Origin of the sequence: Rhodococcus sp. NPDC056506 (assembly GCF_042794945.1) — a bacterium.
In the GTDB taxonomy this organism is placed as follows: domain Bacteria; phylum Actinomycetota; class Actinomycetes; order Mycobacteriales; family Mycobacteriaceae; genus Rhodococcus_F.
This window is the reverse complement of record NZ_JBHTSW010000006.1, coordinates 115344-173014: the sequence shown is the minus strand read 5'-3', so window position 1 is coordinate 173014 and position 57671 is coordinate 115344. Positions and strand designations below refer to the sequence as shown.

The window sequence follows — 57671 nt, the reverse complement described above, 5'->3', positions numbered from 1 at the left end:
GATGCCGCGAAGACCGGCAGCAAGCAGGACCGCGAAGGTCAGATATGGGTTGCAGGCCGAGTCTGGGCTACGGATCTCGACGCGACGTGACGACGCCTTGTTGGGCGTGTACATCGGGACGCGGATGAGAGCCGATCGGTTGGACGGGCCCCACGACGCGGCAGTGGGTGCCTCTCCCCCGTGAACGAGCCGCTTGTACGAGTTGACCCACTGGTTCGTGACCGCACTGATCTCGTTGGCGTGCTCGAGGATGCCGGCGATGAATGCCTTGCCGGTCTCGGAGAGCTGCATCGGATCGTCCGGATTGTGGAAGGCGTTGGTATCGCCTTCGAACAAGCTCATGTGGGTGTGCATCGCGGAGCCGGCCTGATCACTGAACGGCTTGGGCATGAAACTCGCCCGCACGCCTTCACCGATCGCGACCTCCTTCACGACGTACCGGAACGTCATGACGTTGTCGGCCATCGAGAGTGCGTCGGCGTAGCGCAGATCGATCTCCTGCTGCCCCGGCGCGGCCTCGTGGTGGCTGAACTCGACCGAGATGCCCATCGACTCGAGTGCGTCGATGGCATGGCGGCGGAAGTTCGGAGCCGAATCGTGGACGGCCTGGTCGAAGTATCCACCCGAGTCGGCCGGGATCGGCGGGGTGCCGTCGATCGGACCGTTTTCCAGCAGGAAGAACTCGATTTCCGGGTGAACGTAGCAGCTGAAGCCCAAATCGCTGGCCTTGCTCAACTGGCGACGCAGGACGTGGCGCGGATCTGCCCACGACGGTGAACCGTCGGGCATCGTGATGTCACAGAACATGCGCGCGGAATGCTGCGCACCGTCCTTGTGGGCCCACGGCAGGATCTGGAATGTCGAAGCGTCGGGTCGGGCGACGGTGTCGGCTTCGGAGACTCGCGAGAATCCCTCGATGGCGGAACCGTCGAATCCGATTCCCTCCTCGAAGGCACCTTCGAGTTCGGCGGGGGCGATCGCCACCGATTTGAGGTACCCGAGAACATCGGTGAACCACAAGCGGACAAACCGAATGTCGCGCTCTTCCAGGGTACGAAGCACGAATTCTTTTTGGCGATCCATGCACGCGAGACTAAGCAAGCCACGTTAAATCTGTGTTACATCAGTGGTCCCGGTTAACAGAGTGATTGGTCACCATCGAATAGGCGCAGCGTACGGCCTCGCGCCGGCTAACATGTGAGACCTTCTTCCGGAGCCTTCAAGTAAACGAAGTAGTCAACGACGGCATCGTCGACGCAGGAGTTTCCGTCCAGAACCACCGTGTGCTGGGTTCCGTCGAACGTGATGAGGGCGGCGCCCAACTGCTTCGCGAGATCCACTCCGGCCTGATACGGGGTCGCCGGATCCTGCGTCGTGGATACGACGACCAGCTGCGGCAGACCGGCGTCAGCGAGCGCCTGAGGGTCGAGCGCGTGGGGGCTACCGGTTGCCGGAACGGGCCAGAACGCGCACAGGTCGAGCGGCGCTTGACCGGTCCCCCGTCCGTCGTCGAGGAACGGTGCCGCCTCGCGGTACCGAGTGTCGGATTCGCCGGCCTCGGCGCGGTCGGTGGTTGCCGGATCGTCCACGCAGCGAATGGCGTTGAACGCGTCGTTGATGTTGGAGTAGCTGCCGTCGTCTTCACGGCCTTCGTACATGTCGGCGAGATTGAGCAGCGAGTCCCCGCGTCCGTCGGCCAGACTCGACAGACCTCCACGCAACGGAGTCCACAACTGCGGCGAATACAGGGCCTGCTGGACGCCGGTGATCGCGTCGGAATAGCTCAGCCCGCGTGGATCGGTGGTCTCCGCCGGCTTCTCGATCAGCGGATCGACGAGTGCCTGGAAGCGTGCCTGCGCCTGCGCCGGATCGTCACCCAACGGGCAGTCCGTTCGCGAGACACAGTCGGCGACAAAGGCGTCGAATGCGCCCTGGAAACCCTGCCCCTGCAAGACCACCTCGTCGATCGGATCCTGCTCGGGATCGAGCGCGCCGTCGAGGACCATCGCTCGAACGTTCTGCGGAAAGGTCTCGGCGTAAGTGGATCCGAGCCGGGTGCCGTACGAGAACCCGAGGTAGTTCATCTTCGGATCACCGAGAACGCCCCGAATGACGTCCATGTCCCGCACTACCTCGTAGGTACCGACGTGGGCGAGGAACTCCGTACCCGTCCGCTCGGCACACTTGGCGGCGTAGTCCTTGCTGTCCGCCTCGGCGAGGGCGATACCTTCCGGCGTCATGTCGACGTTGACCTCTGCGCGCTCCGCATCGATCTCCTCCGGCGTCAGACACCGCACCTGCGGGGTCGACGCACCGATTCCCCGCGGATCGAAACCGATCATGTCGAAGCGTTCCTGCAATTCGGTGCCCGACCCCGACGTCGCCATCGACAGTCCGGACCCACCCGGTCCGCCCGGGTTCAGCAACAGCGAACCGATGCGGTCACCGGTGGCCTTCGAACGCGAGATCACTACCTTCGCGGTGTCGCCGTTCGGATTCGCGTAGTCGACGGGAACGCTCACCTCGGCGCAGTCGACCCCACGCCCTAGCGGCGCAGTTCCTTCTTCGACGAATTTGTCGCACGATCCCCAGTCGAGCGTCTGCTCGTAGAATTTCTCGAGGCCGGACGGCACCGCGGACGCGGCAGAACCAGTAGATTCCACTGATTCGGGCGCGCCTTCCGAACTGGTGCAACCGACAACCAACACGAGCACTGCTGCGCTTCCGGCGAGGGCACCGGAGAGGCGAACGAACTTCGACATGCCATTGATGGTGCCAGGAAACCTCGGTAGCCAGCGGTTCGCCTCGTTTCGGCGCCTACCTGGTACGCGCGCGGTGATGTGACCCATTGCACCCTGTCAGCTATTCGTGTCGGCGACGTCCGGTGGCAGACTGAACACGTCATCACCCACACCCGGGGACCCGAAGGCGATCAACGCTCAGGGCCTCGAGGCCAGAAAGGGACAACGATGTCCGAGACACCTCTCTATGGTTCTGTACCCACTGCAAGCTCTACCGATGCACCGAAGCGTAAGACGCGCATTCACCACCTCGCCGAGATGAAGCAGAACGGCGAACGCTGGTCGATGCTCACCGCTTACGACTACTCCACGGCACGCATCTTCGAAGACGCAGGCATCCCGGTGCTGCTGGTCGGCGACTCTGCCGCCAACGTCGTCTACGGCTACGACACCACCGTGCCGATCACCGTCGACGAACTGCTTCCGCTCGTTCGCGGCGTCGTGCGCGGCGCCCCGCACGCACTCGTCGTCGCCGATCTCCCGTTCGGCACGTACGAAGGTTCGGCCGAGCAAGCCCTGGCGACTGCGACGCGATTCATGAAGGAAGGCCTCGCGCACGCCGTCAAACTCGAGGGTGGCGAGCGGATGAGCAAGCAAATCGCGGCTATCACCTCGGCCGGCATCCCCGTCATGGCTCACGTCGGATTCACCCCGCAGTCCGTGAACTCGCTCGGCGGATTCCGCGTCCAGGGTCGCGGCGACGCGGCCGAGCAGCTTGTGGCGGACGCCATTGCAGTCCAGGAAGCCGGAGCGTTCTCCGTCGTCATGGAAATGGTCCCGGCCGAGATCGCAGGCCAGGTCAGCCGCAAACTCACCATCCCCACCGTCGGCATCGGGGCCGGTTCCGAATGCGACGCTCAGGTACTCGTCTGGCAGGACATGGCGGGTTACACGAGCGGTAAGACAGCCAAGTTCGTCAAGCGTTTCGGTAACGTCGGTGACGAACTGCGTTCCGCAGCCGCAGCCTATGCATCAGAAGTTCGCACAGGCGCATTCCCGGCCGCAGAACACAGTTTCTGATCCGAGACCGGCGAACGCCGCCTGTCTCTCAACCAGCCAGGGGTGCGTTCAATGATCGGTAACCGTCGAAGTTCTACTGCCGCAGCTGTAGTCGGCGCGGCAGCTCTCGTCACGGTGCTGAGCGGATGCGCGGGAGGGTCCACCAACTCTCCCGCGCCCAGCAGCACTACGCCCGCGAGTTCCACCACGACGGCGCCGGCAACAACGTCCGCGTCCGGCACCACCTTCACCGACGCGCAGGTCCAGCAGTTGTGCTCGGATATGGAAGGGCAGCTGCAGAACTGGCGTACCGTCACCCCGACGCTCGGCAAGGGCGGACTGAACACGATCGTCATCACGTGGGCGACGCAGAACGGCATCAACCTGCTCGATCTCGCCCAGAACCGCGAAAGTATCGACGCGGCAACCTCGGCCGCGTGCCCAGACGTCCGTACCGGCGCGATTTCCGCACTCGAGATCCCCGATCTCGCCTCCGGCCTGGTGGGCTTCTGATGACCGAAACATCAGCACAGCCGTCTGCTCTTCGGAATCTCTATCCTCCGATCGAGCCGTTTGTGACCGGTTTCCTCGACGTCGGTGACGGCCAGAGCATGTACTGGGAAGTCAGCGGAAATCCAGACGGCAAGCCGGTGGTGTTCCTGCACGGCGGTCCCGGCGGCGGCGCGCAACCGGCGGTGCGGCAGTTCTTCGATCCGGCCGCCTACCGCATCGTTCTGCTCGACCAGCGCGGCTGCGGTCGATCCACCCCGCATGTAGCCGACGGCGCCGATCTGTCGGTGAACACGACGGACAAGCTGCTGGGCGACATCGAAGCGCTGCGCGAACATCTTTCGATCGACAAGTGGATGGTCTTCGGCGGGTCCTGGGGTTCCACACTGTCCATCGCCTACGCCGAGGCGTTTCCCACGCGTGTCACCGAACTCGTCCTCCGCGGGATATTCCTCCTGCGTCGCAGCGAGATCGACTGGTATTACAACGGCGGCGCGGGAAACATCTTTCCGGAGCGCTGGGACAAATTCCTCGAACCGGTACCCGAGGCGCAGCGCGGCGAAGACCTCGTCGCGGTCTATCACCAACTGCTCCATTCCGAAGACCCCGACGTCGCGGCCCGCGCAGCCATCGCCTGGTCTGCCTGGGAAGGATCGACAAGCTACCTGTACCCACAGGCAGACAAGATCGAACAGAACTCCGAGACCAGGTTCGCCTTGGCCTTCGCCCGCATCGAGAACCACTACTTCGTCAACGGCGGGTTCTTCGACGAGAACCAACTCCTACGCAAAAGCTCCGCACTGCAGGGCATTCCGGGGACCATCGTCCAGGGCCGCTACGACGTCGTCTGCCCGGCCACCAGCGCCTGGGCGCTGCACAAGGCGTGGCCCGAATCCAAGCTCGTGATCGTCGACGACGCCGGACACTCCGCCATGGAGCCCGGCATCGTGCATCACCTGGTGGAAGCCACCGATTCTTACCGGTAACTCCCTACGCCGGGAACGTGAATTCCACCGTCCGTTTGACGGTGTCGACGGCGGTGAGCCGCACCTTCGCGCGCTCACCGTCGTCGGGCGTTCCGACGCATTTCGCGATCACCGCGACCGACGGGACAAATACTTCCGCCGAGCGCTTTCCGTCCTTGGCGCGCATCACCACCGCGTCGAAAACCTCGCCGATCCGGCCGTCGAGCAAGGTGGACTCGGTGAGATCGATGCACGCGCGGTCGACCTTGTTCGCCAGTGAGTCGGACCCACTCATGATGTCGGGCAACTCGGGAAGGGCAGCGCGCACCCATTCCGGTACCGGCGTACCAGCTGTGATCGCCAGACACACCTCGGTGCTGAAGCGATCGGACAAGCGGCGCAGCGGAGCAGTCACGTGAGCGTAGGGCGCTCCGATCCCCGCATGCACCGTCAACTCCGGTAGTTGGCCGTCGAAGGCCGCGTAATCTGCCCCGCGCAGCAACGACGGCGCAACCGACATCAGCGCCATCGTCGACGGCTCACTCGAATCGAGGCCGGCAAGAATCTGCCCGACGCTGTGACCCTCCGGCCACGTGATACCCAGCGCCACTGCAGTTCTCCGCAGGGTCCGAACCGCGGACTCCTCGGCCGGCGGCAGGGTGCGAAGCAACCCGATACCTGCGTCGATCATCATGCGCCCGGCGCACATGCCCGTGAGCAGCGAGACTTCGGCGTTCCAGTCGTCAGCTTCGGTGCGCGGCTCCAACTCGATCCGCCAGCGGCCCGAAGACTCGTCCTCGGGCTGCTCCCGAACCACTGACTGTTCGGGCAATTTCAGCTCGATTGCTCCCCTGGCAATCGCGGAGGCACTACGGAGACGGCCGAACTCGGGCAACGCCGTGATCGACGGATGCAAGGTTCCCGCGTCGGCATCGCGCTGCACGGTCGAATAGTCCAGACGTGCCACCGATTTCACCAAAGCGCGTCTCACCTGCCACGACGTCGGCTCGGCCTGCGCGTCGAGTTCGATCCGCCACAGCGCGGCGGGGCGAACCACGTCCGGCAGCAGACTCGCAGAACCCTCGGACAACGCACGAGGATGCAGCGGGACGGAACCGTCCGGGAGATAGAAAGTTTGGCCCCGCTTGCGGGTTTCGATGTCGAGGGCGCCGCCCGGCGTCACTACTGCCGCGACATCCGCGATCGCGTAGTGCACCACAAAACCCGTCGAAGTCTTCTCGATGTGCACTGCCTGGTCGAGATCCATCGATCCGGGCGGGTCGATGGTCACGAAGGCAATTGCCGTTTCGTCGACACGCCCGTCGCCAAAACGATCCACGGCATTCTCGGCCTCGGCTTGCGCCGGGGCCGAGAATGCTCCTGGCAAATCGAACTCCGCCCGAACCACTCCGAAGTCGATTCCCTGCACCATCATTCGACTTGCGGGCACGCATCCTCCATGATCGGTTCGGGCCGGTGTAGCAGCTGTACCGGTCCCAGTTGTTCCAGGCTCAGTTGTTCCAGGCTCAGTTGTTCCAGTCTTCGTCTGCCCGATCGGCCGCCTTGTTGCGTTCGGCAGCGATCTTCAAAGCGTGCTCGGCAGAGTCCCGATCAGGGTACGGCCCCATCCTCGTCAGCGAGGACGCACCCTTTCCCTGCGTGACAGAACCGTCGGACACGTCGAAGTACCAGAGTCGATCTTCATCAGTCATATCCACAGTGTGACATCAGAGTGAGATAGAAGCTTGTAGATCGCTGTGAGACTGATATTCTTTCTACTTGGCCTGGCAGGTGAGAACCGGACATTCGAACGGTGAGTTCTGCTTGAATGCCCAACACAAGCTACGAACAGAAAATGGAGTGCGCATGTCCGCAATTCTTTACGATTACCTCCTCCCGCTCATGGGCCATGACGCGGCAACGTACTGGGCTACGCTGCTGGTCATCAAGCCTGTCTGACAGCTTTTCGAACAAAGAAGACCCCCACCGATCCGGTGGGGGTCTTCTTTTTCTCACTGTGCAGATCGCGGGCGGACGAGTCGGCGTGTAAGCCGGATCCTGTCCTGCGGCACCGAAGTGCCGAGTGGCGACCATCCATCTGGGCACACCGTCGCCGGGTGCCTCGAGCGGTTCACCCGCAGGCTCGGGCGAGCAGCCCTCGAACACCTGCGCAGCCGCACCGCGAGCGATGCGACCTTCAACCTTGCTCCGGGCGGGGTTTACCTAGCCACCCCGGTCACCCGAGGTGCTGGTGCGCTCTTACCGCACCGTTTCACCCTTACCTGCCTCGAAAGGCAGGCGGTCTGTTTTCTGTGGCACTGTCCCGCGAGTTGCCTCGGGTTGCCGTTAACAACCGCCCTGCTCTGTGGAGTCCGGACTTTCCTCGGCCCCAGGCCTGTGCGCGGTACGCGCTGGTTCCAGAAGCCGCGGCCGCCCGGCCAACTCGTCCGCCCCCGTATGCTACCGGGCGCCTGTCGGCGGCCGGCACTATGGTCACCTTATGACTCGGTACGTGGCCCTGCTACGCGGTATCAACGTGGGCGGCATCAACATCAAGATGGTGGACCTCGCGAGAGTCTTCACCGACCTCGGATTCGAAGGCGTGAAAACCGTCCTGGCCTCCGGCAACGTGCTGTTCGACAGTCCGAGCACCGACATACTTTCACTGAAGAAGCAGATCGAATCCGCCCTGGCCCGTGAGTTCGGCTACGAGGCTTGGGTATTCGTCCTCGACATCCCGGCACTGCAGGCGATCGTGGACAACTATCCGTTCGAGCGCGAACGCCAAGGTTGGCACGCGTACGCGATGGTTGCCTCCGAGCCGGCAGTCCTCGAGGAATTGAGCGCTGCGGCAGCGCAACTCGATGCCTCGGTCGAACGGGTCGCGGCCGGCGACGGGGTCCTGTATTGGGAGGTCGAGAAGGGCCAGACTGTCAAGAGCGCGTTCGGCAAGAACACCGGCAAACCGAAGTTCAAGGCGTTCACGACAACCCGAAACCTGAACACGCTCAACAAACTGCTCAAATGACGCTCGCCCCGACGCGGAGTACAAACGCGTGACTCTTCTTCCCATCCTGCTCGTCGCCGCCGTCCTCATTTTTGCGATAGTGCGTCCACGCGGACTTCCCGAAATCACCGTTGCCGGCCCAGCAGCCGTGATCGTGCTTCTGACCGGTGTCGTCACTATCGACGAAGCCCGCGAAGAACTGACAAGCATGGCGCCTACCGTCGTGTTCCTGCTGGCCGTGCTGGTTATGGCTCACGCCGCGGACGCTCTCGGTGTCTTCCGCTGGGTCAGCCAGGTCCTGCAGCAAAAATCCCTCGCGGATCCTCACCGGTTGCTGATCTATGTGTTCGGCGCCGCCGCCCTGACCACGGCGGTCCTGAGCCTCGACGCCACCGTCGTGCTGCTGACACCCGCGGTGATCGCGGCCGCACGATCCATCGGAACAAGTCCCCGGCCGCATTCCTATGCCAGTGCGCACCTGTCGAATTCGGCGTCGACCCTGCTGCCGGTGTCCAACCTGACCAACCTCATCGCATTTGCCGCAACAGGTTTGACGTTCTTGCACTTCACCGCATTGATGGCGTTGCCGTGGGTCGTGACGATCGCTGTCGAATATCTGATCTTCCGACTGTTCTTCCGATCCGAACTCGACCGCCCCGAAAAAACAGAGCCACCGGCGAGTAAAAGCTCCTCGCCCGCGCCGCTTCTGCCGCTGACGGTGATCGCTATGACGCTTCTCGGTTTCGCGGTTTCGGGTTTCTTCGGGATCGAACCCGCCTGGATCGCTGTGGTGGGTGCCGGTGTTCTGGGAGCGATCGCTCTGGCTCGGCACCGTACGACCGCCGCCAAGATGGTCTACGCTGCCGACCTCTGGTTCTGCGCGTTTGTCCTCGTCCTCGGAATCATCGTCGCCGGGGTCGCGAACGGGCCCGTGGGCGAATGGATTGCGCAGATCCTCCCCAGTGACACCAGCTACGGTTCACTGCTCTTTGTCGCCGCGGTAGCGGCTGTTGCGTCCAATCTAGTCAACAACCTGCCGGCGACGCTGCTGATGATCGCCGCGCTCGGAACGGCGGCACCTCCAGCTCTGGTGCTTGCAATGTTGATCGGCGTCAACCTCGGCCCCAACCTCACCTACGTGGGTTCACTGGCAACGATGCTTTGGCGACGAGTTGCCACCAGCGCGGGCGCACCGCCCACGCTGGTGACGTTCACTCTGCTCGGGGTCATCACGACACCACTGACGCTGCTCGCCGCGGTGAGCGCCCTGTGGTTGGTGATCTGATCAGCGGCTGATCAGCCGTCTGGGCTTTTTCAGCGCAGGTGTGACGTGTCGTTGACCAACCGGACCGAGGCTCCCCCGTCGGGATAGAACTCGGCGATACTCAGCGACGCCAGATCCAGATGCAACCGGTACAGCAATGAAGGCCCGGCATCGAGAGCCAACTGCACCAAAGTCTTGATCGGGGTGACGTGAGAGACGACCAACAGCGTTGCGCCGCCGTAGGTGGCGATCAGGTCGTCGCGCGCGGCGAGGACTCGTTCTCGCACCTCGTCGAAGCTCTCACCGCCCGGTGGACGCACCGAAGTGTCCGAGAGCCATTCGCGATGCAGCTCCGGGTCACGCTCCGCTGCCTCGCGGAACGTGAGTCCGTCCCAGTCGCCGAAATCGGTTTCGATCAAACCCTTGTGCTCGACGACGGGTAGGCCGAGCACGCGGGCCGATGCCTCTGCCGTCTCGCGGGTTCGGCCGAGAGGTGAGCAGACGATGGCGTCGATACCGCCGCGGTTCCCGAAGCGTCCGGCAGCGCCGGCGGCCTGCGCTCGGCCCAGCTCCGTGAGCTCCGGATTCCCGCGACCGGAGTAGCGGCGATCGACCGACATCGCAGTCTGGCCGTGACGGAGCAACAACATGCGTGTCGGCTTGCCGGTGGTAGCGATCCATCCCGGAGAGCCGGCGATCTGCGGCTCCGACGTCTCTTCGGACGGGGCGGCCGGTGCAACAGGTGCGGGGGCCGCGGTTTCGATGCCGGCAGCAGCGTCCATCGCCTCGTTGGCAAGACGATCGGCATGAGAATTCTCGCCGCGCGGAATCCACGTGTAGGTCACCCGCGAGAACTGCGTCGCCAACTCGGCCGCGCGTCGCTGCAGCGGAATCATGTCCGGGTGCTTGACCTTCCAGCGCCCGGACATCTGCTCGACGACCAACTTCGAGTCCATACGGACGTCGACCGTCGACGCGCCGAGTTCACCGGCAGCGGTCAACCCGGCGATCAGTCCGCGGTACTCGGCGACGTTGTTGGTCGCGATTCCGATGCTTTCCTTGCGTTCGGCCAACACCGAGCGAGAGGCGTCGAACACCACAGCTCCGTAGCCGGCCGGACCGGGATTGCCCCGCGATCCACCGTCGGCCTCGACGATGACCTGCGACAGACTCACAGACCGGACTCCTTGGTACGCACCATGATTGCATTGCACTCTGGGCAACGAACGACGACGTCGGCCGGCGTCGCGGCGATTCGGGAGATCTCACCGCGGTCGATCTCGATCCTGCAAGCGCCGCATCGGCGGGCCTGCAGTAGCGCTGCGCCCGGTCCGCCCAAGGTGCGCTGCTTCTCGTACACCGCGAGGAAATCGGCGGGAAATTCGCCGACGAGTCGTTCACGATCGGCGGCGCAACGTTCCTGCGCCTTGTCCAGATCAGCGACGGCATCGTCGCGGCGACGCTTGGCGTCGATCAGTTCTTCTTCGGCCTGGGAGAGCTGGGCACCGGCGTGATCGTGATCAGCCTGCAACGCCTCACGCTGCTCCATCACTTCGAGCAACTCGTCTTCGAGGAGTCCTTGACGCCGAACCAGGCTGCCGAGTTCGTGTTCGAGTTCGGTGAGCTGCTTCGCGCCGACCGACCCGCTCTGCAAAAGCGTGCGGTCACGGTCCTCGCGCTGACGAACAGCGTCGACCTCGCCCTCGAGCTTGCGAATGTCGCGATCGATGTCGTCGATCTGGATTTCGACGGCTACGGACGCGTCTTTACGGCTGATCCGCTCGGCCTCGAGACGTTCGACTTCCTGCTGCTCGGGAAGCGCTCCGCGTCGGTGGGTGATCCGAGTGAGCTCAGCATCCACCCCGGCGAGGTCGAGAAGCTTGGATTGCACCTGTGGTTCGACGTTCACGCTGTATAACTCCTGCTGTAAGTCCGATGTCGGCAGTGCTCGCGAAGGACGGCTCTCGAAGAACTGCTCTTGAATTGTTCGTGCAACCGTACCTTGCACAGCCCTGCACTAATGCGCACTCAAACACCACGGATCGGTGCGAATTGTCGAAACCCGGCTTTCCCACCCCGGATTGTCGGCAAACGCGGCATCGACCACAGATTTTGCCTGCGCACACCAGGGGTATTCGCTCGCCCAGTGTGCGACGTCGACCAGTGCCGGGCCACCGGCGCGAAGATGCTCGTCCGCGGGATGATGCCGCAGGTCCGCAGTGACGTAGACGTCGGCGCCCAGTGCCGCCACCACGTCCAGATACGAGTCGCCGGAACCGCCGCAGACCGCCACCCTGCTAACGGTCGCGTCTGGATCTCCAGCGGCGCGAACACCCCACTCGGTCGAGGGCAGTGAGCGCGCCACTCGCGCAGTGAACTCCCGCAAGGTTTCGGGGTGCTCGAGCTCACCTACCCGACCCAGACCGAGCGAACTGGGGAACGCTGCAAGTTCGAAAACGTCGAAGGCCGGTTCCTCGTACGGGTGGGCAGTCCGCAGTGCGTCCAGCACCGCGCTTCGCTTTCCGCGCGGGGCAATCACTTCCACCCGATCCTCGCGAACCTGCTCCACAGCGCCGACGGTCCCGATCGTCGGATTCGCACCGTCGGCCGGAAGGAACTGACCCGTACCGGTGACGGTCCAACTGCACTGGCTGTAGTCACCGATCCGGCCCGCCCCCGCCTCGAAAAGTGCGTCCTGCACGACCGGCGCATTCTCCACCGGAACCATGACGACCCACTTGTCGAGCGGCTGCGTCGGCTTGGGTTCGATCGGGCGCAGCACGGTCAGGCCCAGAGCCTGCGCCAGAGCGTCGGATACTCCGGGGTCGGCGGAGTCCGCATTGGTGTGCGCCGAGAACAGCGCACACCCGGCCTTGATGAGCTTGTGGACCAACGCGCCCTTGGGGGTGTGAGCACCGACGGTATCCACCCCACGCAGCAGCAGTGGATGGTGAACAACGAGAAGGTCGGCGCCGGAGGCGATGGCGTCGTCGACCACGGCCTCGGTCGGGTCCACCGCGAAAACCACTCTCGTGACGGCGTCGGCCGGATCGCCGCAGACCAGGCCGACCGAATCCCACAATTCGGCCAGGGCAGGCGGATAGGCGGATTCCAGCACGGCTATGACGTCCGCAAGAGTTGGGCCGCTCACAAGATCTCCTTCATCGCTTCGATCAGAACCGAGACCTGCTCGGCTGGACGGACCGCCACACGCAACTGATCCGGCCCGAGCCCGGGAAAGGTGTCGCACCGGCGGACGGCGATACCGCGGGCACGCAGGTGCTCTCGCATCGCGGCACCGTCGCGGAGGTCGATGAGCACGAACGGCCCCGCAGCGGGTTCGTGCACGGCAACCCCGATCTTGGTCAGTCGCCGGGCCATGTCTCGGCGGTCTGCGGCAATCGCTTCGGCTTTGATCCTCGACTGCTCGACCGCGAACGGTTCGCAGCACGCCGTGATGGCTTCGATCTGCAGACTGCCCAGTGGCCAGTGCGCTCGGCCGTGCGCCAATCGAGCCAGAAGATCCGGAGAGCCGATCGCGTACCCACACCGCAATCCGGCGAGCGCCCACGTCTTGGTCAGGCTGCGAAGCACGAGTACATCCGCCGACTCGACACCCGCGACGCTCTCCGTTTCGCCGGGGACCGCGTCGCCGAAGGCTTCGTCCACCACCAGGATCCGGCCCGGCCGACGCAGTGCCAACACATCGGCCTCGGGGTGAAGGACGGACGTCGGATTGGTCGGATTACCCAGAACGACAAGGTCCGCGGATTCCGGTACCTGCGCAGCCCGAAGCTCGAAAGGCGGCTCCAGAATCACCTGCGTCACCGGTACACCGGCCTCTCGCAGCGCCAGTTCAGGCTCGGTGAAAGACGGATGGATCAGTGCTGCCGAGCGAGAATTCAGGCGCGGCAACATCGCAAAACCCTCGGCACCGCCAGAGAGCAGCAAGACTTCCTCGGGTCGGCGCCCGTGCCGCTGCGCGACGGTTTCGCGGGCCTTAAGTTCCGCTGCAGCCGACGGATAGGAACCGAGCGTCGACAGTCGCGCTGCCAACCGATCCCGCAGCCACTGCGGTGGGCCGGCGCCTTGAACGTTGACGGCAAAATCGAGCAACCCGGGCTCGGCTTCGACATCTCCGTGATGTCGCAAGCTCTCCAGGTCAACCGTTCCGGTACTCACCCGGTCAGCCTACGGTCGAGCACCGTGCGCGGACATCACCCCTGCCGTCCGGGACAATGAGTGCCGTGACGACATCACCCCTCGACCGTTTTCCGGTAGTTCTGTTCGATCTGGACGGAACCATCACCGATTCCGCTCCCGGCATTCACGGCGGCTTCCGACATGCGTTGGCAAGTGTCGGCCATCCGGAGCCGACGGAAGCGATGCTGGCATCGGTCATCGGCCCGCCGATGGTCGACACTTTCAGATCACTCGGCATGACCCCGGCCGACGTCGACCGGGCGATCGCCGCGTACATCGAGCGATACGACGCGACCGGGTGGCAGGAGAACTCGGTGTACGAGGGGATGGACGTCGTCCTGGGCAAGGCTCGCGCGAACGGGACCCGGCTCGCCGTCGCCACCTCGAAGTCGGAACGGTTCGCCATTCGCATCCTCGAACATTTCGGCCTGGCCGAGCACTTCGAGTTCATCGGCGGGGCGAGCGAGGACGGAACGCGCCGGGCGAAGCCGGACGTGATCGCGCACTCGCTGACCTCACTCGGGATCACTCCCGTCCTCGCCGCCGACGGCGGAACCCCCGACGTGCTCATGATCGGCGATCGTGACCACGACGTACTCGGCGCCGCGAAGTACGGCATTCCCACCGTCGTCGTCGAATGGGGCTACGGCTCCGCCGACGAAGCGCGGCAAGCTCTTTGCTCCGTATCGTCGGCATCCGAATTGGGAGGCCTACTCGATGGCCGCGCCTGAACCGCTCCATGTGACGTTTGTGTGCACAGGCAATATCTGCCGGTCACCGATGGCCGAGAAGATCTTGCTCGCGCATCTGGGCCGTGAAGGCCTCGCCGACCGGGTGCGTGTGAGCAGCGCCGGTACCGAGGGGTTTCACACCGGTAGCGAGGCCGACGAGCGGACCAACGTCGTGCTCCGCGCGGCCGGATATCCGACGGGCCACAGCGCCGCGCAGGTCAATGCAGATCATCTGGCGGCCGATCTGGTCGTCGCCCTCGATACCGGCCACGAACGTGAGCTTGCTCATCTCGGCGTGCCCACGGAGCGGCGGCGGCTACTGCGATCGTTCGACCCCGAGGCCGACGGCGAATCTGTTCCAGACCCGTACTACGGGGATCAGGAGGACTTCGAACTGGTTCGAGACCAGATCGAAGCGGCCATTCCCGACATACTCGACTGGATCCGTGAGCGGGCCTGAACCCGGAGCAAAATTCACTCCCGTTCGGGCAACGGATACCGTGGACGTGTGCGAAGACTGAAATTCCTGTTGCGGCCCGGTTGGTTGGTACTGGCAGCTGTGGTCGGGCTCTTCGCCTACCTGTGCTTCACCGTGCTCGCTCCGTGGCAGCTCGGCAAGAACACCAAGACCGAGCATCGCAATGATCTGATCTCGAACTCGATCAACGCGGAAACCGTGCCGATCGGTGATGTCATCTCCGATTCGACGATCGCACCGGACGACGAATGGCGAAACATCACCGCGGCAGGTTCCTATCTGCCGGACGCCGACATTCTCGTCCGCCTGCAGTCCATCGAGGGCGCGCCGTCGTACGAGATCCTGACGCCTTTCCGCCTGGACGACGGTCGCACGATCCTCGTCAATCGCGGATACGTTCGGCCGATCAACGGCGCCGAGGCACCTCCCATCGCTGCGCCGCCGACCGATCCGGTGACGCTCAACGGCCGCGTGCGCCTCTCGGAAGGTACTGCGCCCGGCAGAGTTCCGATGTTCGAGGACGGCGCGAAGCAGGTCTACTCCATCGACGCACAACCTATCGGCGAGTTCATCGGAACGGACCTGATCGACGCGTACATCCAGCTCGAACCCGACCAGCCCGGCGGTCTCGGCACGATTCCGCTCCCCCAACTCGACGCGGGTCCCTACCTCTCGTACGGGTTCCAATGGTTGGCTTTCGGCATCATGGCGCCGCTCGGACTGGCCTACTTCATTCGCGCGGAGTGGCGCGAACGTCGCAAGGAGAAGGCAGCTCAAGCAGCTGTCGAGGGCTTTGCGACCGACGACGCCGCTACCGAGAAGACCCCAGAGGCAACGGCGTCCGCGCCTGCCGCACCCCCCGCTGAACCGGCTCGTACCTTCACCCGCCGTAAGAAGCCGGAACCGGAGTCAGTGCCGCTGACGGCGCAGGAAGCCAAACTTGCCGATCGATACGGCAATACCCGCTGAAATACCCGCTGCCACCACTGCTGCACTGATCTGCACCGCCGACGAAAGCCTCGACGCGCGGCGCAGATCGTTCGGCGCAGGCGCAGGCCCACCGCCAAGGACAGGCCGCATCTCCACGCCGTGCGCGTACTCGGTCCGACCTCCCAGCGAAATGCCCAATGCCCCTGCCGCCGACGCTTCCGCGACGCCCGCATTGGGGCTTGGATGAGCCGCTGCGTCGCGTTTCCACGCTGTCAGTGATTCCCGCACCGAGCCGCCCACCACCGGTGCACACGCGGCCGTCAGCGCTCCCGTGAGCCGAGCGGGGACGATGTTGACCAAGTCGTCGAACCTCGCCGCGGCCCACCCGAATCTAAGGTACTTCTCGGAGCGGTAACCGATCATCGCGTCGAGTGTGTTGGCGGCGCGGTAGACGAACAGACCTGGCACGCCCGCAATTGCGCCCCAGAACAATGCGCCGACGCTCGCATCGGAGGTGTTCTCGGCGACCGACTCCAGTGCAGCTCGTGTGAGGCCCTCTTCGCCAAGCACCGAGGGATCACGTCCACACAGTGAAGGGAGAAGCTCACGCGCTGCCGTCAGGTCGCCATCGACGCGTGAGGCCTCCAACCTCGCGGCCATGTCGTTGCCGGTGCGTGCGAGCGACGTCCCGCCGAGCACGGCCCAGGTGGCTAACGCCGTCGTACTCGTCACGGCAACCCAACCTGCCCGGCGCGACGCTGTTTCGGCTGCGAGGCCGAGCCCCGCGGTCCCTGCCACGAGCACGGCGACATGAAGCGTTCCGGCCATCCTTGAGTCTCGGTAGGAAATCTTCTGCAGCGCGATCGCTGCGGTACCGAAGCCGGCAACCGGATGGAACCGCCCCGGATCGGCGAACACCCGATCCGCAGCGAAGCCGAGGAGAAGGCCGGCGGCTCGCGCACTGAACCGAGATTGGGACGAACGAACCGAAATTTGCACGAGCGTAGTTGTAGCAGCGTCGCTCGTTCTCTGGCCAACCGTCACGTGTCTGCGCTAGCTGATCTCTACCCGTCCCAGTCGATCGTGAGATAGATCAAGCGGTGCATGCGATTGATTTCCCAGACACGGGCAATCCCGGTCGCCAGTGCGTCGCTCTGGGAACGAACCCGGATCGTCTGCCCCGGGAACAACGCAACACTCAGAATGGGCATCTCGGCGATGTGTATGTGCGGACGGGTGGGATGCACACGCCTCGGGTCGACGGCTACTTCGATCACAGAACTGGACATGCGTCCAGAATGGCGTATTGAAGACAATTCGTTGTCGGAAATGAAAAACCCCGATCTGCATCGACATGCAGATCGGGGTTTGAATTCTTCGGTGGGCGCGGAGGGTTTCGAACCCCCGACCGCTGGTGTGTAAAACCAGAGCTCTACCACTGAGCTACACGCCCGAACTCCCGGTGAGACCCTCACCGGGAGTGCTCTAAGACTCTAGCGCGGCAAGCGCGTTTGCCCAAAGTCCGTGGTCACGGGCTTCTCCGGGGCCGTTCATCTCGGCAAAGCGAATGATTCCGTCTTTGTCGATGACAAAAGTGCCGCGATTCGCGAAGCCCAACTTGTCGTTGAACACGCCGTACTTCTGAGCGACTTCACCGTGCGGCCAGAAGTCCGACAGCAAGGGAAAGGTGTATCCCTGTTCTGCCGACCAGATCTTGTGGGTCGGCGAAGCACCAACAGAAATCGCGAGAATGGCAGTGTCGTCGTTCTCGAACTTCGGAAGCTCGTCACGGACCTTGCAGAGTTCACCCTGACAAGTTCCGGTGAAGGCCAACGGATAGAAGACCAACAGAACATTCTTCTTGCCACGGAAATCTGCGAGCGAAACTTCCTGGTTGTTCTGGTCCTTCAAAGTGAAATCCGGTGCCTGGGCACCAACATCGAGGGGCATGTGCGATTCCTTGGGAAAGTACGGAAAAGGACCGGGTCAGCGCTTGTTGGCCGGACGGGCCTTCGGCTGAACCAATCGACTTCCCGACCAGTCACCGAGGTTGGCTGCCGATGTCTGGGTCAGGCCGGCAGTCGGCGCCGATTCGGCGATCTCGCTGGGCTCGACGTGACCGTCGAAACCGGTCTTCGGGGTGAGGACCCACACGAAGCCTTCGTCGGCGAGCGGCCCGATGGCATCCATCAGAGCATCCACCAGGTCACCGTCCTCGTCGCGCCACCACAGCAGCACGACGTCGATGACCTCGTCGGAATCCTCGTCGAGCATTTCCCCGCCGATGGTTTCCTCAACCGCGGCACGAATGCCGTCGTCGGTATCCTCATCCCAGCCCAGTTCCTGCACCACCATGTCAGTGGTAATCCCGAGTTTCTGAGCGTAGTTCTGGGCATCCGCCGCGGCGACCACGGTGGGGTCCTCCTTTTGTTGATGGTGTGTGGCGACCCCGCACACCTACCGTTTGACGATCAATTAGGGAAAGCGAACATGGTCTGAGGCGTTAGCGCAAGCCGACCACGCCGAAAACTTTCGTCAAAGATCGTCTTCTGACACACGCCGAACCATACGCCTGCGGATTACCGCAGGTCACAGGGATCCACATTCGTCGAAGATCGACTTGCGAATCGAATTGCTCGCATCGCTGATCGAATTGATTTCATCCGCCGAATGATCACTCTCGATCACCGAAGCAGACGAACGTAGGTTCGCGGCCAATTCGTCGAACAGTCCGGAAAGCTCCGCTGGAAGTTCACTCGAGACCGAGTCGAACCACGAGGCCGTTTCCCGTGCAGACGAAGCAGCGGTGCTCGCTTCGGCCCTCAAGTCCGACGCGCCTTGATTTCCGGCGTCGACGTAGGCGTTGAACGCGACCACGTCGTTTTTCGATCGAGAGACCGCTTCCTCACAGATCGTGAAGGCTGCTTCGGCAGCATCTGCTGCCGCTTTCGACGAAGACGCCGCGGCTACCGAAATGCTCACCTCGGATTGATACGCAGCGGCTTGCGATTCGTTCGGAACTGCAGATCCGGTCACCGCGGCGGAGCACCCCACGATCACCGACAACCCCACTGCGATCGATCCGATCGAAACCCACGCCCCGACCCTGCCGCAATTGATTTCTTTGTTTATTTTTCCCCACCCCTTCATACCTTCCGATCCATCCCCCAAGCCTGTGACTACGGGGAACCATCACGCCCCTGCGTCACGCCGAAAAACGCTACCCGAGAGTAACCAGAGGCGAGGTGTGCCGGACCGACCGGGATGGTGAAAGATGAGGTACGCGCCATATTCACGATGGAAGTGCGTCGGACCTAACAAGGCCTCGATCACCTATGTAAGGACGCCCCACCACGCGTCCCCAAACCAATGAGGAGCACACGTTGTCTGACCTGATCCAGGGTCCCGCGTCCGGGCAGAACGCCGATTCCGGCGCCGCCGGCGAGTCGGGTCCGCCCGCGTCGAATACGCCGGGGGGAACCGACGGTCGCGTTCGCGTCATTCGCGAGGGTGTTGCGTCGTACCTGCCGGACATCGATCCGGACGAGACCACCGAATGGCTCGAATCATTCGACGGACTTCTGGATCGATCCGGACCCACGCGTGCCCGCTACCTCATGCTCCGCATGCTCGAGCGCGCCGGTGAGAAGCACGTCGCACTCCCCGCGCTCACCTCGACCGACTACGTCAACACGATCCCGACCGAAAACGAGCCGTGGTTCCCCGGCGACGAAGAGGTCGAGCGCCGCTATCGCGCCTGGATCCGTTGGAACGCCGCGATCATGGTCCACCGTGCTCAGCGACCGGGCGTCGGCGTGGGCGGACACATCTCGACCTACGCATCGTCGGCAGCGTTGTACGAGGTCGGTTTCAACCACTTCTTCCGCGGCAAGGACCACCCGGGCGGCGGCGACCACATCTTCATCCAGGGTCACGCCTCCCCCGGCATCTACGCACGCGCCTTCCTCGAGGGCCGCATCCCTGCGGAACAGCTGGACGGATTCCGCCAGGAGAAGTCGCACGCAGACTTCGGCGGCGCACTGCCCTCCTACCCGCACCCGCGACTGCTTCCCGACTTCTGGGAGTTCCCGACGGTCTCGATGGGTCTCGGCCCGATGAACGCCATCTACCAGGCCCGGTTCAACCACTACCTCAACGACCGAGGCATCAAGGACACCACCGATCAGCATGTGTGGGCATTCCTCGGCGACGGCGAGATGGACGAGCCGGAATCACGCGGCTTGGCTCACGTCGCGGCAACCGAAGGCCTCGACAACCTGACGTTCGTCGTGAACTGCAACCTCCAACGCCTCGACGGCCCGGTCCGCGGTAACGGAAAGATCATCCAGGAACTGGAATCGTTCTTCCGTGGTGCCGGCTGGAACGTCATCAAGGTCGTCTGGGGTCGCGAGTGGGATGCGCTGCTGCACGCCGACCGCGACGGCGCACTCGTCAACCTGATGAACGTGACGCCGGACGGCGACTACCAGACGTACAAGGCCAACGACGGCGCGTTCGTGCGCGATCACTTCTTCGGCCGCGACCCCCGCACCAAGGAACTGGTCAAGGACCTCACCGACCAGGAGATCTGGAACCTCAAGCGCGGTGGCCACGACTACCGGAAGGTCCACGCCGCATACGCAGCCGCCATGGCTCACAAGGGCCAGCCGACGGTCATCCTCGCGCACACCATCAAGGGCTACACCCTGGGTAAGCACTTCGAGGGCCGCAACGCCACGCACCAGATGAAGAAGCTGACGCTGGACGATCTCAAGGCGTTCCGCGACATGCAGCACATCCCGATCTCGGATGCCGAGCTCGAGAAGGATCCGTACCTGCCGCCGTACTACCACCCCGGCGCCGACGCACCCGAGATCAAGTACATGCTCGACCGTCGTAAAGCACTGGGCGGGTTCCTGCCTTCGCGCAACACCGACGCGGCGCCGCTCAAGCTCCCCGAGGACAAGACGTACGACGTCATCCGCAAGGGTTCGGGCAAGCAGGAAGTCGCCACCACCATGGCGATCGTGCGCATCCTCAAGGAACTGTTGCGCGACAAGGAAATCGGCAAGCGCATCGTTCCGATCATCCCGGACGAGGCTCGCACGTTCGGTATGGACTCGTGGTTCCCGTCGCTCAAGATCTACAACCGCAACGGTCAGCTCTACACGTCCGTCGACGCCGAACTCATGCTCGCCTACAAGGAGAGCCCGATCGGCCAGATCCTGCACGAGGGCATCAACGAGGCCGGTTCGACGGCTTCGTTCACCGCAGTCGGCACGTCGTACGCCACCCACGGTGAACCGATGATTCCGCTGTACATCATCTACTCGATGTTCGGTTTCCAGCGCACCGGTGACGGTCTGTGGGCGGCCGCCGACCAGATGGCTCGCGGATTCGTTCTCGGCGCGACCGCCGGTCGTACCACCCTGACCGGTGAAGGTCTCCAGCACGCCGACGGACACTCCCTGCTCCTGGCATCCACCAACCCCGCCGCTGTCACCTACGACGCCGCGTTCTCGTACGAGTTGGCGCACATCGTCAAGGACGGCTTGCGCCGCATGTACGGCGGCACCCAGGGTGTCGACGGCTTCGGTGGCGAGAACATCTTCTACTACCTGACCATCTACAACGAGCCGTACGTTCAGCCGGCCGAGCCCGAAGGTCTCGACGTCGAGGGCTTGCTCAAGGGCATCTACCTCTACAAGACTTCCGAAGCCGCCGGCCCGAAGGCACAGATCCTGGTATCCGGTGTCGCGATGCCCGAGGGGCTGCGCGCGCAGAAGTTGCTCGCCGACGAGTGGGGCGTCTCGGCCGACGTCTGGTCGGTCACGTCCTGGGGTGAGCTGCGCCGCGAAGGCGTCGAGTGCGAACGTCAGGCGCTGCTCAATCCGTCCGAGGATGCGCCGGTTCCCTTCGTCACCACGGCGCTGTCCTCGGCTCAGGGTCCCGTCGTCGCGGCTTCGGACTGGATGCGTGCGGTGTCGGATCAGATCCGTCAGTGGGTTCCCGGCGACTACACGACGCTCGGCACGGACGGGTTCGGTTTCTCCGACACTCGAACTGCGGCACGTCGCTACTTCAACGTCGATGCCGAGTCCATCGTCGTTGCCGTGCTGATCGGTTTGGCGAAGGAAGGATCGATCGAGCGGTCCAAGGCCGTCGAAGCAGCGAGCCGTTACCGTATCGACGACGTGAATGCTGCGCCGGAGCAGACCGGGGACACCGGTAGCGCGTAAGTCCTGGCGCAACGGTCCTGGCGCAACGGTCCTAGCGCTCGAAAACAGACCTACGCCCATCGCCGCGGGTGTCATCTCGACATCCGCTGCGGCGATGGGCGTAGGTTTTTCTCATGCCCGAACCTGATCCCGAGAAACCCGAAGAGGGTGTGCGCCGCACCCGACCGCAGTCGTCCGGGTTGCAGGCTGTTCTCGCCCGCCGTCGTCAGGTTCGCGATCCACTCCCCGAGGCCCTGCTCCGCCGCGTCAAACAGTTCTCCGGTCGGCTCTCCACCGAGGCCGTCACCGTCATGGAGGAGCAACTTCCCTTCTTCGACAGTCTCGACGCTTCGCAACGCGCCGACGTTCAACTCTTGGTGCAGACGTCGGTGGTGAACTTCCTCGAATGGCTGCGGCAACTCGACTCGGAGATCAGCTTCGGATACGAGTCCTTTCCGGTCATCCCTCAGGACCTTGCTCGACAGCTCACGTTGCGCCAGACCGTCGACATGGTCCGGGTGGCGATGGAGTTCTTCGAGAAATGGCTACCGGCTCTCGCCCGCAACGATCAGCAGCTGATCGCGCTGACAGAGGCCGTCCTGCGCTACGGACGTGAACTCGGCTTCGCGGCGGCAACGGTCTACGCAAGCGCTGCCGAATCTCGTGGCGCCCTGGACACGCGGCTGGAAGCGCTCGTCGTCGACGCCGTCGTGCAGGGCGACACCGGTTCGGACATGCTTTCCCGCGCCGCCACTTTGAACTGGGACGCCACTGCCCCGGCCACCGTCATCGTCGGGTCTCCCCCGCCGGACGAGCGGGTCTCGGTTGCCGGCACCGTCCACGCGACTGCCGCCGCGCACGGGCGCGCTGTTCTTGCCGTAGTGCAGGGTCCGCGGCTGGTGATGATCGTCAGCGGCGAGCTGAGCAGTAAGACGGAAGGCAGCCAGTTCCTTCAAGACCTGCTCATGAGTTTCGCCGATGAGCCGGTGGTAATCGGTCCGACGACGCCCTCGTTGAGCGCAGCGCACTTCAGTGCGTCCGAAGCTCTCGCGGGAATCAAGGCCGTTGCCGGGTGGCGCGGCGCACCTCGTCCGGTTTTCGCGACTGAACTGCTCCCGGAACGGGCACTACTGGGAGACGCCGCTGCCGTAAAGGCTCTTCGCGATTTCCTGGTCGCACCTTTAGCTGAATCCGGCACAGTCTTGACCGATACTTTAGACAGTTATCTCGACTGTGGAGGTGCGGTTGAGACTTGTGCACGTCTTCTGTTTGTTCATCCAAATACCGTTCGGTACCGCTTGAAGCGAATCGCGGAAGTTACCGGCCGGGATCCTACGAATCCTCGGGACGCATACGTACTACGGATCGCCGCTACCGTGGGCCGATTGACACAAATCGATCTCAAATCGAACAATTCGGTTACTTCAGTCACATCTTTAACATCCGGACAAACAAACCTGTAACCCCCGAGCGTCCAATTTCGATGGCCGAGCGCGACGTGGGATTTTGTGGGAACCCTACAAAACACTTCGCCAGAGTTCATCGCGACCGACATCTCGCAGGTCACTCGCGGCGGTGTTCTCTTAATAAGTGATTTCGTTGCTCGCCCCGGGACAGGGCTCTCAGACACCCGGCATGCTCAGCCCCTGGCTGGCATTGCCCGGAGCGCAAGACCGCCTCGAAGTGTGGTCGAAAGCAGCCGGCCTGGACTTGGTCCGCCTCGGCACGACCGCAACTGCCGAAGAAATCACCGACACCTCGGTAACACAGCCCCTCGTCGTCGCCGCCGCTCTGCTGGCATACGAGGAAATCGAATCACGCGGGCTGCTCGGCGCCGACGTCATCGCTGCCGGCCATTCGGTAGGTGAACTTGCCGCCGCTGCGGTCGCCGGAGTGATCTCCGCTGACGACGCGGTTGCACTTGCTGCAATTCGCGGCGCCGAGATGGCCAAGGCCTGCGCACTCGAGCCGACCGGCATGTCGGCAGTTCTCGGTGGAGACGAAGCCGAAGTACTCGCACGACTCGAAGAACTCGGACTCGAAGCGGCCAACCGCAATGCGGCCGGCCAGATCGTGGCCGCCGGCCTGCTCACCGCACTCGAAGAACTCGCGGCGAATGCGCCCGAAAAGGCACGAGTCCGAGCACTGCCTGTCGCCGGCGCGTTCCACACCCGCTTCATGGCACCTGCACAGGACGCCGTCGCAGCTGCTGCCGCCAAGATCACCCCGTCCGATCCGACGCGCACGCTGCTTTCCAACTCGGACGGCGCACCGGTTTCGTCGGGCGCCGACGCCCTCACCAAACTTGCCGCGCAGGTTACCCGCCCCGTTCGCTGGGATCTTTGCTCCGCTTCGTTGCGGACCGCAGAAGTCACCGCGATCGTGGAACTCCCGCCGGCCGGAACCCTCGTCGGAATTGCCAAGCGTGAAATGCGTGGCACACCGACGGTGGCCCTCAAGAACCCGGAGGATATCTCCGCACTGTCCGAGCTGACCTAGCTCGGACGCCCTACCGGCTGATCAGCCCCAACGGCGGCCGGACGTTTCACCCCACCTCAATCGATCAAGAAGGGAGCCACACCAGTGGCCCACACTCAGGAAGAAATCATCGCGGAACTCGGCCAGATCGTGGAGGAGGTCACCGGTATCGAGCCTTCCGAGGTCACCGTTGACAAGTCCTTCGTGGACGACCTCGATATCGACTCCCTGTCCATGGTCGAGATCGCTGTTCAGACCGAAGACAAGTACGGCGTGAAGGTCCCCGACGAGGATCTCGCAGGCCTGCGCACCGTCGGCGACATCGTCGCGTACATCCAGAAGCTCGAAGCCGAAGGCGCCGAAGCCAAGAACGCAGAGTGAGCCGACCGTGACTTCCGCTTCTACCCGCAAAGGGAAATTCCCCGACATCGTCGTCACGAGCCTCGCGACGTCGACGTCGGTGGCTGGTGATGTGGATGGCACGTGGAAGGCGCTACTCGCCGGCGAAAGCGGCATCGGAATCCTCGATGACCCGTTCATCGACGAGTTCGACCTTCCCATTCGCATCGGCGGGCACCTGAAGGTTTCACCGGACGAGGGCTTGTCCCGCGTCGAAATTCGACGGATGAGCTGGGTGGAACGCCTTGCCCTCACGTTGAGTCGCACGGTCTGGAGCAACGCCGGCAGCCCTGAAGTCGATCAGGACCGCCTGGCCGTTGTCATCGGCACCGGACTCGGCGGCGGCGACACGCTCATCGACGCCGTCGACAAGCTCCGCGGCGGCGGATACCGCAAGGTGTCCCCGTTCTCGGTGCAGATGGTCATGCCCAACGGACCGGCCGCAACGGTCGGGCTCGAACTCGGAGCACGCGGTGGCGTCATCACCCCGGTTTCGGCATGTTCGTCAGGTTCCGAGGCAATTGCTCACGCTCACCGCATGCTCGTCATGGGTGACGCGGACATGGTTGTAGCTGGTGGAGTCGAGAGCTTCATCGACGCGGTTCCGATCGCGAGCTTCGCCATGATGCGTGCGATGAGCACCAACAACGACAATCCGGCCGCAGCTTCACGTCCTTTCGACAAGGATCGCGACGGATTTGTCTTCGGCGAAGCCGGCGCCCTGATGATCCTCGAAACCGAGGAGCACGCAAAGGCACGCGGGGCAACGATTCACGCCCGCCTGCTTGGTTCCGGAATCACTTCGGACGGGTACCACATCGTGGCACCGCATCCGGAAGGCCTGGGCGCGGCGCGAGCCATGACCCGAGCAATCGAGATGGCCGGACTGACGAAGTCCGACATCAAGCACATCAACGCCCACGCCACTGCGACGCCGATCGGTGACATCGCAGAGGCAAAGGCAATCAACGCAGCGGTCGGCAATCACGCTGCGGTGTACGGCCCGAAATCCGCGCTGGGACACTCGATCGGCGCTGTCGGCGCCCTCGAATCAGTCCTGACGGTTCTGGCAGTGCGTGACGGGATCATCCCGCCCACGCTCAATGTTGACAGCCAGGATCCAGAGATCGATCTCGATGTCGTCAAGGGTGAACCCCGAACCGGCTCTTTCGATTTCGCACTGAACAACTCGTTCGGTTTCGGTGGGCACAATGTCGCGCTCGCCTTCGGTCGGGCCTAGCCCGAACCGCGGTTTGCACCTGTCCGCGGGTGTCGTTGCAACACAACGTCACCCGCGGACAACACCGACCTTTCGTTCCACCCAAGGCTCGTACTGAAGGAGGACGCGATGACCATCCTGGCCCCCGTGACAAAGTCCGAATCATCGACAGACCCGCGCGATCCTCTTGCGCGCCTGGAAAATCTGTTCGACCCCGGCACCACAGTTCCACTCCACGCCCGTGACAAGTCCGGTGTGCTTGCTGCGTCCGGAAACATCGACGGCGTCCGCACCATCGCATACTGCTCCGACGCCACCGTCATGGGCGGCGCAATGGGCGTCGACGGCTGCAAACACCTCGTCAAAGCCATCGATACCGCCATCGAGGAAGAGTCCCCCATCGTGGGCCTCTGGCACTCCGGTGGCGCGCGTCTGGCTGAAGGCGTCGAAGCACTCCACGCAGTCGGACTGGTCTTCGAGGCCATGGTCCGCGCGTCGGGTCTCATACCTCAAATTTCCGTCGTGCTCGGCTTCGCGGCCGGCGGAGCCGCGTACGGTCCAGCCCTCACCGATGTCGTGATCATGGCCCCGGAAGGCCGAGTGTTCGTCACCGGCCCAGACGTAGTTCGCAGTGTCACCGGCGAACAGGTCGACATGGTTTCACTCGGCGGTCCGGAGACACACACGAAGAAGTCCGGTGTCGCGCACATCGCCGCACACGACGAGGCCGACGCATTGCACCGTGCACGCCGCCTGGTTTCGATGATGTGCGAGCAGGGCGAATTCGATCAGCGTGCGGCCGAACTCGGCGACAGCGATCTGCGCGCCATGATGCCCGCGTCCGCAAAACGCGCGTACGACGTTCGTCCGATCGTTCACGAAATGCTCGACAACGTCGAAGGCGAGTCGAGTTTCGAAGAACTGCAAGGCAATTACGCGCGGAGCATCGTCACCGGATTCGGTCGAATGGCCGGACGTACCGTTGGCGTCATCGCGAACAACCCACTCCGACTCGGCGGGTGCCTGAACTCCGAAAGTGCAGAGAAGGCCGCTCGGTTCGTGCGACTGTGCAACGCATTCGGCGTGCCGCTCGTGGTCGTCGTCGATGTTCCCGGGTATCTGCCGGGCGTCTCGATGGAGTGGGAAGGCGTTGTCCGACGCGGAGCGAAGTTACTTCACGCCTTCGCCGAGGCAACGGTCCCCCGCGTCACCGTCGTCACTCGAAAGATCTACGGCGGCGCATACATCGCGATGAACTCGAGAGCCCTCGGAGCAACGGCCGTATTCGCTTGGCCCAACTCCGAAGTTGCCGTGATGGGCGCGAAGGCTGCTGTCGGCATCCTGCACAAGCGGGCCCTCGCAGCTGCACCGGACGACGAGCGTGAAGCATTGCACGACCGTCTCGCTGCCGAGCACGAGGCAATCGCGGGCGGCGTCGACCGCGCGGTCGAAATCGGCGTCGTCGACGAGGAAATCGACCCGGCGAAGACTCGCAGCATCGTCACTGCTGCGCTCGCGTCTGCGCCGTCTGTCCGCGCGCGGCACAAGAACATTCCGCTCTGACAACCCTGGACAGCAAGGTGGGCCTCGCCGACACGGCGGGGCCCACCTTTGTCATTCAAGTCTTTGTCATTCAAGTCTTTGTCATTCAAGTCTTAGTCGTTCAAGCCGCGAGAGCACTCAGGGTTCAGGATGGACCTCGGTCAGCTGACGCGCCTTCGCAACCATGTCACTTCGGCACCTTCACCTGAACTCCGGAAGGGTTCGAGTTCCGCGTCCCACGGTGCGCCTATTGCCCGACCGATTTCCGCGGCGATGTCTCCACCGGAATTCATGATGGACCGCAGCTTCATCTCCCCGACGACGACATCACCGTTCGCACTGGTGGATCCGCGCCACAAACCGAGACCAGGTACATGGCTGTACCGTTCGCCGTCGACGCCGTGACTCGGGTCCTCGGTGACCTCGAACCGCAACATCGGCCAAGCGCGTAGCGAATCGACCAGGCGGGCACAGGTTCCGACGGGACCTGTCCAATCCGTCGTTGCACGGAGAAGGCCGTCGTAGGCGGGCTGGGAGGTCCATCTGAGTTTGGCAGGGCTGTCCAACGTGGCGGACAGAGCCCAATCCACGTGCGGGCACAGCGCCGCGGGCGACGAGTGGATGTAAACCACACCAGTCGTCACGTCCGCGAATTGATTCATTTCGCGCACTCGAGCCTCCTGCTTCGACGAGGGACGTCTTCCCCAACGACCTCTGTCGAGTTCGTGCAGCACGCTCGATTGAACAGTGTGCCTTGTGTTACCCGTGTTGCGCCAGTGGAAGGAGAGAAATTTGTGCTCTATCGAGAAACTTCGCCGATCACGCCGTCGGACAATTCAGTCCACAAAGGTTTGGCCCAGTCACCGAAGTCGCGATCGGTAAGTACGACGCACGCAGTATCGATCGCGGGATCGACCCACAGGAAAGTCCCCGATTGACCGAAATGACCGAAGGTTGCCGGCGAGTTCTCGAGACCAGTCCAATGCGGACGCTTGTCGCCGCGAATTTCGAATCCGAGTCCCCAGTCGTTGGGGCGCTGAGAGCCGTAACCCGGAAGAATTCCGTTGAGCCCCGGGAACTGGACGGTCGTCGCCTCGGCGAACGTCTGCGTCGAAACAAGGGCCGGTGAGAGCAGTTCAGCCGCGAACTTGGCCAAGTCGTCTGCCGATGCCTGCGCACCGTGGCCGGCCGGACCGACGAGAGCCGCACTGGTCATCCCCAAGGGCGCGAACACGGCCTCGGCCAGATAGTCGGCAAATTCGATCTCGGTCTCCCGGGAAACCAACTCGGCAAGAACCTCGAATCCCGCACTCGAATAGATCCGCTTCGACGCCACCGGCGCCTGAACGACACGTTCGGCGAATGCCAACCCCGACGCGTGCGCGAGGAGATGTCGAACGGTCGACCCTTCAGGTCCGGCCGGCCCGTCCAGCTCGACCGCCCCTTCCTCCACCGCGACGAGAATCGCGTAGGCGCACAACAGTTTTGTGACCGAAGCCAGCGGGAAAACGTGCGACTGATCGCCGCTGAAACCACGAACGCGGTCGCCCTCACCCGAGTTCTTCCCGGAGAGGACGACCGCTGCCGCATTGTCGACCGGCCACTGCTGAATTACGTCAAGACTGTGAGTACTGGGCACCCGATCAGACTACTGGCACAAGCGTTGCGCTTCCGATCACCAGTCAGCTTCGGTGTACCGGATGACGCCGCGGATGTTCTTGCCATCCAACATGTCCTGGTAGCCGTCGTTCACACCTTCGAGGGTGTAGGTCCGAGTGACCATGTCGTCGAGGTTCAGCCTGCCTGCCTTGTACATCGCGAGGAGGTTCGGCACGTCCTGGCGAGCGTTGCCACCGCCGAAGATGTTGCCCTGAAGATCCTTCTGAAGCATCGACATCAGGAACAGGTTCAGCTTTACGTCCATGTCCGTCAGATGCCCCATTGCGGTGACAACACAACGACCAGCCTTGGCCGTCAGAATCATCGCCTCTTCGACGTACTCACCCTTCATTTCGCCGACGGTGATGATCGTCTTCTGCGCCATGCGTCCATACGTGGCGTCGATGATCGGCTGAATGGCAGCGGCGGCGCTTTCGAACGCATGTGTTGCGCCGAACTTCAGAGCCTGCTCACGCTTCCACGGCACAGGATCGATGGCGAAGATGTAGCGGGCACCCGACGCAACAGCACCCTGCAGGGCACTGATACCGACGCCGCCAACGCCCATGATCACAACGTCTTCACCCGGCTTCACATCAGCGATGTGTGTTGCCGATCCCCAACCGGTGGGAACGCCGCAACCGACGAGTGCTGCAACCTCGAACGGAATGTCCTTGTCGATCTTCACAACCGACGACTGGTTCACGACCATGTAGGGCGAGAACGTCCCTAGCAGGCACATCGGGATCACGTTTTCGCCGCGAGCCTGGATTCGGTAGGTGCCGTCGCTGATGGCCTGGCCGCTGAGCAAGCCCATCCCGAGGTCACACAGATTCTGATGGCCGGCCGAACACGCCGGACAGGTTCCACAAGCCGGAATGAAGGACAGAACGACGTGGTCGCCGACCTCCAACCCCTTGACCTCTGGGCCGAGCTTGGTGATGACGCCCGAACCCTCGTGCCCACCCATGACGGGGAACGACGGCATCGGGGTCGCGCCGGTGACGATGTGGTGATCGGAGTGGCACATTCCGGCCGCTTCCATGCGAATCTGAACTTCGCCGGCTACCGGCTCGCCGATCTCGATCTCCTCGACGGACCACTTCTCGTTGAGGCCCCACAGGATTGCACCCTTGGTCTTCACGTCACTTCACCCTTTCATTCGCACACCCGCATCTATCTCTGTGACCATAGCCACAAATCTACGAAATTGGAACGTGTTCTAACGAAAGATTTTGCGGTGCAGGTCAGCCGTCCAAATGACCTGGCACAACCGGCGTGGCAACGACGAAAAAATGACCCACTGAGTGGGACACGTCTTCCTGCCTCACCGAAATCACAGTCTCGCCGAAACCGCGGTCGCGCCGAAACCACGGTCATCACGAGAGCACGCACCTTGGACTCCGCCTCCGGCAGTCAAGTCGGATGCGGAGCTTGGCGTGGGCTGTTGTGCCTGAGAAGCTGTTCTCAGGTTTTGAAGGTGGTGTTCGCCGGCCTGGGGTGCTGCCCGGGGTCGATCGAGGGCGGCGGGATGAACCAGGGTTTGTTGTCGACGCCGATTCGGATTTCCCATTTTCCGACGAACCAGGATTTTCGGTGCATCAGTCGGTGGTGTGAACGGCAGAGTAGGACAAGGTTGTTCATCACCGTCGGTCCGCCGTTCGCCCAGTGTCGGATGTGGTGCGCATCCGTCCACGCCGGTACGCATGTGCAGCCGGGGAAGGCGCAGCCCTTGTCTCGGGCGATCAGGGCGACGCGTTGTTCGGCGTTGACCAATCGTTTTCCGGGTTTCGCGTCCAACGGCGCGCCGTGAGCGTCGAGTAGGACGGTCGAGAGGAAGCAGTCGCACCCGAGAAGTCTGGTCTGAGACACCGACAGCGGCCCGAGCCACGGCATGTGCCCGACATCGAGATCAGACGGGGACTCTTCACCATCAGTTGGTGTTGCGGCGCAGTCCCGATGCTCGGCAAGGTCACGCGCGTTGATGTGCACATTCACATGCGGACGTTGGCCGCCATCGGTACCGGTCTTGGCGCAGTCCAGATACCGGCGGATCAGCTCGGTGAACCCGTCCGCCGTCCGCTTCGCCGCCGACCGAGCATCGGGGGTTCCGTCCGGCGCCGGGGTCGGCATCGTCAGATTCGACAACGCCGATAACAGCATTTCACCGGTGAGAGCGTCGAAATCCCCACGAACCACCACCCGACCGTTCAACGTCGAGGCGATACGGAGCTCGTTCCGATCCACATCTTCGGCAGGTGGAATCTCATCGGACTCGAACACCCGCTCCAAGGTCGCGATAACGTGCCGCACCTTCGTCGTCGTCGCCTCCACCCCCGAGGCTGCCGCAAGCAGCAGGTCGATACAGCGAGGTAGCGCCTCGTCCGGCATCCCCTTCGGCGGGGATTCGCAGAACGCCACGATCAACACTGCGTGATCGAACGAGCAATCCCCACAATCGAATCTCGCTGCTACCGCGGGAAACGGCCGCAACGCTGCACCCAACGCGGCGATCTTCTTCCCGTCACGAACCTGCAGCATCGTGTTTGCCGCCAACCACGCACCGACGCCGCGGCTGGCAATCACCTGATCATCGAGGCGCAACGACAGTTCGTCCACTACCGCTACCCGCACCGCTTCCAGCCGAAGAATCTCCGCACTCGCCTCGACAGCAGCGGCGCGCAACTCAGCAGCAGATAACCGCCACAGGCGTCCGCGTAACCCCACCGCAGAACCAGACACCACGTCCGACAACAAGACACTCATAGAATCCCCCGATCCCCACCCTCTACAATAGTCGAACACACGTTCGAGTCAAGAGGGTTTATCGAATCAATCCACCGAGCGTCCCGGAACCACCAGACCGCATTGATAGGCCAGAACCACCAACTGTGCGCGGTCACGGACATCAAGTTTTGTCATCGCCCGGTTCACGTGCGTTTTTGCCGTGACAGCGCTGATCACCAACTCCGCGGCGATCTCGTCGTTGGACATCCCCATAGCAACGAGAGTTACCACCTCGAGTTCACGCGGCGTCAATTGACCGAAGATCCCAGAAGCCGAGTCTGCCCGCGAAGGGATGGAAAGGAATCGAGTAATCAACGCACTGGTCGCCATCGGCGACAACAACGAGTTGCCACTTGCGACCGTCCGAACAGCATCCAGCAGATCTTCAGCCCGGATCCCTTTGCCGATAAAGCCGCTGGCACCCGCCCGGATCGCCTGTGCCACATGCTCATCCACCTCGAATGTCGTCAGGATCAACACGTGTACGTCGGACAAATCCGGATGATCGGCGATCATGGCGGTTGCTTCGACACCGCTGGTGCCCGGCATTCGAATATCCATGAGTACAACGTCAGGTCGGTGTTCGAGCGCTGCCTGGAATGCCTGCTCTCCGTTCGCCGCCTCGGCGACCACCTCCATGTCGTCTTCCGAACCGATGAGCAGTGCAAGCGTTTGCCGAAAGAGCGCCTGATCGTCCGCCACTACCACCCGAACAGTCACAGCGATTCCTCACGCCGAGAACCGCTCGACACTGACACAAGCGGAAGTTGCGCGTCCACACGAAATCCCCCGTCCGCGCGGAATCCTGCTGACACCTCGCCTCCCATTGCCTGAGCCCTCTCCTTCATTCCCAGCAGTCCGTACCCGGGTGGCGAAGTCGAAGGCACTGCTGTTCCGGAGTTTTCGACTGTCAACACCAGCACCTCGGCTTCGTACGACAACGACACGGTAACGGCTCCTGGCAGCGCATGCTTGCTCGCATTCACGAGTGCCTCCTGGATAATTCGGTACGCCGTGAGATCTACTGCGGGTCCGAGTGGGCGCACAGAACCCACAGCGCGCACCTCGACTTCCATTCCTGCACTGACGAATTGATCCACCAGTGCCGGTAGATCCGAAAGCCCCGGAGCGGGCTTCATCGAGCGATCGCCGTCCTGCGCATCACGGAGGACACCAACGGTGGCCCGAATCTCGTCCAGTGCGGCCTTGGATGTTTCTTCCACTCCGCGTAGTGCAGTCGTCGCTTTCTCCGGGTCTTTCCCGATCAGGTGCGACGCGACCCCAACTTGCAGATTGACCAATGCAATGTGGTGCGCGACGACGTCGTGCAGGTCTCGCGCTATCCGCATCCTTTCTTCGACGACCCGGTGTCGAGCCTCGTCCTCGCGCATTCTTTCCGCTTGCACCGCACGCTCTTCGACGGACTCCAGATATGCACGGCGAGAACGGACCTCAGCGCCGGCGAAACTCGCCATCAGCAACCAAGACAACAACCCCAGCGCTTCCTGGAGGAGGTTGTTTCCCACTCCCAGGAAAATCGTGACAAGCATCAGCGATCCGACTGTGATTGTCGCTGCGAAAAAGGTCTTCCGGCGGTCACTCGTGCTGGCAACGTAATAGAGGCACACCATCGCCGCCGAACCTGTGCCGGCATTCGGCGGCGCCGAGAGCGCAATCATCAAAACGCCGAGAAGCACTGCCACCGCGAGTGCCGAGAAAGGATAGCGCCTTCGGAACACGATGGTTGCTGCTGCGATAGCTGTCACGACAACTCCCACAACCGTGACCTCGCGGGTGTCATTGCCGTCGAGCGCGATGCGGTGCGCCGTCCACGTGGCAAGGAGCACGAGGATGGTCAGTGCCAGGTCGATGGTGCGCGGGTGTTCCGCACACCATCGACCCCACGTCGAAGTCGAGGTCATCGATCTACCGTATCCGGATCACACCGACAACTTGTCGTTCGCGGGCTCAGTGGAATCCTTCGAATCTGCGAGCAGCGCAGTCAACTGCTCCCCCTCGACATCGACGTTCGGGACCAACCGGTCCAGCCAAGCTGGGAACCACCATGCCTTCGAGCCCAACAGGGACATGACGGCCGGAACGACTGTCATGCGAATCACGAAGGCGTCGAACAGAACCGCGAACGAAAGTCCGAGTCCGATCTGCATGATGAAGGCGTCGCCACCGAAGATGAAGCCCGCGAAAACGGCGATCATGATGAGCGCCGCGGCCGTGACCACTCGGGCACCCTGGTCGAAGCCCTTCACGACTGCTTCGTCCGGTCCGTCGCCGTGGACGTACGCTTCACGCATTCTGGTCACCAGGAACACCTGATAGTCCATCGCCAACCCGAAGACGATGCCAATCATGAAGATGGGCAACATCGCGACAACTGATCCGGTTTGACCTTCGATTCCGAGAATCCCGGCGAACCAACCCCACTGGAAGATCGCGACCAGCACACCGAACGTCGCGCCGATGGAGAGCAGAAATCCGAGAGTTGCCTTGAGCGGTACCAGTATCGAGCGGAATACCAACATCAAGAGGATGAAGGCGAGGCCGACGACCAATGCGAGGTAAGGAACCAGGGCATCGGCCAGGCGGTCCGAGACGTCGATCGTCAAGGCTGTCTGGCCGGTGACCGACATCGTGGCCCCGGTCTCGTCGGTCAGCGATCCGGCGACCGCACGAATATCGGCAACGAGCGCCTTGGTTGCCTCGGTTTCCGGGCCACTCGACGGAACCACTGTGATGACTGCTGTGTCACCGGCCTGATTGAGCGCGGGCGGCGTCACTGCCGCCACGTCGGGCAGAGCACCGAGTTTCTCTTGGGCCCCACTCAATGCCGATGCCGGATCTGCGGCGTCGGCAACGTCTACGACCACCATCAGCGGACCGCTGAACCCGGCACCGAATCCCTCGGAAAGTCGGTCGGTGGCTCGGGCGGCAGTGGTGTCAGGCACCAGTGGGCTCGCCAAGCTCAGGTTGATGCCGAAGGTGGGGATCGCCAGCAATCCCAGCCCGAGGACTGACGCGAGCAAAACCGGAACTCGACGCCGGATCACGAACTTGGCCCATCGCGAGCCTGCGCCTTCCTTCGTTTTGCGATGCGTCAACTGACCACCGGACGCAAGCAGGCGACGATCGGATCGGCTCAGAACGCGCGATCCTGCAAATCCAAGCGTGGCGGGCAGCAGAGTCAGTGAAATCACCACGGCAACAGCAACTGCGAACGCCGCAGCCAGACCCATGCTCGTCAGGAACGGGATGTTCACGACGAACAATCCTGCCAGTGCGATGAGCACGGTCAACCCCGCGAACACTACGGCCGATCCCGCTGTCCCGGCTGCGCGGCCCGCTGCGATTTCGGGATCATGTCCGTCACGTAGTTCTGAGCGGTAGCGCGAGACGATGAACAGCGAGTAGTCGATCGCCACGGCCAGACCCAGCATCATTGCCAGGACGGTTGTGCTCGAACCCAATTCGATGAAGCCCGTTGCGATGGTGATCGTGCAGATCGCGATGCCGATGCCGATGAGTGCACTGATCAACGGAAGCCCTGCGGCCACCAACGAACCAAAAGTGACCGTCAGGACCACTGCGGCGATCGCGACGCCGATCACTTCGCCCATCGATTCGGCACTGCTTTCCATCAGCACGTTGCCGGCGACATCGACCGCCAGTCCCGAACCCGCAGCGTCGTGGACTGCGGACTCGAGCAGTTTTTTCGAGCTGTCCGGCAAGTCCATCGAGTCGGCGGTATAGGAGACCTGCATGTATCCGATCGTCCCAGTCGACGACACTCCCCCGGAGGCATACGGATCCGATACCGCTGCAACCTCGGGATCCTTCCCGAGCGCAGAGACCAAGTCACTGACGGATTGTCGAATCGCCGGATCGGTGAGCGTCGTGCCCGCAGGAGATTCGAAGACGATGCGAGCACTGGCTCCGTCGGTGGACGATTGCGGGAATCTTTCAGCCAGAAGATCTTGCGCCGCTTGCGATTCGGTGCCCGGTATCGACAACGTGTTGACCGTCGGACCGGACAGCGTTGCTGCGCCCACTCCGCCCGCCACCAGCAGGACGAGCCAGAAGCCCACCATCGCCCAGCGACGCCGAAACGCAAGTCTCGAGAGTTTGTACAGAAATATCGACATGCGTATCACTGTGCCGATACACGACCCCGTCGCACATCGTGCACAGGTAGACACTTACGCGTACTGCGCTCGCAGTAGGGCGGTGGTCCTCAGGGCTAGCCGATCAGGCCCAACTCCCTCGACCACGGCGGATCCGCCCCCGGTCGCGACACCGTGACGGCTGCCGCGCGCGCAGCGAAGATCAACGCAGCCGTCCAATCGGACTCGGAAAACCCACGCAGAACTGCGGCGTCGAGTGCGTCGTGTCGATCAAGGTAAGCCAACAGGGCTCCGTGTATCGTATCGCCCGCACCGATCGTGTCCGCGACGTCAACCGCGGGCGCCGACACCGAAACATCGAGTTCGCTGGTGATCAACCGCAACCCATCACCACCACGGGTGAGCAGCACAGCGCCGACGCCTTCGTCCAGCCACTCGGTGCCGTCGACCGAACCCAACCACTGGGCGTCGTCGTCGCTCACCTTGAGAATGTCGATGGACGGTAACCACGACCGAAACCGTCGTCGATAGGCGTCTGGGTCGGCGATCACCGCCGGGCGAATGTTGGGGTCCACCATGGTAAGTCGACCGCGGGCATGAGCTTCGTGCAGCATCGCTTCGTAGGCAGAGGCGCCGGGCTCGAGCACCAGCGACAACGTTCCGAACGAGAACGCCCGAGCAGAGGGAAGTTTCGGCAGCGCAAACTGTCGATCCGCCGTTCCCTCGAGATAGAAGGAGTACCGCGCTCCCCCGTCCGCAGCAAGATTCACGACGGCCAAAGTTGTCGGCTCGGGTCCGCGTTCGACTCCGGTTGTGTCGACGTTCGACGCGGCCAGCGAGTCGATCATCCGATCTCCGAACGCGTCGGTGGACAAGCGAGAGACGAATCCCACGTCAGAGCCGAGTCGACCTAGTGCGATCGCAACGTTGAACGGCCCCCCGCCCAATTTGGGCGAGAAGCTATCCCCCACCGGCACCAGATCGACCAGTCCCTCACCACACACCACGACGGATCGTTCGCGTGTATCACTCATCGGTAGACCCTAACCTTCTTGCCAATCGACGATGGATGTGACCTGCTCGGCACGAACGAATTCGGGTGCCGAGCAGGTCACGATTGTGGAGGGGTTCAGCTACCCACGCGCTCGCCGGTCGTGGGGTCGAAGAGGTGAACAGGACCGTCCACCCGCTCGAATCCGAGCGTCTGGCCGTACTGCAACTTCGATCGCCCGCCGGTGCGTGCGACGAGCGAAATCGGATCGGATTCCGTGCCGGGTACGTGCGCGTAGATGTACGACTCGTTGCCCAGTTCCTCGACCAGGTCGATCTGAGCTGCGATTCCGTCTCCGGCCGCGACCACCTGGAATTGTTCAGGCCGAATTCCCACGGTGACCGAACTCAGACCGGCTGCGGCGATTGCCGTCATCTGCTCGCGGTCGAGCGGAACTTCGACGGCACCGAAGCGGACGCCACCCGAACTGACCGGCACCGTCACCAAGTTCATTCCCGGAGATCCGATGAATCCGGCAACAAACGCATTGGCGGGCCGATCGTAAAGTTCAGTCGGAGAGGCGAACTGCTGCAACTTACCGCCCTTGAGCACGGCCACGCGATCACCCATCGTCATCGCTTCCACCTGATCGTGTGTGACGTAGACGGTGGTGGTTCCTAGACGTCGCTGCAATGCCGCGATCTGCGTGCGAGTCTGGACGCGCAGCTTGGCGTCGAGGTTGGAAAGCGGCTCGTCCATGCAGAACACTTGCGGTTCACGAACGATGGCGCGGCCCATCGCAACTCGCTGCCGTTGACCGCCGGAAAGCTTGGCCGGTTTGCGGTCGAGATACTCCGTCAAGTCGAGAAGTTTGGCCGCTTCCGCAACTTTCTTCTTTCGCTCCTCGACGGGCACACCGCGCATCTTCAGCGCGAACCCCATGTTCTCACCGACGGTTTTGTTGGGGTAAAGCGCATAGTTCTGGAAGACCATCGCGATGTCACGGTCCTTCGACGGGACATCGGTCATGTCCTTGCCGTTGATGGTGATCGCGCCCGAATCGATGTCCTCGAGCCCCGCCAACATGCGTAGTGCCGTGGACTTTCCGGAACCCGACGGACCGACGAGCACGATGAATTCACCGTCGTTGATGTCGAGATCGAGTGAATCGACAGCGAGAGTGCCGGCACCTTCGTAGATGCAAGACGCTTTCTGGTACGAGATTTTAGCCATGACGAACTCCTGAGAAGGGTGAGGAGAATTATTTGATTGCACCGAAGGACAGGCCGCGCACCAGTTTGTTCTGGGCGAACCAACCGGCCAAGATGACGGGCAATGCCGCCATGGTCGCTGCCGCGGACAGCCGAGCCCAGTACAGGCCCTCGCCCGTGATGAACCCGACCAAGAAGACCGGAATCGTTTGTGCTTGAACAGCTGTCAGATTGACGGCGAAGAAGAACTCATTCCACGAGAAGATCACACAGATCAGTGCGGTGGCAGCGATGCCGGGTGAGATCAGAGGCAGGATCACCTCGCGAACCGACGTCCACAGGCTGGCACCGTCCATGCTTGCCGCCTCGAGAAGTTCGCCGGGAACCTCCAGAAAGAAGGAGCGCATCATCCACACCGCGATCGGCAGATTCATCGAGGTGTACAGGATGACCAGGGCCCAGACGTTGTCGAGCAGGCCGATGTCGTTGACGATCACGTACAGCGGCACGATCGCTGCGACGACGGGGAGCATCTTCGTACTGATGAAGAAGAACAGAACGTCCTGGGTCTTGGCGACCGGTCGGAGCGACAAGGCAAATGCCGCCGGAACACCAAGTAGCAGAACCAGAATGGTCGACATTCCCGTGGCGAAGGCAGAGTTCGCCAGTGTCGTACCGAGGCCGGAGTCGAGGACGGCTCGGAACTGCTCGAGGGTCGGGGTGAAGAACAGCTTCGGCGGATCGGTGTACGCGTCCGCCTCGGTCTTGAACGCGGTCAGGACCATCCAGAAGACAGGAAAGAAGAACCCGAGGGCCGCGATCCACGCCACGACCGACCACGGACTGAACTTACCGCTCTTTTTCTTCTTGACGACGGGCTTGTCGGTCGTCGCACTTGTCGTCTCTACGGCAGTCATCACGCCGCCTCCTCGTTGCCGGTGAAGCTCTTGAAGATCAGTCGAAGCGCAAGCGTGGACACGATGATGGTCGCGATCACTGTCACGACGCCCATCGCCGCGGCTTGACCGACGTCGAAGCCGAGGAACGCGCGCTGGTAGATGTAGAACGGCAGGTTCGAACTGGCCACTCCGGGCCCACCCGACGTCATCATGTACACCGCGTCAAAGGTGTTCACGAGGTAGATCGCGCCGAGAACTGCACCGAGTTCGATGAATCGACGCAGGTGCGGCAGAGTCAGTTCGCGGAACAGCGCAAAAGGCTTGGCTCCGTCCACCCGTGCGGCTTCGAGGATGTCTCGGGGCATGGACTGCAAACCGGCCAGAATGAGCAGCATCATGAAGGGCGTCCACTGCCAGATCAGATTGATCATGACCGCGGCGAGCGGAAACTTGCTGACCCAGTCGACCTGGCCGACACCGAAAGGCTGGAGGACGAAGTTCACGATCCCGAATACCGGATCGAACATTGTTGTCTTCCACAGCAATGCACCAGCGACGGGAGTTATGAGGAAGGGCGTGATCAGCAGCGTTCGTACGATGCCGCGACCGAGGAAGGCTCGGTCGAGTAGCAGCGCCAAGGCAAGTCCGAGGATCACCGAAACGATGACCGTACCCACGATCATGATGACCGTGTTGACCGCGACTTCCCGAAACTGACTGTCCTTGAACACATCGATGTAGTTGTTGAACCAGTTGAAGTGCCGCGATCCCGGCCGGACAAGATTCCAGGATTGCGTGGAGTAGTAGAGAGTGAACAGAAAGGGAATCTGCGTGACGACGATCGAGAAGATCAACGCCGGCAGCAACGGACCTCGACGACGCCAACCCTCGGCACGAGAGATCTTCTTGTCGATACGAACCGGCGGTGCGTCGTCCACCGTGGATCTGAGCTCAGCAACCGTAGTCATCGGTTCTCCTGATAGGTCTTGCCGACCACCTCGGCATACTGCTGCGATTGTTCGAGTGCTTCTTTCACACTCTTCTGACCCGCGATTGCCGCGCTGATCTGCTGGCTCACGCGAGTGCCCAGATCCTGGAACTCAGGGATGGTGAGGAACTGGACGCCGGTGTATGGAACCGGTTGCACTGTCGGGTTTTTCGGGTCTGCATTGTTGATCGATTCGAGGGTGATCGGACCGAATGCCTTTGCAGCTTCCTGGTACTCCGGAATCTCGTAGGTCGAAAGGCGGCTTCCCGGAGGGACTCTCGACCAACCGAGTTCAGTGCCGACTTTTTGGATGTAATCCTTGTTCGTCATCCAGGAGATGAACTTCCAGGCATCGTCTTTGTTCTGTGCCGACTCCGGGATTCCGAGCGCCCAGGTGTAGAGCCATCCGGGATCGGACTTCTCGACCTTCGGGGCCTTCGCATATCCGATGTTGCCGACCACCTTCGACGATGCGGGATCTTCGAGCACCGACACAGCCGAGGTCGCGTCGTACCACATCGCCGTGTTGCCTTGCGCGAATTGTGTTGCGCATTCGCCGAACCCACTTGTTGCAGGCCCCGGCTGGCCGTGCTCCTTGACGGTGTCCACGTAGAACTGAACGGCCTCCTCGACCTGCGGACTGGTCAACTGCGCATTCCAGTTCTCGTCGTACCAGCGTCCGCCGAAAGTGTTGATCACTGTGTTGAGCGGCGCGAGAACCTCGCCCCAGCCCGGCTTTCCTCGCAGGCAGATTCCGGACATCTTGGCATCAGGGTTGTCGAACTGCTCTGCCCAACCTGCAACTTCCTGCCACGTCGGGTCTTCTGGAACTGTGATCCCCGCCTGATCGAACAGGTCTTTGCGATACATCAGGAACGACGACTCCCCGTAGAACGGCACCGCATACATGCTGTCCTCGTACGACAGTGAAGCCTTGATGGACGGTATGAAATCGTCCTCGTCATAACCTGGTGTCTTGTCCGCGTACTCGGACAGGTTCGTGAGCCAACCGTTCGCGGCCCACTGGGGCGTCTCGTAGTTGCTGATCATCACGACGTCGAACTCGCCGCCACCGGTGGCCGTCGACGCTGTGATCTTGGCGCGGGCCTGGTTCTCGGAAAGGCTGACGAATTTGAGGTCGATGCCGGGGTTCTCGGCTTCGAAAGCCGGAGCCAATTTGATCGCGTCCTGCATCTGCGAGTTCGACACCATCGCAATGGTGACTGTTCGTTCGCCGGAACCACCGAGCGCACCAGCACCCGCACATCCCGACACCAGGAGGCAGAGCGCCGCAGCGGCAGCGCCCCACACTCGTCTTCCTGTTTTCACGGATTACCTTCCTTCACACTTGCGTGTCAGTCGCGCGCTCGGACAGCGAAACTCGTGAGAGCGCTACCCTTCGAGCAGCCACTGGGCGCACTCGACATCGGTGACGAGTACGTTTGCCAAACCTCCGCGCAATGCGCCCAGAACGGCCTGGCGTTTGTGTGTTCCCCCCGAAATCAGAATTGTCTGATCGCAGGATTTCACTGCGTCGAGCGGGACGGAGACCGTCCGCTCAGGCAGTGGCCCCTCCACTGGATTTCCGTCGATCGTGTAGAAACGGCCGCCGATCTCACCGACAGCCCCTCGACTTTCCAACTCGTCCAGCATGGTCGAGTCGACGAAACTGCCGGCAAACAAAGTCGTGGCCGTCGAAACAGCACCAACTCCGAAAACCATGATGTCGGAATCTGTTCCAGCCTTCAGTGCCTTCGAGATGACCGAGTCGTTTCGCATCGACTCCACCGTTGCTGGATCGGCATATAGCGGAGCATTGAGGCGAATAGGATTGGCCTGCAACTGTTGTGCGCATCGGCCGATGGTGAAGTCGACACCGGTTTGGTAGTCGGTCACCGTCATGGAGCCGTCAAGTTGTACCACAGCCGAGCACTTCGCCGCCTTGTCTGGCAAAGAACCTGCTACCGCAACGGTTTCCGGGCCCCACGTGAATCCGAGCACGCTCGACGGCTGCAGGCGGCGAACCAGAACTTCCGCTGCACGTCGGCCGAGCGCATCGAAGTCCGGATCGTCCGAGTCCGAATTCGCTTCGGGGACAATCAACACTTCGGCCAACCCGAAGTGCTTCTCCAGCTTCGATTCCAATTCCGTGTTCACCGAACCTTCGAGCTCGGGCGGAACCAAAATCTCGACCCTGACCAAACCTTGCGTCCGCGCCCTGGCCAACAGTCGCCCGGCCGTAGGCCTCGAGACGCCCAACTTTGCTGCAATCTCGGCTTGAGTAGCGCCTTCGAGGTGATACATGGTCGCAGCCCGCAACGCGAGCCGCACATCCTCGGAAGCAGGCAACTTCGACGGCTTGAGTCCTGTGGGCTGAGCCGACTGGTTCACACGGTCTCCTTATGCATCAGGTTCAAAGTTTCTCGATCGTGAGCAGATGCTCACTAGATGTTCTTATGCTCATTAAGCTAACATCTAGGTTGTGACCCACACAACAGTTTCCGGAGAATCCTTCGATCTACCTGCGACAATTCGGGCAAATGTCCTCGTTGAGACCGGAAAGATGCAGATGGTCGAGAGACCGCGACCGTCCCCGAAGGCCGGTGAAGTTCTCGTCCGCATCCACGCCGTGGGCGTGTGCGGGTCGGACGCGCACTACTTTCGCGAAGGCCGCATCGGCTCTTACGTCGTCAACGCACCCCTCGTTCTCGGACATGAGGCATCGGGACGCATCGCCGCAGTCGGCGACGACGTCGATCCGGGACGCGTCGGGCAGCGCGTCTCCATCGAACCTCAGAAGCCTGATCCGACAAGTCCCGAATCAAAGGCAGGCAGATACAACCTCTGCCCTCACATGGAGTTCTTCGCAACACCTCCGATTGACGGTGCACTCACCGACTACGTCACGATCGGTGCCGACTTCGCCCATCCAGTCGCAGATTCGGTGTCCTACGAAGCAGCTGCGCTGTTCGAGCCACTGTCAGTAGGAATCGCCTCAGCCCAGAAGGCAGGGATCACGGCTGGCTCTCGAGTGCTGATCGCCGGCGCCGGTCCGGTAGGAATCGTGACGACGCAGGTGGCCAAGGCATTCGGCGCCACGGAAGTCATCGTCTCGGACATCGATGCGGCCCGGCGTGATGTGGCACTGAAATTCGGCGCAACTACGGTCGTAGATCCCCGCGAAAGCGACGTACGCTCTCTCGCCGTCGACGCATTCATCGACGCTTCGGGTGCCACGGCCGCCGTAATCGACGGCATTCACGCCGTTCGGCCGGCTGGGACAGTCGTTTTGGTCGGAATGGGTGCCGACGAGATTCCGTTGCCGGTCCCGATCATCCAGAACCGCGAACTGATTCTGACCGGGGTGTTCCGATACGCCAATACGTGGCCGATCGCCGCCGCACTGGTCGCCGCCGGCCGGGTCGATCTGGATTCGATGGTCACTGCACGCTTTTCACTCGAACAGTCGCAAGAGGCCCTGGTGGCCGACCGCATTCCCGGCAGCATCAAAGCCGTAGTCATCGTCGCCGAAGGAGACTAAAACTTTCATGGAACTCAATACGAAGACCTTGCACGACTTCGACACTTCACTCCAAGTGCCGAACTACGACCGGAGCAAAGTCACTACCGGCATAGTGCATTTCGGTGTCGGCGGCTTTCACCGTGCACACCAGGCCATGTACATCGATACTCTCCTGCGACGTGGCGAGGGCTTCGACTGGGGAATCTGCGGTGTGGGAGTGATGCCGTCGGACAAGCGAATGAGAGACGCACTCCGAGCACAGGACGGCCTCTACACCCTGGCACTCAAGCATGCAGACGGAACGCTCGAGGGCCGGGTCATCGGGTCGATAGTCGAGTACCTGTTCGCTCCAGACGATCCGCAGGCGGTGATCGAGAAGATGGCATCCGAATCGACGAAGATCGTCTCCCTCACCATCACCGAGGGCGGGTACAACATCTCGGACAACACGGGAGAGTTCGACTCGTCCAATCCCGATGTGGTGCACGACCTCGAACCAGGAACACTCCCCCGCACCACCTTCGGTCTGATCTGCGCTGCACTCGCACTCCGTCGAGACCGGGGTCTGACACCGTTCACGATCATGAGTTGCGACAACATCGAAGGCAACGGATCAGTCGCGAGGAAGGCTTTCGGAGCCTTTGCTGCCCTGAAGGATCCCGAACTTGAGGAGTGGATCGAAAAGAACGGCGCCTTCCCCAACTCCATGGTCGACCGGATCACACCCGTCACGACAGCCGAGGTAACCACAGAGATCGCCGAGACGTTTGGCGTCGAAGATCAGTGGCCGGTTGCGGCGGAACCCTTCACCGCGTGGTTCCTCGAGGACGAGTTCACATCAGGCAGGCCCCCTTTGGAGAATGCCGGCGTGAATCTGGTGCCGGACGTTCGCCCGTACGAACTCATGAAACTGCGCCTTCTCAACGCCAGCCATCAAGGCATCGCGTACTTCGGCTACCTTGCCGGATACCGCCTGGTCCACGAGGCATGCCAGGACGAACTCTTGTCAGGGTTCCTGCTCGACTACATGAATCTCGAAGCGACGCCGACCCTTGACCCGGTACCCGGCGTCGACCTCGATCAGTACAAGAAGACCCTCATCGAACGATTCTCGAACCCTCACGTCCGCGACACGATTGCGCGCCTGTGTGCCGAGTCGTCCGATCGAATTCCCAAGTGGCTGTTGCCCGTCATTCGGGAGCAACTCGACGCCGGCGGGTCGATCAACCTGTCCACGGCCGTTGTCGCCAGCTGGGCCCGCTACGCCGAGGGCACAGACGAGAATGGCGACCCCATCACCGTCGTCGATCAGATGGCGGACACTCTGGTACCTCTCGCACAAAAACAGTCGAGCGATCCACTGGCCTTCATCGGGAACCGCCAAATCTTCGGCGATCTCGTGGACGACCGCCGATTTGTCGCAAGCTTCCGAAAGACTCTCGACTCGTTGCACTCCGTCGGAGCCAGAAAAACTCTCGAGGAGGTACGTGGGCTCTGACTACGCCGATACGTCGTGGAGGTGATGGATCGGATCGTGAATGAAGTAGGCCGCCAGCGATTCGACGGTGAACGCCGATCCGTCACTGCGGAGGCCCCGTCGTTGGCGGCCACCCTCCGGCACGGTTTCGAAGGCGTTCGCGACCTCCGCGGCAGCGTCCGACAATTCCGATGCCACCGTTGCCGGATCTTGGTCGTTGTATCGCTCGGCCTCAGCTGTTGCGTCCTGATCCCAGTTCTCGAATCTCGGATCGTCGAATTCGAGCATCTGTTCCAACCGCACCTTGAAGATCCTGAACACGTCGCGCACGTGGGCGGAATATTCCAACGCCGACCATGTTTCGCTGTCTGGCCGCACCGTCACGTTCTCGCGTTCGAGCACTGCAGCCCAGGAGGCGGCGTTGGCACGCACCAGATCGGGAACGTCCGTGAATGCGACGCTGGATGAATCGAACCCACACTCGGTGCATGGGCGTTCGAGGACCCAGGTCCAATTCTTTGTGTCCGGGGTGATCGGCATGGATCGAGAATAGTCCGCCAGAGCGGAGTCAGTCTGTTTTGATTGGCCGATGAAACGAATCGTGCTCAGTATTGCGAATTTCCATAATCGTTTGCGGCATCTGGTTTGATTCGAAACATGCGCTCTTCGCTCGCCTTGGCCACGCTCGCTGCCAGTTTGATACTTGCGGGCTGCGCGGCGCCGGCGGTGCAGCAACCCGACACCGCAACGACAACCACCGAAACGGGCGGAACGTGGGTCCGACGGCTTGGCGTACCCGACTCCGTCGACAAAATCTGCCAGTCGATACTCGGATTGGCCGAAGAGCTGGGACGGACTCCAAGCGATTCCACGTCACCGATCGATCGCGTCCGCGAATACATGAGAGGACCGTACGGCGATTGGAGGGGATTCGACGCTGAGGGGCGCCAACGCATCCAGGAGGCATTCGAAATGGCAGAATCAGGATCCTGCGGTTGAGCATCGCGGGACGTCTGGTTCGCCCCTCCCAACGGAATTACAAACAACGACGTATCAATGTCGTTCCGTTGGTGACAAAATATTCGTCCGTCTGCGACGGGTCGGTCATTTGAAATTTCCCAGGGCTTTCAGTTCAACTTCAAAGATTCTGTGACGCGGTTGCTGGCCGAGGCTTCAACTGGTCTCGTCTTCCCTCAGGTGAAGGGCGTCGAATCGACATGTACCCCTTCCGAACGCAGTAAATGCTCGGCCGCAAGAATCAACAAGGAAAGGGATTCGTACGAGAGTCCCTCGGTTGCGTGCATCAACCTGTCAGGCGCCGGAATAGACCTGTCACCTGGCGAACCCTCGAACCTCTGCGCAGAAAGCGCAGTCGCGAGTTCGAGTTGATTCACCACCTGACCTGTACTGTTCGCTCGCTCGAACATGGCATTCAGCCGCTCGACCAGTTCCTGACCTTCATTCGATCGAATAATGTTGCCGAACAGCTTGTTTCGTTGTTCAGATTGAGCACCATGCGGGATCGAGTCCTTGATTGTCACAGTATGTTCTCCGTTACGTTGGTCTGTCAGGTTGATCAGGGATGCGACCCGACACAATTCGCCGAGCTCTTGCCTGCGCCGCCCAACGACGTCGTGTCCATCGACAGCAATGCAATCTCCCCCGGCGCCAACCGACTTCCGGTAGCGCGACCTCGAAGTTGCTGTTCATTCACAGCCTATCGTTACACTTTACCAACAACTGTAACTCATCGGCAAGTACTTTGTTCCGATTGCCCGGTTTGCCGGTCGACGCAGAACAGCAACTGTGGCCAACATGCCGACATGATCTGCGCCGTCCCTGCCATCTCCGTTCAGGCTGCCGCGATGGTTGCGCCACCGGCAAGGCACAAGAACGACGCCCGCCGACGAACTCCCAGCGTGGGCGTTGCCGTGCGTGCATCACCTGCGGTGAACTGCAATGTGCGAAAACACCCAGCACGCATCAGCGGTCGCGACCTAGCCCTTCGATGGATTTCGGACCCGCCATTTTCCATCACCGTGTCACGCCACTCACTAGCCACGAGTGCGTCCAAGGCCCTGCACTGACAACCGAAGTTCGACAGTGCTTTTCAGACAAAACGAGGGCCCAGCACCTGCGGGGCCCATTTCCGTTTCCTCTGACCTATCGGCGTGGGTTGACGTGTCTGATTCGACCAAGCGCGCTCCGCTGGCAAACGTACGATTCGACGTTCACGCGATGTGGCACTCGAGGTGACGATGGCAGGAAAGCCGGGCTCACCACCAAGGGCGTCACGACGCATCCGAAACGCGAAGTAGCACTCGACCATGGCACTGAGTTCAACAGCCACATCGTCGCGTATCTCCCGCCCCTGTCGGCGCCGGCAGTGTCGATCATCAATCGAGTCGTAGGTACAAGACCCGACATTGGCGAAACCCGGGCGCGGATCTTCCCGCCGATGTTCGTGAGTGCCCGATTGCAGGTAAGTGATCACCAGCTCTCTCAGCCAGGGGATCAACCAAACCTATTGTTCCCAATACAATTCCGACGATTTCACACTGGCGATCGATACTCGGGCAGCAAACTGCAGCTCAAATCGCCAGTTCGACGCCGACATGCGGGCCCACGTCGCCTATTTCAGGGCAGCCGAGCCGCGGGGGGTCGGCTCGACTGCCTGCACCTACACCAGGCGAAGATGGTTTTCGTGCCGGCTAACTGTTTAACCAGCGTGCGTCGGCGCTCAGGGTGTCGCTCGAACGCATCGTCGTCACCTGTAGGCCGGGCTCGCGCCAGCAGGTACAGACAATGGTTCAGTGAACCCTGAGTTCGATCTTCGAAATCACCTTCGATCGCCGTGCGTAGGTACATCTAGAGCGTGACACTTCGGCTGGTCGAGCACATACGCTGAAATACCTGGATAGGTACCTGCTTTTCCTTCGGCTTCCGAATCGTCTCTGTCTCGGTCACATCCAGAAGCGCTGCACATCCGACGCTGTCGGGAAATTGGTCATCTGGATCCGAGACTTTCACCTCATCTGGAATCGACGATCATGATGCGACGATTCCTTGCGTGACCACGAATGCTCGACTCAGGCGCAACGGTAGTCGCATTGCCAGGCGATTCAATCCCAACAACCGGTGGGAAACTGTCCTGGTGGTTGCACTCTGCGCACTTGTAGCCTTGGCGATCGTCTGCAGCATGATCTTCGACAAAAGTCATTGGGGCTGAGCCGCGGGCTCGCGGCACCTGAACGTGGGGCGGGCGGGGCTCGAACCCGCGACCAATGGATTATGAGTCCACGGCTCTAACCGACTGAGCTACCGCCCCATCCGTGACGCGTTGCATCACGGCGAATCCGAATGTTACCGGCACATCCGACGCGGATCACAATCGGGCAGGCGGTGACGCGTTGCACTCTTTCGAGTCGAGTCTCCCAAGGTTGGTCGGCACAGGCGCAATGAGCCGATACCGTGGGAGTGCACACCCCACGGAACAGGATCACCACATGAAGCTTGCACTGACCGAATTCAAGAACTCGAAGGCTACGATCCGGATCATCATGTCCGACGGCGCCAAGCTGAACGGCACCGTCACCGATTTCACCGAAGACACTCTCGTTCTCAATTCTCCGAACGGTGTCTACTACATCAACCCCAGCCACATCATCCGACTGTTCGAGCCGTCGGATCGCGCAGCTAAGTAAGCGCACCGGCCGAACAGTTCGACGGTTCCACCGAAAGCCCGACGCAGATTCTTGCGTCGGGCTTTCGACGTATTTGTCGCTCGGAGCCACCAAACCCGACCCTGCGGCCATCCTGGCCGCGCTGAAGTTTCTCGATGCGCGCCCTCAGCAGACCTTCTTCGTCGACGACAACCCGATCAACGTCCTCGGCGCTCGACAGCTGGGAATTCGCGGTGCACAAGCAAACAAGGCGGCAGACGTTGAATCGGCACTTCGATCGGTGGGTCTGCTGCAAACGCACTAGCGGAGACGTAACAAGGACGAATACAAGAAAGCCCCCCACCCGCTTTCTCAGGTGAGGGGCTTTGCTGCTCCCCCGGCTGGACTCGAACCAGCAACCGTCCGATTAACAGTCGGAAGCTCTGCCAATTGAGCTACAGGGGATTGTCTTGCTCGCTTCGCCCGTTCCGGCGTTGCCTGAGAAACTGTAGCGAATCCTCCGCCGAAGTACCAAATCGCCTGCCCAGCGAGTCATCAGGCAGGATGGAGTCAGGACGATCGGTGCTGGAGGGAAGCAGGAATGATGCGTTTGTTGATCGGTGTTGCAGCTGGGTACGTCCTGGGAACCAAAGCGGGCCGCGCACGATACGAGCAGATCAGCCGGGCCGCGAAGGCGGTGGCCACTAGTCCGGCCACCAAGAAGGTGTTGGATGCGTCACGGCAGAAGCTGGCCGACTCACTGAGTACTCAGCCCAAGCTCGAGCCGATGAAGCCGCTCAACGAGGAGACCACGATTCTGGTCCCCCACGACCAGTTGAAGAAGAACCGCTAGGTCAGACGCTTTGGTCGCCGACAGCCTGCTCACGCAGCTGTCGGCGATACTGCTCCAGCGCCACGAGATCGCCGAACAGCGAGTTGTACTCCTCCGGGGCCGCAGCAGGTGAGACGCGCTGAAGCTTGGATTTGAGGTCGGCAACCTGTTCGCCCACCCACGCTTCCTGCAGCCGGGCGAGCACTCCGTTGATGTAGCGCGGAACCGTGTCTTCGTCACAGGGCATGGGTTCGACGGCCAGTTCCGATACAACCGAGGCCACCGTCATGTCTTCGACGCCCTTGGTCACGACTTCGATCCACTCGGCGCCGCCGAGCCCCTTGCTCGTTCCGCCGGCGTCGGCCATTGCCTGCCTGATCACGACGTAGGCGGGGTGGGTGAAGGTCTCGGGTGGCAACGAGTCGAAGACACTGCCGGCGACGCCAGGGTGCTGCAACGCGGCCTTGAGGACAGCTCGCTGCGTCGAAAGCCCCGGGTCGTTGGGCCGTGGCCTCGAGATTCCGATCGGCAGGGCAAGCGCATCGGCGGCAGGCGGGTCGACAACCTGACGGCGCTTGGGCGCCGGTGAAGATCCACGCGTCGACGCCCGTTTACGAGCTTCGTCACGCACGCGTCGTCGGACGGATGGAAGATCGTCCCAACCGACCCATCCGCAGAGGAGGTTCGCGTAGCTGTCGCGCAGAGTTGATTCCTTGATCTGCGCAACGACGGGGACCGTACGACGCAGTGCTTCGACGCGCCCTTCAGCCGTCTCGAGATCGTGCTCGGTGAGTATCGACTTCACCACGAACTCGAACATCGGCGTACGCCTCGCAACAAGGTCGCGAACGGCGGCGTCACCGGACTCGAGGCGAAGATCGCACGGGTCCATTCCGTCAGGAGCGACGGCCACGAAGGTCTGCCCGGCCATCTTCTGATCGCCTTCGAATGCCTTCATCGCAGCAGCTTGCCCCGCGGCATCACCGTCGAAGGTGTAGATGATCTCACCGCGAAAGTAACTGTCGTCCATCAGGAGTCGGCGGAGCATCGCAAGGTGCTCCTCGCCGAAGGCGGTTCCACACGAAGCAACGGCGGTCTTGACGCCGGCCAAGTGCATCGCCATGACGTCGGTGTACCCCTCGACGACGACAGCCTGGTGCCCCTTGGCGATGTCGCGCTTGGCGAGGTCCAAGCCGAACAGGACCTGAGACTTCTTGTAGAGGATCGTTTCCGGCGTGTTGACGTACTTGCCCGGCATGGTGTCGTCGTCGAAGAGCTTGCGGGCGCCGAAGCCGATGACGTCACCGGCAACGCTGCGGATCGGCCAGAGCAGGCGACGATGGAACCGGTCGATCGGACCGCGCCGCCCTTCTTTGGACAGCCCTGCTGCTTCGAGCTCCTTGAACTCGAATCCTTTGGACATCAAGTGTTTTGTGAGAGTGTCCCAACCTTCGGGCGCGTATCCACAGCCGAATTGCAGAGCTGCTGCCCCGTCGAAGTTTCTCTCGGTGAGATAGTCGCGGGCCGCCTGGGCATCGGGTTCGCGCAGTCGGGCGGCGTAGAACTCCTGAGCCGCCGCGTTCGCCGCAATCAAGCGTGCACGGGTGCCGCGATCTCGCTGAACGGACGGTCCGCCGCCCTCGTACGAAATCGTGTAGCTGAGTCGATCCGCCAACTGCTCGACGGCCTCGACGAAGCTGATGTGGTCCATCTTCTGCAGGAACGAGTACACGTCACCACCCTCACCGCAGCCGAAGCAGTGGTAGAGGCCGTGGTTGGGTCGTACGTGAAACGACGGTGACTTCTCGTCGTGGAAGGGACACAAACCCTTGATCGAATCGCCACCGGCACGCTTGAGTGAAACGTATTCACCGACGATGTCCTCGATGCGAGTGCGTTCGCGAATGGCCGCGATGTCTCTGTCAGAAATTCGGCCCGCCACGTACATCAGTCTAGGCGGTCCCCCGACACCTCCTGACAACGATATGTTGATGGCCGACTCTGCACCGCAGCGATGGGACCGACGATGACTGAAAACGCCTCGAGCTCGCCCGAAGGGCGATCGGGAACTCGATTCGGCGTGTACGAGCTGCGTCGTCTGCTCGGTCGGGGCGGAATGGGCGAGGTGTACGAGGCGTACGACACCTCGAAGGATCGCCTGGTCGCACTCAAGTTGCTCCATCGCGAGCTCGCGGCCGACCCGTCATTCCAAGCTCGTTTCCGCCGAGAATCTCGCACCACCGCCGCCCTGAACGAACCGCACGTGATCCCGGTGCACGACTGGGGCGAGATCGACGGAGTTCTCTTCATCGACATGCGATTGGTCGAAGGCCACACATTGCGAGCCGAGTTGACCGAGTTCGGCAGACTCACCCCGGCGCGAGCCGTCGACATCGTCTCGCAGATAGCGTCAGCGCTGGACGCAGCGCACGCGCGCGGACTCATCCATCGCGACGTCAAACCAGACAACATCATTCTCACGAAGACCGGCTTCGCCTACCTCGTGGACTTCGGAATCGCATATTCACAGACAGACACGAAAATCACCACCGAGGGAAGTGCGGTCGGTTCGTATGCGTACATGGCGCCGGAGCGATTCGGTATCGAAACACCGACGGCCGCAGCGGATGTCTACTCCCTTGCTTGTGTTCTCTACCAGTCCCTCACCGGAACAACGCCTTTCAACACCACAAGCATCGGTCATCTCGTCAATTCGCACCTGAACGCTCCGCCGCCGCGCCCCACGCTGACGGTTTCGTTGCTCCCGCAACGTTTTGACACTGTCGTGGCCCGCGGTATGGCAAAGGATCCCGCACACCGCTATCCGACCACCGGAGCGCTCGCACTCGAAGCGCGGCAAGCCCTCTCGGCCGACAACGCCACCAGTGCGGCCGGCGGACTGCAATCCACAATCGTCGGGCCGCCCGCCTACACCACAGTGAATCCCGCTTCCGGGAACTACACGCACATCGCGACAAAGACCAAGCGAAACCGAGCCCCGATCGCGATCGGGGCGGCTGGAGTTGCACTCGTTCTGGCCGCAGGAGGCGCGGCGGCTTGGGCGATACAGGGAAGCTCGGGGCCCGAATCACCAACCGCTGTAGCAGCTTCCACCGCCACGGCGGAACCGGCACCCATCCAGGAGCCGGTCAGAACGCCAACCCTGGTGCCGTTGCCCACCGCCGGACAGCAGGCAACCACGACCACGCGGGTGTCCGCCCCGTCCACGAAGAACGGCGATCTCGGGGTGAGCAAGCCGATCACCGTCCCCTCGTGCAAGGGAACCGGAATCGTGGTGTTGGCCAATGCCACCGATCCGGCCACGTATGCCAGCGAGATTCAGAACTACCTTGACGCGTTCCCGGGCTCGAAATACCTACGCACAGACCAGTCCTGCCCGTCACTGCGTCAAGTCTCGGATTCCGGGACTGCGATCTACACCGTGTATCGCGAATCCGGAAACAGCGAGTCGAAGATCTGCAAGGACGTCCGCGCAGCAGGCGGCGACGCTTACGGCAAGTGGCTCGACACCACTACTGACCCGTCGACGCGAATGACCTGCTGAGAGCGCGGCCGGCTCAGCCCCAACTGGCCTGCGCGCCCAGGCTCGCCTTGTCCACCCGCTCCAGCCGACTTTCCGTGTACGACGCGATCTGATCCACCACCACGCGGACCCGAGCACCGTCGTCCGCGGCGCGCTCCCATGCGGGCAGCAAGATCGGATCGAGCCCGGCGGGCGCCGTGGCCAACAACCATTCCGCGACGCGATGCACACGATCACGTTGCCGATCCTGACGCGCCTTGTGCCCGGCGTCGGACATCACGTAGTAGAGCGCCACGGTCTTGAGCAACGCCACCTCGGATGCGACGGCCTCGGGTATATCGAGGTCGGCTTGATAGCGCGAGAGGGGTCGGTTGCCGTTTGTGAGCCGAGTGCTGGCGATCGCGGCCGTGGCGAAGCGTCCCACCAATTCACTTGTGAGGTTCTTCAACGCGACGGAACTTCCCAGCGTCCCGTCGAAACTTCCGACTCCGCGTACGACGGGGAGTTCGGACAACCGCTGAGCGGCTTCGATCAGATCGTCGACTACCAAGCCGCGGAACTCGGAGGCCCCCAGTTCAGCCAGTGCGCGTTGCTCGGACGGATCAGCAAGCGAGCGAAGGTCGATCCGGCCTGCGATCACCCCGTCCTCCACGTCGTGCACGGAATAGGCGATGTCGTCGGCCCAGTCCATGACCTGAGCTTCCAGGCATTGCCGACGCTCGGGCGCACCCTCGCGAACCCAGGCGAGCACCTCTGCGTCGTCGTCATATGCGCCGAACTTCGCGCCGGGCTCAGGGCGGGTCCAGGGGTACTTGATGGCCGCGTCGAGTGATGCCCTGGTCAGATTGAGGCCGGCGCTCAGACCGTCGGGGCGCAGGATCTTCGGTTCGAGGCTGGTCAGGATCCGCAGATTCTGTGCATTGCCTTCGAAACCGCCGCAGTCCTTGGCGACTTCGTCGAGCGCCTTCTCGCCGTTGTGCCCGTACGGCGGGTGCCCGATGTCGTGTGCGAGACCTGCAAGGTCCACCAAGTCCGGGTCGCAACCGAGCCCGTCGGCGATCCCTCGCCCGATCTGTGCGACTTCCATCGAGTGTGTCAGCCGCGTGCGAGGTGTGTCGCCGTCGCGTGGGCCGACAACCTGGGTCTTGTCGGCCAAGCGCCGCAAAGCCGCGGAGTGCTGGACCCTGGCGCGGTCTCGCGAGAAGTCGGAACGATGCTGCGCCGCTGCGATCTGCGAACCCGGCAACCCCGCTCGCTTCGGCGCCTCGACGACACGACGTTCGAGGTCGTGTTCGGAGTAGGTGCCGCCTCCGTAGGTGGTGTGAGCTGTCATGGTTTCTATTGCCCTGCCGTGTAGGGGAAGTCTGCCGAGAAGTGTGTGAGCTGATACCAGAGCAGCGCGCCGGTTTCGCGAGCGATTCCGTGCAACTGGGATTCGCGGGTGAACACGGCCGGGCCCTGACGAGTCGGTGCAGTCCACGCCTGAAGTCCCGTGTCGCGGGCCATCGTCCGGGTGCGCAACGAGTGCCACGGGTCACTGACCAGGACTGCGGAATTGATGCCCTGCGAGGACATCTCGGCACTCACCGCATCGATGCTGAGCAGAGTGTCCGAACCGGTCTCCACAGCGGTGATCGCACTCGACGGAATCCCTCGATCGGTCAGATACATCTTTCCCGACGCCGCTTCGGTGTACTCGTCACCTTCTTGTTTACCGCCGACGGTGATGATCTGCGGAGCCACTCCGCGCTTGTACAGCTTGTACGCCTGTTCGAGTCTGGCTTCGAAGACAGACGACGGAGTGCCGGAATACTGAGCTGCGCCCAGAACGACTATCGCGTCGGCCGGCCGCGTGTCGTCGATGCGGGCCACCTGCCACACCCGGAATGCGGTACCGCCGACCAGGACCACTGCCATCAACACGGCGCCGGCGATCAATCGCCGCGTCCAACGAGCCAATCCTGCACCGAAGCCGCCCGCCCGTGAGGGTGATGGATCGTGGGGGCGGTTACCGAAAGCAGGTTTCACTCCCGCAATTCTGCCAGTTCGCAGCGATCTCCTCCGATGCCGACGCGCCACAACGGATAGATTTGCGTCATGGCCCTCGCACCACACTTCGCGCAGTTGTCCTCTGTAGAGCAGAGTCGGACAACCACCCGACCCGTTCGGCGCCGGGGAAGCGCCGCCGCCGTCGCCGCGATTTTCGCTTTGTTGGCGCTCGTCTTCAGCCCTGCGCTCGCCTCGGCGGACGCCCCGATGGTGTTGCCGAATCACATCACCGACACCTCCGGGGTTCTCGACGCCGGTCAACGCAGCGACATCCAAGCCGCGATCGATCAACTCAGCGAGGACCACCAGATCGACCTGTGGGTCGCATTCGTCCCCGACTTCAACAACCTCGGTGGCCAGGCATGGGCGCAGCAGACGGCCACCAAGTCGACGCTCAGTACCAAGTCCGTCCTGCTTGCAGTTGCCACGGCAGAGCGCGCCTACTACCTCGACGTTCCAGCTGAACTCAGCAACATCACCGATTCCGACATCGAGTCGATCAATTCGGACGCGGTGGAACCGGCTCTCGCCGAGGATGATTGGACCGGCGCAGCTATTGCAGCAGCCGGCGCACTCGGCGACGCGAACAACACGAGCGGCGGAATGGGAGTCGGAACACTCCTCATCGCGGGTGGCGCTGTGGTGGTCGGAACGGGCGGCGTAGTCCTGTACTCGAGGAAGCGGAAGAACGACAAGAACAAGGCAAGCGTGGAGGCCGCGAAGAACATCGCCCCCGACGACCTCGCCAGCCTCAACGCACTCCCGCTGCCCACACTCGACGAACGCGCGAAGGAAATCCTCGTCGAGACGGACAACGCGATCGCCGGCAGCCAGGAAGAGCTGGATCTGGCCCGCAGCGAGTTCGGAGATTCCGCTGTTGCGCCCTTCTCCGCGGCTTTCGACAAGGCCAAGGCCACCCTCGCCGAAGCCTTCGCGATCAGGCAGCGGCTCGACGACGCCATCCCGGAAACTCCCGACCAACGCCGTCAGATGCTGATCGACATCATCTCCTCGTGCGGTCGAGCCGACCAAGAACTCGAAGCTCGCGTCGACGAGTTCGACGGGCTTCGCGACCTCCTCATCAACGCCCCGGCACGCCTCGACGCTCTGACGCAGAGTGTCGTTGCTCTCAGCGTGCGCTTGCCTGAGTCCGAGGCGATTCTGACCAAACTGAAGGATCAGTTCCCCGCGCCGACGCTGGCGTCGGTGGTGAACAACGTCACGATGGCGAGCGAACGGTTGACGCTCGCCGAGAAGTCGATCGAAGAAGGTCGAGACGCCACGGCGCTGCCGGCCGGCAAGCAAGGCGCCGCCGTCACCGCAATTCGGACGGCCGAAGCAGCTCTCGATCAGGCCCGCAAGCTGCTCGACGGCGTCGATCACGCCGCCGACGACATCCGAAACGCCATCGCGACACTTCCGTCCGCGATGGAGGACGTCCAGCAGGGCATCACCGCTGCGGACGCTTACCTGGCGCAGGGCGGGCAGAAATTGGCGGACGCGAAGGCGGCGGCTCAGTCAGCGTTGGCCAATGCCCAGACGTCCAAGGACAGCGATCCACTGACGGCGTTCAACCAGATCGTCGCGGCCGACGCCCAACTCGACGCGCTGCTTGCTGACGCTCAGGAGCAGAAGCAGCAGCTCGAACGGGCGCAGCAGCGCCTCGCCCAGGACATTCTGGCCGCACAGGCCCAGGTGACGGCTGCCGGTGACTTCCTCGGAACCAGACGCGGCGCGATCGGGGCCGAGGCCCGCACTCGCTACGCGGAGGCTCAGCGGCACCTGCAGGCTGCCCAACAATTGCAAACTTCGGATCCGTCGAAGGCACTCCAACACGCCCAGGCAGCGACCACCTTGGCGACGCACTCACTTCGCGCCGCGCAGAACGACGTCAACACCTGGGAAGCTAGCCAACGACCCCGCGGTGGTGGCGGCGATGCGACGGGAGCGATTCTCGGTGGGATCCTGATCAACAGCATTCTGCGAGGCGGCGGAGGACCCCGCTCGTACGGCGGGCCGAGCAGCAGTGGGCGCTCCGGACGCGGGGGCGGCGGCGGTGGTTTCGGCGGCGGCGGCGGTGGCCGAACGAGCCGAGGCGGCGGCGGCCGGTTCTGACGGATCCCGTCGAGGTAGTAAAATCCGTACTTTGTTCACGACCGCACTCGTCGT

At 62.4% G+C, this 57671-nt stretch carries 54 protein-coding genes, 3 tRNA genes and 1 other RNA gene (1 of these 58 only partly in view); 22 read left to right on the top strand and 36 right to left on the bottom strand.

Features of this window, described 5'->3' with window-relative positions; genetic code table 11:
• Together ACFQ6H_RS08565 and ACFQ6H_RS08560 are read right to left on the bottom strand one after the other, a co-directional pair.
• Positions 1 to 1083 carry the 5' portion of a glutamine synthetase family protein gene (locus ACFQ6H_RS08565; RefSeq protein ID WP_003941637.1) on the bottom strand. It extends 258 nt beyond the left edge of the window, so the window shows 1083 of its 1341 coding nt (coding positions 1–1083); it begins with the start codon at positions 1081 to 1083; the stop codon falls past the left edge of the window.
• 107 nt (positions 1084 to 1190) lie between these two features.
• Positions 1191 to 2762, bottom strand: a complete 1572-nt coding sequence (locus ACFQ6H_RS08560) for an alpha/beta hydrolase (protein ID WP_378546973.1) — start codon at positions 2760 to 2762, stop codon at positions 1191 to 1193.
• Between the two features lie 207 nt (positions 2763 to 2969).
• Here ACFQ6H_RS08560 and panB point away from each other — a divergent pair, with 207 nt between their 5' ends.
• The 3 genes from panB to pip are packed head-to-tail and all read left to right on the top strand — an operon-like array spanning position 2970 to position 5296.
• On the top strand, positions 2970 to 3821 hold the full coding sequence (gene panB, locus ACFQ6H_RS08555; RefSeq protein WP_003941624.1) for a 3-methyl-2-oxobutanoate hydroxymethyltransferase: 852 nt from the start codon (positions 2970 to 2972) through the stop codon (positions 3819 to 3821).
• 51 nt (positions 3822 to 3872) lie between these two features.
• A complete protein-coding gene (locus tag ACFQ6H_RS08550) occupies positions 3873 to 4313 on the top strand; it encodes a hypothetical protein (RefSeq protein WP_230813774.1) in 441 nt (146 codons plus the stop codon).
• Positions 4313 to 5296 carry a prolyl aminopeptidase gene (gene pip, locus ACFQ6H_RS08545; protein WP_378538888.1) on the top strand — a complete coding sequence of 328 codons (984 nt, stop codon included), beginning with the start codon at positions 4313 to 4315 and terminating at the stop codon, positions 5294 to 5296. The genes ACFQ6H_RS08550 and pip overlap by 1 nt, the downstream gene beginning before the upstream one ends.
• Before the next feature lie 4 nt (positions 5297 to 5300).
• On the opposite strand, the gene ACFQ6H_RS08540 is transcribed toward pip, so the two are convergent.
• From ACFQ6H_RS08540 to rnpB, 3 genes are all read right to left on the bottom strand, one after another.
• Complete coding sequence (locus ACFQ6H_RS08540; protein WP_378645486.1) at positions 5301 to 6710, bottom strand: RNB domain-containing ribonuclease; 1410 nt, start codon at positions 6708 to 6710, stop codon at positions 5301 to 5303.
• A gap of 91 nt (positions 6711 to 6801) precedes the next feature.
• Complete coding sequence (locus tag ACFQ6H_RS08535) at positions 6802 to 6987, bottom strand: hypothetical protein (RefSeq protein WP_007735457.1); 186 nt, start codon at positions 6985 to 6987, stop codon at positions 6802 to 6804.
• A 319-nt stretch (positions 6988 to 7306) separates the two neighbouring features.
• An RNA gene (rnpB, locus tag ACFQ6H_RS08530) (RNase P RNA component class A) lies at positions 7307 to 7721 on the bottom strand.
• A gap of 54 nt (positions 7722 to 7775) precedes the next feature.
• Between rnpB and ACFQ6H_RS08525 the strand changes: the two genes are divergently transcribed.
• The gene (locus ACFQ6H_RS08525) at positions 7776 to 8303 is read left to right on the top strand and encodes a DUF1697 domain-containing protein (protein ID WP_378645389.1); all 528 of its coding nucleotides are present in this window, start codon (positions 7776 to 7778) and stop codon (positions 8301 to 8303) included.
• 28 nt (positions 8304 to 8331) lie between these two features.
• Positions 8332 to 9567, top strand: coding sequence for an SLC13 family permease (locus tag ACFQ6H_RS08520; RefSeq protein WP_378645386.1), 1236 nt, complete (start codon positions 8332 to 8334; stop codon positions 9565 to 9567).
• A 29-nt stretch (positions 9568 to 9596) separates the two neighbouring features.
• Here ACFQ6H_RS08520 and ACFQ6H_RS08515 read toward each other — a convergent pair whose 3' ends face one another.
• From ACFQ6H_RS08515 to cobC, 4 genes are all read right to left on the bottom strand, one after another.
• Positions 9597 to 10721 carry a bifunctional RNase H/acid phosphatase gene (locus ACFQ6H_RS08515; protein WP_378645383.1) on the bottom strand — a complete coding sequence of 375 codons (1125 nt, stop codon included), beginning with the start codon at positions 10719 to 10721 and terminating at the stop codon, positions 9597 to 9599.
• Positions 10718 to 11455, bottom strand: coding sequence for a zinc ribbon domain-containing protein (locus tag ACFQ6H_RS08510; protein ID WP_019748955.1), 738 nt, complete (start codon positions 11453 to 11455; stop codon positions 10718 to 10720). Before ACFQ6H_RS08510 ends, ACFQ6H_RS08515 begins: the two co-directional genes overlap by 4 nt.
• Positions 11456 to 11563: 108 nt before the next feature.
• A complete protein-coding gene (locus tag ACFQ6H_RS08505; RefSeq protein WP_378645380.1) occupies positions 11564 to 12697 on the bottom strand; it encodes a Nif3-like dinuclear metal center hexameric protein in 1134 nt (377 codons plus the stop codon).
• Positions 12694 to 13728 (bottom strand): Rv2231c family pyridoxal phosphate-dependent protein CobC, encoded by a 1035-nt coding sequence (cobC, locus tag ACFQ6H_RS08500; RefSeq protein ID WP_378645377.1) that lies wholly within the window; start codon positions 13726 to 13728, stop codon positions 12694 to 12696. The genes ACFQ6H_RS08505 and cobC overlap by 4 nt, the downstream gene beginning before the upstream one ends.
• Before the next feature lie 56 nt (positions 13729 to 13784).
• On the opposite strand from cobC, the gene ACFQ6H_RS08495 reads away from it, so the two are divergent.
• Genes ACFQ6H_RS08495 through ACFQ6H_RS08485 form a run of 3 tightly spaced genes read left to right on the top strand, consistent with a single transcriptional unit; the run spans position 13785 to position 15927 of the window.
• Positions 13785 to 14480, top strand: coding sequence for an HAD hydrolase-like protein (locus tag ACFQ6H_RS08495; RefSeq protein ID WP_378645375.1), 696 nt, complete (start codon positions 13785 to 13787; stop codon positions 14478 to 14480).
• Entirely contained in the window at positions 14467 to 14940 is a 474-nt protein-coding gene (locus ACFQ6H_RS08490; RefSeq protein WP_378447942.1) for a low molecular weight protein-tyrosine-phosphatase, read from the top strand. Before ACFQ6H_RS08495 ends, ACFQ6H_RS08490 begins: the two co-directional genes overlap by 14 nt.
• 48 nt (positions 14941 to 14988) lie before the next feature.
• On the top strand, positions 14989 to 15927 hold the full coding sequence (locus ACFQ6H_RS08485; protein WP_378447941.1) for an SURF1 family protein: 939 nt from the start codon (positions 14989 to 14991) through the stop codon (positions 15925 to 15927).
• On the opposite strand, the gene ACFQ6H_RS08480 is transcribed toward ACFQ6H_RS08485, so the two are convergent.
• The 6 genes from ACFQ6H_RS08480 to ACFQ6H_RS08455 all read right to left on the bottom strand — a co-directional run bounded on the left by ACFQ6H_RS08480 (position 15868) and on the right by ACFQ6H_RS08455 (position 18924).
• Complete coding sequence (locus tag ACFQ6H_RS08480; protein ID WP_378645368.1) at positions 15868 to 16887, bottom strand: cobalamin biosynthesis protein; 1020 nt, start codon at positions 16885 to 16887, stop codon at positions 15868 to 15870. The genes ACFQ6H_RS08485 and ACFQ6H_RS08480 overlap by 60 nt on opposite strands.
• Positions 16888 to 16952: 65 nt before the next feature.
• Positions 16953 to 17177: a hypothetical protein gene (locus tag ACFQ6H_RS08475; RefSeq protein ID WP_378546940.1), complete on the bottom strand. Its 225-nt coding sequence runs from the start codon at positions 17175 to 17177 to the stop codon at positions 16953 to 16955.
• 92 nt (positions 17178 to 17269) lie between these two features.
• Positions 17270 to 17341 (bottom strand) — tRNA-Val (locus ACFQ6H_RS08470).
• 32 nt (positions 17342 to 17373) lie between these two features.
• A complete protein-coding gene (locus ACFQ6H_RS08465) occupies positions 17374 to 17838 on the bottom strand; it encodes a peroxiredoxin (RefSeq protein WP_317554954.1) in 465 nt (154 codons plus the stop codon).
• Positions 17839 to 17874: 36 nt separating this feature from the next.
• Positions 17875 to 18300, bottom strand: a complete 426-nt coding sequence (locus ACFQ6H_RS08460; protein WP_317554952.1) for a DUF3052 domain-containing protein — start codon at positions 18298 to 18300, stop codon at positions 17875 to 17877.
• Between the two features lie 177 nt (positions 18301 to 18477).
• Entirely contained in the window at positions 18478 to 18924 is a 447-nt protein-coding gene (locus tag ACFQ6H_RS08455; protein ID WP_378546937.1) for a hypothetical protein, read from the bottom strand.
• Positions 18925 to 19271: 347 nt separating this feature from the next.
• On the opposite strand from ACFQ6H_RS08455, the gene aceE reads away from it, so the two are divergent.
• The 6 genes from aceE to ACFQ6H_RS08425 all read left to right on the top strand — a co-directional run bounded on the left by aceE (position 19272) and on the right by ACFQ6H_RS08425 (position 27765).
• Complete coding sequence (aceE, locus tag ACFQ6H_RS08450; RefSeq protein ID WP_378645366.1) at positions 19272 to 22127, top strand: pyruvate dehydrogenase (acetyl-transferring), homodimeric type; 2856 nt, start codon at positions 19272 to 19274, stop codon at positions 22125 to 22127.
• A gap of 113 nt (positions 22128 to 22240) precedes the next feature.
• Positions 22241 to 23569 (top strand): CdaR family transcriptional regulator, encoded by a 1329-nt coding sequence (locus ACFQ6H_RS08445; protein ID WP_003941635.1) that lies wholly within the window; start codon positions 22241 to 22243, stop codon positions 23567 to 23569.
• Positions 23570 to 23696: 127 nt separating this feature from the next.
• Positions 23697 to 24605 (top strand): ACP S-malonyltransferase, encoded by a 909-nt coding sequence (locus tag ACFQ6H_RS08440; protein WP_378447936.1) that lies wholly within the window; start codon positions 23697 to 23699, stop codon positions 24603 to 24605.
• Positions 24606 to 24689: 84 nt separating this feature from the next.
• The gene (gene acpM / locus ACFQ6H_RS08435; protein WP_003941649.1) at positions 24690 to 24965 is read left to right on the top strand and encodes a meromycolate extension acyl carrier protein AcpM; all 276 of its coding nucleotides are present in this window, start codon (positions 24690 to 24692) and stop codon (positions 24963 to 24965) included.
• 7 nt (positions 24966 to 24972) lie between these two features.
• On the top strand, positions 24973 to 26223 hold the full coding sequence (locus ACFQ6H_RS08430; protein ID WP_003941591.1) for a KasA/KasB family beta-ketoacyl-ACP synthase: 1251 nt from the start codon (positions 24973 to 24975) through the stop codon (positions 26221 to 26223).
• 108 nt (positions 26224 to 26331) lie between these two features.
• Positions 26332 to 27765 carry an acyl-CoA carboxylase subunit beta gene (locus ACFQ6H_RS08425; RefSeq protein WP_378546925.1) on the top strand — a complete coding sequence of 478 codons (1434 nt, stop codon included), beginning with the start codon at positions 26332 to 26334 and terminating at the stop codon, positions 27763 to 27765.
• 140 nt (positions 27766 to 27905) lie between these two features.
• Here the strand turns inward: ACFQ6H_RS08425 and ACFQ6H_RS08420 are convergent, their stop codons facing one another.
• The 13 genes from ACFQ6H_RS08420 to ACFQ6H_RS08360 form a co-directional block, all read right to left on the bottom strand.
• Entirely contained in the window at positions 27906 to 28415 is a 510-nt protein-coding gene (locus tag ACFQ6H_RS08420; protein ID WP_378645361.1) for a DUF3145 domain-containing protein, read from the bottom strand.
• Positions 28416 to 28543: 128 nt separating this feature from the next.
• A complete protein-coding gene (locus ACFQ6H_RS08415; RefSeq protein WP_378538505.1) occupies positions 28544 to 29383 on the bottom strand; it encodes a serine hydrolase domain-containing protein in 840 nt (279 codons plus the stop codon).
• A 36-nt stretch (positions 29384 to 29419) separates the two neighbouring features.
• Entirely contained in the window at positions 29420 to 30547 is a 1128-nt protein-coding gene (locus ACFQ6H_RS08410; protein ID WP_378538502.1) for an NDMA-dependent alcohol dehydrogenase, read from the bottom strand.
• Between the two features lie 323 nt (positions 30548 to 30870).
• The gene (locus ACFQ6H_RS08405; protein ID WP_378645359.1) at positions 30871 to 32169 is read right to left on the bottom strand and encodes a DUF222 domain-containing protein; all 1299 of its coding nucleotides are present in this window, start codon (positions 32167 to 32169) and stop codon (positions 30871 to 30873) included.
• Between the two features lie 66 nt (positions 32170 to 32235).
• The gene (locus ACFQ6H_RS08400; protein WP_378645356.1) at positions 32236 to 32910 is read right to left on the bottom strand and encodes a response regulator; all 675 of its coding nucleotides are present in this window, start codon (positions 32908 to 32910) and stop codon (positions 32236 to 32238) included.
• Positions 32907 to 34112: a sensor histidine kinase gene (locus tag ACFQ6H_RS08395; RefSeq protein WP_378645355.1), complete on the bottom strand. Its 1206-nt coding sequence runs from the start codon at positions 34110 to 34112 to the stop codon at positions 32907 to 32909. Before ACFQ6H_RS08395 ends, ACFQ6H_RS08400 begins: the two co-directional genes overlap by 4 nt.
• Before the next feature lie 18 nt (positions 34113 to 34130).
• Positions 34131 to 36347 carry an MMPL family transporter gene (locus ACFQ6H_RS08390; protein WP_378645354.1) on the bottom strand — a complete coding sequence of 739 codons (2217 nt, stop codon included), beginning with the start codon at positions 36345 to 36347 and terminating at the stop codon, positions 34131 to 34133.
• Positions 36348 to 36442: 95 nt separating this feature from the next.
• A complete protein-coding gene (locus ACFQ6H_RS08385) occupies positions 36443 to 37360 on the bottom strand; it encodes a carbohydrate kinase (RefSeq protein ID WP_378645351.1) in 918 nt (305 codons plus the stop codon).
• Between the two features lie 95 nt (positions 37361 to 37455).
• Positions 37456 to 38550 (bottom strand): ABC transporter ATP-binding protein, encoded by a 1095-nt coding sequence (locus tag ACFQ6H_RS08380; RefSeq protein WP_378645348.1) that lies wholly within the window; start codon positions 38548 to 38550, stop codon positions 37456 to 37458.
• 28 nt (positions 38551 to 38578) lie between these two features.
• Positions 38579 to 39445, bottom strand: coding sequence for a carbohydrate ABC transporter permease (locus ACFQ6H_RS08375; protein WP_378645346.1), 867 nt, complete (start codon positions 39443 to 39445; stop codon positions 38579 to 38581).
• The gene (locus ACFQ6H_RS08370; RefSeq protein WP_378645343.1) at positions 39445 to 40395 is read right to left on the bottom strand and encodes a carbohydrate ABC transporter permease; all 951 of its coding nucleotides are present in this window, start codon (positions 40393 to 40395) and stop codon (positions 39445 to 39447) included. Before ACFQ6H_RS08370 ends, ACFQ6H_RS08375 begins: the two co-directional genes overlap by 1 nt.
• Entirely contained in the window at positions 40392 to 41744 is a 1353-nt protein-coding gene (locus ACFQ6H_RS08365; protein ID WP_378538478.1) for an ABC transporter substrate-binding protein, read from the bottom strand. The genes ACFQ6H_RS08370 and ACFQ6H_RS08365 overlap by 4 nt, the downstream gene beginning before the upstream one ends.
• Positions 41745 to 41807: 63 nt before the next feature.
• A complete protein-coding gene (locus tag ACFQ6H_RS08360; protein WP_378645340.1) occupies positions 41808 to 42806 on the bottom strand; it encodes a sugar-binding transcriptional regulator in 999 nt (332 codons plus the stop codon).
• A 139-nt stretch (positions 42807 to 42945) separates the two neighbouring features.
• On the opposite strand from ACFQ6H_RS08360, the gene ACFQ6H_RS08355 reads away from it, so the two are divergent.
• Both ACFQ6H_RS08355 and ACFQ6H_RS08350 read left to right on the top strand, forming a co-directional pair.
• Entirely contained in the window at positions 42946 to 43956 is a 1011-nt protein-coding gene (locus ACFQ6H_RS08355; protein WP_378645483.1) for an NAD(P)-dependent alcohol dehydrogenase, read from the top strand.
• Between the two features lie 7 nt (positions 43957 to 43963).
• Positions 43964 to 45436: a mannitol dehydrogenase family protein gene (locus tag ACFQ6H_RS08350; protein ID WP_378645338.1), complete on the top strand. Its 1473-nt coding sequence runs from the start codon at positions 43964 to 43966 to the stop codon at positions 45434 to 45436.
• On the opposite strand, the gene ACFQ6H_RS08345 is transcribed toward ACFQ6H_RS08350, so the two are convergent.
• Entirely contained in the window at positions 45437 to 45955 is a 519-nt protein-coding gene (locus ACFQ6H_RS08345) for a DinB family protein (RefSeq protein WP_378645336.1), read from the bottom strand.
• A 117-nt stretch (positions 45956 to 46072) separates the two neighbouring features.
• On the opposite strand from ACFQ6H_RS08345, the gene ACFQ6H_RS08340 reads away from it, so the two are divergent.
• Positions 46073 to 46414 carry a hypothetical protein gene (locus ACFQ6H_RS08340; protein WP_378645334.1) on the top strand — a complete coding sequence of 114 codons (342 nt, stop codon included), beginning with the start codon at positions 46073 to 46075 and terminating at the stop codon, positions 46412 to 46414.
• Positions 46415 to 46608: 194 nt separating this feature from the next.
• Here ACFQ6H_RS08340 and ACFQ6H_RS08335 read toward each other — a convergent pair whose 3' ends face one another.
• The 3 genes from ACFQ6H_RS08335 to ACFQ6H_RS08325 all read right to left on the bottom strand — a co-directional run bounded on the left by ACFQ6H_RS08335 (position 46609) and on the right by ACFQ6H_RS08325 (position 48743).
• The gene (locus tag ACFQ6H_RS08335; protein ID WP_378645331.1) at positions 46609 to 46956 is read right to left on the bottom strand and encodes a hypothetical protein; all 348 of its coding nucleotides are present in this window, start codon (positions 46954 to 46956) and stop codon (positions 46609 to 46611) included.
• A gap of 35 nt (positions 46957 to 46991) precedes the next feature.
• Positions 46992 to 47129, bottom strand: coding sequence for a hypothetical protein (locus tag ACFQ6H_RS08330; RefSeq protein ID WP_378645328.1), 138 nt, complete (start codon positions 47127 to 47129; stop codon positions 46992 to 46994).
• A 1540-nt stretch (positions 47130 to 48669) separates the two neighbouring features.
• A tRNA-Ile gene (locus ACFQ6H_RS08325) sits at positions 48670 to 48743 on the bottom strand.
• A 178-nt stretch (positions 48744 to 48921) separates the two neighbouring features.
• Here ACFQ6H_RS08325 and ACFQ6H_RS08320 point away from each other — a divergent pair.
• On the top strand, positions 48922 to 49119 hold the full coding sequence (locus ACFQ6H_RS08320) for a hypothetical protein (RefSeq protein ID WP_003941659.1): 198 nt from the start codon (positions 48922 to 48924) through the stop codon (positions 49117 to 49119).
• Complete coding sequence (locus ACFQ6H_RS08315; RefSeq protein WP_378645325.1) at positions 49052 to 49402, top strand: HAD-IA family hydrolase; 351 nt, start codon at positions 49052 to 49054, stop codon at positions 49400 to 49402. The genes ACFQ6H_RS08320 and ACFQ6H_RS08315 overlap by 68 nt, the downstream gene beginning before the upstream one ends.
• A gap of 67 nt (positions 49403 to 49469) precedes the next feature.
• Here the strand turns inward: ACFQ6H_RS08315 and ACFQ6H_RS08310 are convergent.
• A tRNA-Asn gene (locus ACFQ6H_RS08310) sits at positions 49470 to 49542 on the bottom strand.
• Between the two features lie 136 nt (positions 49543 to 49678).
• On the opposite strand from ACFQ6H_RS08310, the gene ACFQ6H_RS08305 reads away from it, so the two are divergent.
• Positions 49679 to 49930: a hypothetical protein gene (locus ACFQ6H_RS08305; protein WP_094273802.1), complete on the top strand. Its 252-nt coding sequence runs from the start codon at positions 49679 to 49681 to the stop codon at positions 49928 to 49930.
• Position 49931: 1 nt separating this feature from the next.
• On the opposite strand, the gene dnaG is transcribed toward ACFQ6H_RS08305, so the two are convergent.
• Entirely contained in the window at positions 49932 to 51851 is a 1920-nt protein-coding gene (dnaG, locus tag ACFQ6H_RS08300; RefSeq protein WP_283304208.1) for a DNA primase, read from the bottom strand.
• Between the two features lie 84 nt (positions 51852 to 51935).
• Here dnaG and ACFQ6H_RS08295 point away from each other — a divergent pair, with 84 nt between their 5' ends.
• Complete coding sequence (locus ACFQ6H_RS08295) at positions 51936 to 53474, top strand: serine/threonine-protein kinase (protein WP_378645322.1); 1539 nt, start codon at positions 51936 to 51938, stop codon at positions 53472 to 53474.
• Between the two features lie 13 nt (positions 53475 to 53487).
• On the opposite strand, the gene ACFQ6H_RS08290 is transcribed toward ACFQ6H_RS08295, so the two are convergent.
• Together ACFQ6H_RS08290 and ACFQ6H_RS08285 are read right to left on the bottom strand one after the other, a co-directional pair.
• A complete protein-coding gene (locus tag ACFQ6H_RS08290; protein WP_166502415.1) occupies positions 53488 to 54786 on the bottom strand; it encodes a deoxyguanosinetriphosphate triphosphohydrolase in 1299 nt (432 codons plus the stop codon).
• Positions 54787 to 54791: 5 nt separating this feature from the next.
• Positions 54792 to 55370, bottom strand: coding sequence for a YdcF family protein (locus ACFQ6H_RS08285; protein WP_128638009.1), 579 nt, complete (start codon positions 55368 to 55370; stop codon positions 54792 to 54794).
• Between the two features lie 180 nt (positions 55371 to 55550).
• On the opposite strand from ACFQ6H_RS08285, the gene ACFQ6H_RS08280 reads away from it, so the two are divergent.
• A complete protein-coding gene (locus ACFQ6H_RS08280; RefSeq protein WP_378645317.1) occupies positions 55551 to 57617 on the top strand; it encodes a TPM domain-containing protein in 2067 nt (688 codons plus the stop codon).
• Positions 57618 to 57671 lie beyond the last annotated feature (54 nt).

Excerpts from the sequence above, each read along its gene's own strand:
- ACFQ6H_RS08560 (WP_378546973.1), bottom strand. The coding sequence starts at position 2,762 with ATGTCGAAGTTCGTTCGCCTCTCCGGTGCCCTCGCCGGAAGCGCAGCA.
- panB (WP_003941624.1), top strand. The coding sequence starts at position 2,970 with ATGTCCGAGACACCTCTCTATGGTTCTGTACCCACTGCAAGCTCTACC.
- ACFQ6H_RS08550 (WP_230813774.1), top strand. The coding sequence starts at position 3,873 with ATGATCGGTAACCGTCGAAGTTCTACTGCCGCAGCTGTAGTCGGCGCG.
- pip (WP_378538888.1), top strand. The coding sequence starts at position 4,313 with ATGACCGAAACATCAGCACAGCCGTCTGCTCTTCGGAATCTCTATCCT.
- ACFQ6H_RS08540 (WP_378645486.1), bottom strand. The coding sequence starts at position 6,710 with ATGATGGTGCAGGGAATCGACTTCGGAGTGGTTCGGGCGGAGTTCGAT.
- ACFQ6H_RS08535 (WP_007735457.1), bottom strand. The coding sequence starts at position 6,987 with ATGACTGATGAAGATCGACTCTGGTACTTCGACGTGTCCGACGGTTCT.
- ACFQ6H_RS08525 (WP_378645389.1), top strand. The coding sequence starts at position 7,776 with ATGACTCGGTACGTGGCCCTGCTACGCGGTATCAACGTGGGCGGCATC.
- ACFQ6H_RS08495 (WP_378645375.1), top strand. The coding sequence starts at position 13,785 with ATGAGTGCCGTGACGACATCACCCCTCGACCGTTTTCCGGTAGTTCTG.
- ACFQ6H_RS08490 (WP_378447942.1), top strand. The coding sequence starts at position 14,467 with ATGGCCGCGCCTGAACCGCTCCATGTGACGTTTGTGTGCACAGGCAAT.
- ACFQ6H_RS08475 (WP_378546940.1), bottom strand. The coding sequence starts at position 17,177 with ATGTCCAGTTCTGTGATCGAAGTAGCCGTCGACCCGAGGCGTGTGCAT.
- ACFQ6H_RS08465 (WP_317554954.1), bottom strand. The coding sequence starts at position 17,838 with ATGCCCCTCGATGTTGGTGCCCAGGCACCGGATTTCACTTTGAAGGAC.
- ACFQ6H_RS08445 (WP_003941635.1), top strand. The coding sequence starts at position 22,241 with ATGCCCGAACCTGATCCCGAGAAACCCGAAGAGGGTGTGCGCCGCACC.
- ACFQ6H_RS08425 (WP_378546925.1), top strand. The coding sequence starts at position 26,332 with ATGACCATCCTGGCCCCCGTGACAAAGTCCGAATCATCGACAGACCCG.
- ACFQ6H_RS08405 (WP_378645359.1), bottom strand. The coding sequence starts at position 32,169 with ATGAGTGTCTTGTTGTCGGACGTGGTGTCTGGTTCTGCGGTGGGGTTA.
- ACFQ6H_RS08395 (WP_378645355.1), bottom strand. The coding sequence starts at position 34,112 with ATGACCTCGACTTCGACGTGGGGTCGATGGTGTGCGGAACACCCGCGC.
- ACFQ6H_RS08390 (WP_378645354.1), bottom strand. The coding sequence starts at position 36,347 with ATGTCGATATTTCTGTACAAACTCTCGAGACTTGCGTTTCGGCGTCGC.
- ACFQ6H_RS08385 (WP_378645351.1), bottom strand. The coding sequence starts at position 37,360 with ATGAGTGATACACGCGAACGATCCGTCGTGGTGTGTGGTGAGGGACTG.
- ACFQ6H_RS08380 (WP_378645348.1), bottom strand. The coding sequence starts at position 38,550 with ATGGCTAAAATCTCGTACCAGAAAGCGTCTTGCATCTACGAAGGTGCC.
- ACFQ6H_RS08375 (WP_378645346.1), bottom strand. The coding sequence starts at position 39,445 with ATGACTGCCGTAGAGACGACAAGTGCGACGACCGACAAGCCCGTCGTC.
- ACFQ6H_RS08370 (WP_378645343.1), bottom strand. The coding sequence starts at position 40,395 with ATGACTACGGTTGCTGAGCTCAGATCCACGGTGGACGACGCACCGCCG.
- ACFQ6H_RS08350 (WP_378645338.1), top strand. The coding sequence starts at position 43,964 with ATGGAACTCAATACGAAGACCTTGCACGACTTCGACACTTCACTCCAA.
- ACFQ6H_RS08345 (WP_378645336.1), bottom strand. The coding sequence starts at position 45,955 with ATGCCGATCACCCCGGACACAAAGAATTGGACCTGGGTCCTCGAACGC.
- ACFQ6H_RS08340 (WP_378645334.1), top strand. The coding sequence starts at position 46,073 with ATGCGCTCTTCGCTCGCCTTGGCCACGCTCGCTGCCAGTTTGATACTT.
- ACFQ6H_RS08320 (WP_003941659.1), top strand. The coding sequence starts at position 48,922 with ATGAAGCTTGCACTGACCGAATTCAAGAACTCGAAGGCTACGATCCGG.
- ACFQ6H_RS08305 (WP_094273802.1), top strand. The coding sequence starts at position 49,679 with ATGATGCGTTTGTTGATCGGTGTTGCAGCTGGGTACGTCCTGGGAACC.
- ACFQ6H_RS08295 (WP_378645322.1), top strand. The coding sequence starts at position 51,936 with ATGACTGAAAACGCCTCGAGCTCGCCCGAAGGGCGATCGGGAACTCGA.
- ACFQ6H_RS08290 (WP_166502415.1), bottom strand. The coding sequence starts at position 54,786 with ATGACAGCTCACACCACCTACGGAGGCGGCACCTACTCCGAACACGAC.
- ACFQ6H_RS08285 (WP_128638009.1), bottom strand. The coding sequence starts at position 55,370 with ATGGCAGTGGTCCTGGTCGGCGGTACCGCATTCCGGGTGTGGCAGGTG.
- ACFQ6H_RS08280 (WP_378645317.1), top strand. The coding sequence starts at position 55,551 with ATGGCCCTCGCACCACACTTCGCGCAGTTGTCCTCTGTAGAGCAGAGT.